This window comes from Paraburkholderia lebeckiae, from assembly GCF_014201005.1.
GTDB classification, from domain to species: Bacteria; Pseudomonadota; Gammaproteobacteria; order Burkholderiales; family Burkholderiaceae; genus Paraburkholderia; species Paraburkholderia tuberum.
Genome location: NZ_JACHDK010000010.1, coordinates 167,388 through 224,057, shown reverse-complemented (window position 1 = coordinate 224,057; position 56,670 = coordinate 167,388). Strand labels below are relative to the sequence as shown.

At 65.2% G+C, this 56,670-nt stretch carries 51 protein-coding genes and 4 pseudogenes (2 of these 55 running past the window's edge); 34 read left to right on the top strand and 21 right to left on the bottom strand.

Going from position 1 to position 56,670, the window contains the following annotated elements:
- From phnV to HDG39_RS21150, 5 genes are all read right to left on the bottom strand, one after another.
- Positions 1-621, bottom strand: the 5' portion of a protein-coding gene (phnV, locus tag HDG39_RS21170) for a 2-aminoethylphosphonate ABC transport system, membrane component PhnV (protein ID WP_018425042.1). 243 nt of this gene lie to the left of the window's left edge; 621 of the gene's 864 nt are visible here — the first part of the coding sequence; it begins with the start codon at positions 619-621; its stop codon lies off the left edge, out of view.
- Positions 611-1,573, bottom strand: a complete 963-nt coding sequence (locus HDG39_RS21165) for a 2-aminoethylphosphonate ABC transporter permease subunit (protein WP_184008277.1) — start codon at positions 1,571-1,573, stop codon at positions 611-613. The genes phnV and HDG39_RS21165 overlap by 11 nt, the downstream gene beginning before the upstream one ends.
- A complete protein-coding gene (gene phnT, locus HDG39_RS21160) occupies positions 1,551-2,651 on the bottom strand; it encodes a 2-aminoethylphosphonate ABC transport system ATP-binding subunit PhnT (RefSeq protein WP_184008275.1) in 1,101 nt (366 codons plus the stop codon). Before phnT ends, HDG39_RS21165 begins: the two co-directional genes overlap by 23 nt.
- A 73-nt stretch (positions 2,652-2,724) precedes the next feature.
- On the bottom strand, positions 2,725-3,816 hold the full coding sequence (gene phnS / locus HDG39_RS21155; RefSeq protein ID WP_184008273.1) for a 2-aminoethylphosphonate ABC transporter substrate-binding protein: 1,092 nt from the start codon (positions 3,814-3,816) through the stop codon (positions 2,725-2,727).
- A gap of 502 nt (positions 3,817-4,318) precedes the next feature.
- Positions 4,319-5,074 carry a DeoR/GlpR family DNA-binding transcription regulator gene (locus tag HDG39_RS21150; RefSeq protein WP_018425038.1) on the bottom strand — a complete coding sequence of 252 codons (756 nt, stop codon included), beginning with the start codon at positions 5,072-5,074 and terminating at the stop codon, positions 4,319-4,321.
- A gap of 293 nt (positions 5,075-5,367) precedes the next feature.
- Here HDG39_RS21150 and HDG39_RS21145 point away from each other — a divergent pair, with 293 nt between their 5' ends.
- Both HDG39_RS21145 and HDG39_RS21140 read left to right on the top strand, forming a co-directional pair.
- Positions 5,368-6,924 carry an ABC1 kinase family protein gene (locus tag HDG39_RS21145; protein ID WP_184008271.1) on the top strand — a complete coding sequence of 519 codons (1,557 nt, stop codon included), beginning with the start codon at positions 5,368-5,370 and terminating at the stop codon, positions 6,922-6,924.
- A gap of 86 nt (positions 6,925-7,010) precedes the next feature.
- Positions 7,011-7,880 (top strand): DMT family transporter, encoded by an 870-nt coding sequence (locus HDG39_RS21140; RefSeq protein WP_184008269.1) that lies wholly within the window; start codon positions 7,011-7,013, stop codon positions 7,878-7,880.
- Positions 7,881-7,919: 39 nt separating this feature from the next.
- On the opposite strand, the gene HDG39_RS21135 is transcribed toward HDG39_RS21140, so the two are convergent.
- On the bottom strand, positions 7,920-8,867 hold the full coding sequence (locus tag HDG39_RS21135) for a L,D-transpeptidase (RefSeq protein WP_184008267.1): 948 nt from the start codon (positions 8,865-8,867) through the stop codon (positions 7,920-7,922).
- A gap of 449 nt (positions 8,868-9,316) precedes the next feature.
- Here HDG39_RS21135 and nadE point away from each other — a divergent pair, with 449 nt between their 5' ends.
- Positions 9,317-10,177: an NAD(+) synthase gene (gene nadE / locus HDG39_RS21130; RefSeq protein ID WP_184008265.1), complete on the top strand. Its 861-nt coding sequence runs from the start codon at positions 9,317-9,319 to the stop codon at positions 10,175-10,177.
- A 111-nt stretch (positions 10,178-10,288) separates the two neighbouring features.
- On the opposite strand, the gene HDG39_RS21125 is transcribed toward nadE, so the two are convergent.
- From HDG39_RS21125 to HDG39_RS21105, 5 genes are all read right to left on the bottom strand, one after another.
- Positions 10,289-10,555 (bottom strand): RNA recognition motif domain-containing protein, encoded by a 267-nt coding sequence (locus HDG39_RS21125; protein ID WP_018425033.1) that lies wholly within the window; start codon positions 10,553-10,555, stop codon positions 10,289-10,291.
- A 427-nt stretch (positions 10,556-10,982) separates the two neighbouring features.
- Positions 10,983-11,333, bottom strand: coding sequence for a hypothetical protein (locus HDG39_RS21120; protein WP_184008263.1), 351 nt, complete (start codon positions 11,331-11,333; stop codon positions 10,983-10,985).
- An 86-nt stretch (positions 11,334-11,419) separates the two neighbouring features.
- A complete protein-coding gene (locus tag HDG39_RS21115) occupies positions 11,420-12,094 on the bottom strand; it encodes a hypothetical protein (RefSeq protein ID WP_184008261.1) in 675 nt (224 codons plus the stop codon).
- A 186-nt stretch (positions 12,095-12,280) separates the two neighbouring features.
- Positions 12,281-13,945: a S10 family peptidase gene (locus HDG39_RS21110; RefSeq protein ID WP_184008259.1), complete on the bottom strand. Its 1,665-nt coding sequence runs from the start codon at positions 13,943-13,945 to the stop codon at positions 12,281-12,283.
- An 80-nt stretch (positions 13,946-14,025) separates the two neighbouring features.
- Positions 14,026-15,585 carry a S53 family peptidase gene (locus HDG39_RS21105; protein WP_184008257.1) on the bottom strand — a complete coding sequence of 520 codons (1,560 nt, stop codon included), beginning with the start codon at positions 15,583-15,585 and terminating at the stop codon, positions 14,026-14,028.
- 311 nt (positions 15,586-15,896) lie between these two features.
- Between HDG39_RS21105 and HDG39_RS21100 the strand changes: the two genes are divergently transcribed.
- Entirely contained in the window at positions 15,897-16,409 is a 513-nt protein-coding gene (locus tag HDG39_RS21100) for a DUF1993 domain-containing protein (RefSeq protein ID WP_184008255.1), read from the top strand.
- A 35-nt stretch (positions 16,410-16,444) separates the two neighbouring features.
- Here the strand turns inward: HDG39_RS21100 and HDG39_RS21095 are convergent, their stop codons facing one another.
- Positions 16,445-16,771 (bottom strand): YnfA family protein, encoded by a 327-nt coding sequence (locus HDG39_RS21095; RefSeq protein WP_018425027.1) that lies wholly within the window; start codon positions 16,769-16,771, stop codon positions 16,445-16,447.
- 171 nt (positions 16,772-16,942) lie between these two features.
- On the opposite strand from HDG39_RS21095, the pseudogene HDG39_RS21090 reads away from it, so the two are divergent.
- A pseudogene (locus tag HDG39_RS21090) lies at positions 16,943-17,115 on the top strand (DUF1289 domain-containing protein).
- A 53-nt stretch (positions 17,116-17,168) separates the two neighbouring features.
- Here HDG39_RS21090 and HDG39_RS21085 read toward each other — a convergent pair.
- Entirely contained in the window at positions 17,169-17,849 is a 681-nt protein-coding gene (locus HDG39_RS21085) for a LysE family translocator (protein WP_184008253.1), read from the bottom strand.
- A 153-nt stretch (positions 17,850-18,002) separates the two neighbouring features.
- Here HDG39_RS21085 and HDG39_RS21080 point away from each other — a divergent pair, with 153 nt between their 5' ends.
- Together HDG39_RS21080 and HDG39_RS21075 are read left to right on the top strand one after the other, a co-directional pair.
- Positions 18,003-18,473: an Lrp/AsnC family transcriptional regulator gene (locus HDG39_RS21080; protein ID WP_018425024.1), complete on the top strand. Its 471-nt coding sequence runs from the start codon at positions 18,003-18,005 to the stop codon at positions 18,471-18,473.
- Positions 18,474-18,560: 87 nt separating this feature from the next.
- The gene (locus HDG39_RS21075) at positions 18,561-18,794 is read left to right on the top strand and encodes a hypothetical protein (RefSeq protein ID WP_018425023.1); all 234 of its coding nucleotides are present in this window, start codon (positions 18,561-18,563) and stop codon (positions 18,792-18,794) included.
- Between the two features lie 70 nt (positions 18,795-18,864).
- Here the strand turns inward: HDG39_RS21075 and HDG39_RS21070 are convergent, their stop codons facing one another.
- Together HDG39_RS21070 and HDG39_RS21065 are read right to left on the bottom strand one after the other, a co-directional pair.
- A complete protein-coding gene (locus tag HDG39_RS21070) occupies positions 18,865-19,341 on the bottom strand; it encodes an OsmC family protein (RefSeq protein ID WP_184008251.1) in 477 nt (158 codons plus the stop codon).
- Between the two features lie 47 nt (positions 19,342-19,388).
- On the bottom strand, positions 19,389-19,772 hold the full coding sequence (locus HDG39_RS21065; RefSeq protein WP_184008249.1) for a hypothetical protein: 384 nt from the start codon (positions 19,770-19,772) through the stop codon (positions 19,389-19,391).
- Positions 19,773-19,922: 150 nt separating this feature from the next.
- Between HDG39_RS21065 and HDG39_RS21060 the strand changes: the two genes are divergently transcribed.
- The 5 genes from HDG39_RS21060 (at position 19,923) to HDG39_RS21040 (ending at position 28,730) form a co-directional block, all read left to right on the top strand.
- Complete coding sequence (locus tag HDG39_RS21060; protein ID WP_184008247.1) at positions 19,923-21,926, top strand: bifunctional DedA family/phosphatase PAP2 family protein; 2,004 nt, start codon at positions 19,923-19,925, stop codon at positions 21,924-21,926.
- 80 nt (positions 21,927-22,006) lie between these two features.
- Complete coding sequence (locus tag HDG39_RS21055) at positions 22,007-22,798, top strand: phytanoyl-CoA dioxygenase family protein (RefSeq protein WP_184008245.1); 792 nt, start codon at positions 22,007-22,009, stop codon at positions 22,796-22,798.
- Positions 22,799-23,344: 546 nt separating this feature from the next.
- Positions 23,345-24,586, top strand: a complete 1,242-nt coding sequence (locus HDG39_RS21050) for a phospholipase A (protein ID WP_184008243.1) — start codon at positions 23,345-23,347, stop codon at positions 24,584-24,586.
- A 297-nt stretch (positions 24,587-24,883) separates the two neighbouring features.
- Positions 24,884-26,116 (top strand): hypothetical protein, encoded by a 1,233-nt coding sequence (locus HDG39_RS21045; RefSeq protein WP_026226624.1) that lies wholly within the window; start codon positions 24,884-24,886, stop codon positions 26,114-26,116.
- A 16-nt stretch (positions 26,117-26,132) separates the two neighbouring features.
- Positions 26,133-28,730, top strand: a complete 2,598-nt coding sequence (locus tag HDG39_RS21040; RefSeq protein WP_184008241.1) for an ATP-binding response regulator — start codon at positions 26,133-26,135, stop codon at positions 28,728-28,730.
- 123 nt (positions 28,731-28,853) lie between these two features.
- Here the strand turns inward: HDG39_RS21040 and HDG39_RS21035 are convergent, their stop codons facing one another.
- Positions 28,854-29,378: a porin gene (locus tag HDG39_RS21035; RefSeq protein WP_260328123.1), complete on the bottom strand. Its 525-nt coding sequence runs from the start codon at positions 29,376-29,378 to the stop codon at positions 28,854-28,856.
- Between the two features lie 95 nt (positions 29,379-29,473).
- Here HDG39_RS21035 and HDG39_RS21030 point away from each other — a divergent pair, with 95 nt between their 5' ends.
- Positions 29,474-29,776 (top strand): ArsR/SmtB family transcription factor, encoded by a 303-nt coding sequence (locus tag HDG39_RS21030; protein WP_018424976.1) that lies wholly within the window; start codon positions 29,474-29,476, stop codon positions 29,774-29,776.
- Between the two features lie 83 nt (positions 29,777-29,859).
- Entirely contained in the window at positions 29,860-30,918 is a 1,059-nt protein-coding gene (locus HDG39_RS21025) for an alkene reductase (RefSeq protein ID WP_184008239.1), read from the top strand.
- 91 nt (positions 30,919-31,009) lie between these two features.
- On the opposite strand, the gene HDG39_RS21020 is transcribed toward HDG39_RS21025, so the two are convergent.
- Positions 31,010-31,537: a GNAT family N-acetyltransferase gene (locus HDG39_RS21020; protein WP_184008237.1), complete on the bottom strand. Its 528-nt coding sequence runs from the start codon at positions 31,535-31,537 to the stop codon at positions 31,010-31,012.
- 150 nt (positions 31,538-31,687) lie between these two features.
- Here HDG39_RS21020 and HDG39_RS21015 point away from each other — a divergent pair, with 150 nt between their 5' ends.
- The 4 genes and pseudogenes from HDG39_RS21015 to HDG39_RS21000 all read left to right on the top strand — a co-directional run bounded on the left by HDG39_RS21015 (position 31,688) and on the right by HDG39_RS21000 (position 34,932).
- Entirely contained in the window at positions 31,688-32,335 is a 648-nt protein-coding gene (locus HDG39_RS21015) for a VTT domain-containing protein (RefSeq protein ID WP_018424973.1), read from the top strand.
- A 120-nt stretch (positions 32,336-32,455) separates the two neighbouring features.
- Positions 32,456-32,908 (top strand): MarR family winged helix-turn-helix transcriptional regulator, encoded by a 453-nt coding sequence (locus tag HDG39_RS21010; protein ID WP_184008235.1) that lies wholly within the window; start codon positions 32,456-32,458, stop codon positions 32,906-32,908.
- A gap of 45 nt (positions 32,909-32,953) precedes the next feature.
- A pseudogene (locus HDG39_RS21005) lies at positions 32,954-33,531 on the top strand (isochorismatase family protein).
- A gap of 51 nt (positions 33,532-33,582) precedes the next feature.
- Positions 33,583-34,932, top strand: coding sequence for an MFS transporter (locus HDG39_RS21000; RefSeq protein ID WP_184008232.1), 1,350 nt, complete (start codon positions 33,583-33,585; stop codon positions 34,930-34,932).
- 45 nt (positions 34,933-34,977) lie between these two features.
- Here the strand turns inward: HDG39_RS21000 and HDG39_RS20995 are convergent.
- Positions 34,978-35,324, bottom strand: a pseudogene (locus HDG39_RS20995) (LysR substrate-binding domain-containing protein); the annotation flags it as partial.
- A gap of 230 nt (positions 35,325-35,554) precedes the next feature.
- Between HDG39_RS20995 and HDG39_RS20990 the strand changes: the two are divergent.
- Positions 35,555-36,958, top strand: coding sequence for an MFS transporter (locus HDG39_RS20990; RefSeq protein WP_184008230.1), 1,404 nt, complete (start codon positions 35,555-35,557; stop codon positions 36,956-36,958).
- Between the two features lie 149 nt (positions 36,959-37,107).
- Positions 37,108-37,224: pseudogene (locus tag HDG39_RS20985) on the top strand (type II 3-dehydroquinate dehydratase); the annotation flags it as partial.
- Positions 37,225-37,261: 37 nt separating this feature from the next.
- Here the strand turns inward: HDG39_RS20985 and HDG39_RS20980 are convergent.
- Complete coding sequence (locus tag HDG39_RS20980) at positions 37,262-38,347, bottom strand: hypothetical protein (protein ID WP_184008228.1); 1,086 nt, start codon at positions 38,345-38,347, stop codon at positions 37,262-37,264.
- Between the two features lie 119 nt (positions 38,348-38,466).
- Here HDG39_RS20980 and HDG39_RS20975 point away from each other — a divergent pair, with 119 nt between their 5' ends.
- The 3 genes from HDG39_RS20975 (at position 38,467) to HDG39_RS20965 (ending at position 41,328) form a co-directional block, all read left to right on the top strand.
- Positions 38,467-39,372: a LysR family transcriptional regulator gene (locus HDG39_RS20975; protein WP_184008227.1), complete on the top strand. Its 906-nt coding sequence runs from the start codon at positions 38,467-38,469 to the stop codon at positions 39,370-39,372.
- A gap of 98 nt (positions 39,373-39,470) precedes the next feature.
- Positions 39,471-40,145: an HAD-IA family hydrolase gene (locus HDG39_RS20970; protein ID WP_184008225.1), complete on the top strand. Its 675-nt coding sequence runs from the start codon at positions 39,471-39,473 to the stop codon at positions 40,143-40,145.
- A gap of 34 nt (positions 40,146-40,179) precedes the next feature.
- The gene (locus HDG39_RS20965; protein WP_184008223.1) at positions 40,180-41,328 is read left to right on the top strand and encodes a DSD1 family PLP-dependent enzyme; all 1,149 of its coding nucleotides are present in this window, start codon (positions 40,180-40,182) and stop codon (positions 41,326-41,328) included.
- Between the two features lie 9 nt (positions 41,329-41,337).
- Here HDG39_RS20965 and hpaR read toward each other — a convergent pair whose 3' ends face one another.
- Positions 41,338-41,745, bottom strand: coding sequence for a homoprotocatechuate degradation operon regulator HpaR (gene hpaR, locus HDG39_RS20960; RefSeq protein WP_018424961.1), 408 nt, complete (start codon positions 41,743-41,745; stop codon positions 41,338-41,340).
- A 191-nt stretch (positions 41,746-41,936) separates the two neighbouring features.
- Here hpaR and HDG39_RS20955 point away from each other — a divergent pair, with 191 nt between their 5' ends.
- From HDG39_RS20955 to hpaI, 7 genes are all read left to right on the top strand, one after another.
- Complete coding sequence (locus HDG39_RS20955; protein WP_184008221.1) at positions 41,937-42,710, top strand: fumarylacetoacetate hydrolase family protein; 774 nt, start codon at positions 41,937-41,939, stop codon at positions 42,708-42,710.
- On the top strand, positions 42,707-43,465 hold the full coding sequence (locus HDG39_RS20950) for a fumarylacetoacetate hydrolase family protein (RefSeq protein ID WP_184008219.1): 759 nt from the start codon (positions 42,707-42,709) through the stop codon (positions 43,463-43,465). Before HDG39_RS20955 ends, HDG39_RS20950 begins: the two co-directional genes overlap by 4 nt.
- A 40-nt stretch (positions 43,466-43,505) precedes the next feature.
- Positions 43,506-44,963, top strand: a complete 1,458-nt coding sequence (gene hpaE, locus HDG39_RS20945) for a 5-carboxymethyl-2-hydroxymuconate semialdehyde dehydrogenase (protein ID WP_184008217.1) — start codon at positions 43,506-43,508, stop codon at positions 44,961-44,963.
- Between the two features lie 82 nt (positions 44,964-45,045).
- The gene (hpaD, locus tag HDG39_RS20940) at positions 45,046-45,909 is read left to right on the top strand and encodes a 3,4-dihydroxyphenylacetate 2,3-dioxygenase (protein ID WP_184008215.1); all 864 of its coding nucleotides are present in this window, start codon (positions 45,046-45,048) and stop codon (positions 45,907-45,909) included.
- A 19-nt stretch (positions 45,910-45,928) separates the two neighbouring features.
- Entirely contained in the window at positions 45,929-46,327 is a 399-nt protein-coding gene (locus tag HDG39_RS20935; RefSeq protein ID WP_184008213.1) for a 5-carboxymethyl-2-hydroxymuconate Delta-isomerase, read from the top strand.
- Between the two features lie 7 nt (positions 46,328-46,334).
- Complete coding sequence (hpaH, locus tag HDG39_RS20930) at positions 46,335-47,138, top strand: 2-oxo-hept-4-ene-1,7-dioate hydratase (RefSeq protein WP_184008211.1); 804 nt, start codon at positions 46,335-46,337, stop codon at positions 47,136-47,138.
- Positions 47,139-47,148: 10 nt separating this feature from the next.
- Positions 47,149-47,952: a 4-hydroxy-2-oxoheptanedioate aldolase gene (gene hpaI / locus HDG39_RS20925; protein WP_184008209.1), complete on the top strand. Its 804-nt coding sequence runs from the start codon at positions 47,149-47,151 to the stop codon at positions 47,950-47,952.
- Between the two features lie 21 nt (positions 47,953-47,973).
- Here the strand turns inward: hpaI and HDG39_RS20920 are convergent, their stop codons facing one another.
- A complete protein-coding gene (locus HDG39_RS20920; RefSeq protein ID WP_184008207.1) occupies positions 47,974-50,295 on the bottom strand; it encodes a bifunctional diguanylate cyclase/phosphodiesterase in 2,322 nt (773 codons plus the stop codon).
- Positions 50,296-50,861: 566 nt separating this feature from the next.
- Here HDG39_RS20920 and bcsD point away from each other — a divergent pair.
- The 4 genes from bcsD to HDG39_RS20900 form a co-directional block, all read left to right on the top strand.
- Positions 50,862-51,317 (top strand): cellulose biosynthesis protein BcsD, encoded by a 456-nt coding sequence (gene bcsD / locus HDG39_RS20915; protein ID WP_184008205.1) that lies wholly within the window; start codon positions 50,862-50,864, stop codon positions 51,315-51,317.
- A 160-nt stretch (positions 51,318-51,477) separates the two neighbouring features.
- A complete protein-coding gene (locus tag HDG39_RS20910) occupies positions 51,478-53,304 on the top strand; it encodes a cellulose synthase subunit BcsC-related outer membrane protein (protein WP_260328120.1) in 1,827 nt (608 codons plus the stop codon).
- A gap of 372 nt (positions 53,305-53,676) precedes the next feature.
- The gene (locus tag HDG39_RS20905) at positions 53,677-56,337 is read left to right on the top strand and encodes a response regulator (RefSeq protein ID WP_184008203.1); all 2,661 of its coding nucleotides are present in this window, start codon (positions 53,677-53,679) and stop codon (positions 56,335-56,337) included.
- Between the two features lie 209 nt (positions 56,338-56,546).
- Positions 56,547-56,670, top strand: the 5' end (the start) of a protein-coding gene (locus tag HDG39_RS20900) for a transposase (RefSeq protein WP_090806367.1). The gene runs 203 nt beyond the window's last position; only the first 124 of its 327 coding nucleotides appear in the window; the start codon lies at positions 56,547-56,549; its stop codon lies beyond the right edge, outside the window.

Below are 56,670 nucleotides of genomic sequence, written 5' to 3'. Positions count from 1 at the left end.
CAACACGACGCGGCGCAGCACCATCGACGGCGGCGCTCCGAGGCTCGCGGCCGCTTCGCGCAACACGGTCAGCTCCGGGCGCAGCGCGGCGGCCGCGCAGCGGTAGCAGAACGGCAGTACCAGCGCGAGCTGCACGAACACCACGATCGCCGCCGAGCTCGACAGATCGAGTGGCCGTTTGTGATACGCGATCAGCACCGCGAGGCCGAGCACGACGCTCGGCACGCCGTTGGGCATCATCGCGATCGTGTCGACGACGGCGCCGAGGCCGCGCCGGTCGCGTCCTTCGAGGGCGAGCGCGAGCCACAAACCGAGGATCGTGCCGAGCACCGCGACGCCCATGCCGACTTCGAGGCTGGTGGTCAGCGCGTCGAAGTCGCTCGAACCGAGGCGCTCGAACCAGCGCATGCTGAAGCCGTCGGGCAGGATCGTGCCGGACCAGTGCGACGCGACGCTCGATAGCGCGACAACCAACACCGGCAGCACGAACAGCCAGAAGCACAGCAGCGCGGCAAAGCCGAGAAACAGACCGCCGAGCAGTCGCACCGCGAGACTGTGCCGCACCGGCCGGCCCTTCTTGTGCATGACCGGCAGCACGGTCGGATCGAGTTCAACGGCCATGACCGGCTCCTTTCACCTTGCGACGATTGACGCGCCGGTACAACGCGTACAACGACAACGACATCAGCAGCATCACGACCGCGCCGGCGGCCGCGGTCGGCAGATCGAGATCGACGGTGGCGGCGCTGTAGATCGCGACCGGCAGCGTGATCAGATGGGCGCTGCCGAGCACCAGCAGAATGCCGAACTCGTTGAGCGTCAGCAGAAAACACAGGATCGTGCCGGCCGCGATGCCCGGCCACGCGAGCGGCAGGATCACCTTGAACGCGACCATCAGGCCGTTCGCGCCGAGGCTGCGCGCGGCTTCGATCAGTCGCTGGTCGAGCAGCGCGAACGATGCCAACGTCGGACGTACGACGAACGGCGTATAGAACACGACTTCCGCGAGAATCACGCCGCCGATGCCGAACAGAAAATCGAGCGGCGGCGCCTGCAGATTGAACAGCCGCTGCAGCCCGATGCTGACCGAGCCTTGCGAGCCGTACAGAAAGATCAGCGTGAACGCGACCAGAAACGACGGGAACGCGACGAACAGTTCGAGAAAGCGCGTGACCAGGCGCGCGCCCGGAAACGGCTTGAAGAACAGCAGCGACGCGAGCGCCACGCCGAGCAGCGACGCCAGGCTCGCACTCGCGAACAGGATGCCGAGCGTGGTGCCGATCACGCCGCGCGTTTCGGGGTTACCAAAGAACGTTATGTACGCGTGGCCAGACAGGCCATGCGCGCCGGTCAGACTCAGCATCACGAGCCGCACCAGCGGATAGATGACGAGCGGTCCGAGCACCACGACTGCAATGAACAGCAGATGCCATTGCGCGAGGCGCTCGCGCCGCTTGACGGCGGCCGCGTGCGCCGCCGCGCTCGCGAGACGGCGCGCGGCGGCGGCTTCGACCTCGGCTTGCGCGGCAAGGTCGAGCGGGTTGGACGTATCAGGGCTTGATAAGGACGACATCGCCAGCCTCGTAACGCAGGGAAACACGCGCGCCCTTCTCCGGCGTCATGCCGAGACCACGCTGCATCGTGACGAGCACGGGGTCGTTCGGCAGCGCATCGAGCACGACCGATACCGACAAGGCCGCGCCGTACCACTCGACCGACGCGATCGCGCCGTGCAACTGCCCCTCTCCGAGCGGCACGATGCGCAGCGCCTCCGGACGCAGACACGCGACACGTTCGCGCTCGTTGTAGCGCGCGTCGTCCATGCCGAACGCGACCTGCGGCGGCAGCAGATTGGCCGCGCCGAGGTAGCGCGCGACGAAGCCGTCGGCCGGCGAGTCGTACAGCTGCTGCGGCGTGCCGAGCTGCGCGATATGGCCATCGCGCATCAGCAGTGTGCGGTCGGACAGCACGAGCGCGTCGTCCTGATCGTGCGTCACGCAGACGATCGTCAGATTCGGCAGGCGTTCATGCAGTGCCTTCAGTTCGGAGCGCACCGACGCGCGCAGATTGGCATCGAGCGCGGACAGCGGTTCATCGAGCAGCAGCACGTCGGGCTCGATCACGAGCGCGCGGGCGAGCGCCACGCGCTGCTGCATGCCGCCCGACAATTGCGCGGGCATCACGTGACCGGCATCGCCGAGCTGCACGAGCTTCAGCACCTCGGCGACGCGGCGCGCGACGTCGCGCGCCGGAATACGCCGCGCGCGCAACCCGAACGCGACGTTCTCGAATACCGTCAGATGCGGAAACAGCGCGTAGCTCTGGAATAGCAGTCCGAGGTTGCGCTTGTGCGGCGGCATGTGCGTCAGATCGCGGCCGGCCACCGTCAGCGTGCCGGCCAGACCGTCGGCCTCGATGAAGCCCGCGATGAAGCGCAGCAAGGTCGTCTTGCCGCAGCCGCTGCGCCCGAGCACGGTGAGCAACTCGCCGCGCCGAATGGTCAACGACAGATCGTCGAGCACCGTGCGCGGGCCGAAGCGCACCGTCAGGTGATCGATCTGCACGCCACCGGGCGCGTCCGAACGCGCGGCGTCGAGCGCATCCAGCGGAGCGCCAGGCGCAGTGGGGTGAGCGAGACTGGCCGTATTCACCGGAGTCGTCCTCCAACAGGATTAATGCTGATGCGGCGCCGCGCATTACGTGCGAAGCGCCGCCTGAATCGACTTACTTCGGCTTGACCACTTCGATCTCTTTGCCCGACGAACCGATCACGTCGCTCTTCCAGCGCGCGGTCCAGTCGGCCTTCTTCGCCATCACGTGGTTCCAGTCGACCGGAATCAGCTTGACGCCGCTGATCGCCTGCTTGACCGCTTCGCCGTTCTTGCCGGCGAGCGGCACGTCGCTGCGACCCGGAATGCCGAAGATGTCCGGCACCTTCGACTGCACTTGCGTCGACATCAGATAGTCGATCAGCTTCTTGCCCTCGGCCTGGTTCGGACCGTTCTTGATTAGCGCGATCGCGTACGGCAGCTGGAACGTGGTCGGCTGACCGCCGGGCGTGGCGGCGAGGAACACCGGTTTCAGCGACAGGCCGCCGTTGGCCGCGTCGTCGAGATCCATCTGCAGATCGCCGTTGGCGACCGCGATCTCGTTACGCGACAGCAGCACGTCGAGATAGCCCGTGCCCTTGGTGTGGAACTTGGCGCTCTGCTCGAGCTTCTTCAGATAGTCGAACGCCTGGTCTTCGCCCATCAGCGACGAGGTCAGGATGATCACCGCCATGCCGTCGCCGGCGGTCGCCGGATTCGAATACGCGACCTTGCCGGTGAAGTCCGGGTGCAGCAGGTCCGCGAACGTCTTCGGCTGGATTTTCGTGACTTCGGGGTTGATCGCGAACGAGAAGTAGTTGTTCACGAAGGTCGCCCACGCGCCGTTCGGCGCCTTCGCGATGGCCGGCACGTTCTTGTAGTTGGCGCTCTGGTACGCCTGCAGCAGACCGCTCTGGTCGGCCTGCTGAATGAACGGCGGCAGTGTGACGAGCACGTCGGCCTTCGGCTGATCCTTCTCGATGGTCGCGCGGTTCACGACTTCGCCGCTACCCGCCGTGACGATATTGACCTTCACGCCCTCCTTCTTTTCGAAGGCCGGCAGCACATCCTTGTACAGATTTTCGAGGCCGTCGGCCGTGTACAGCACGACCGCGTCGGCCGCATGAGCCTGCATCGCGGCACCGCCGAACGCGGCCGCGGCGACCAGCGCCGGCAGCAGTTTGCGCGCGAGGCCGGCCGCAGCGTGAAGGGAATTCGTCTTTTTCATGTCGCTCTCTCCGAAGCTAAAAAACCAGACGGTCGGGATAACCCATACCTGTAGTGATTGAACGGCGGCACGCGCTTGCGTGTTGCCCGCTGCGGTTGCCGCGCCGGTCTGTCGTGGATTGCAGATTGCAGACAACTTTGCCGCTTCTCGCCCAGCCTGACGGACAGCCCCCTACCACACCCGCGCTGTCTGCCGCTCTGAGCGGGCACGGCAAGAATCACAGGTTTCGATGACAAGGCCATGACGATTGCGCCGAATTACAAAAAAAGACACAAATTGCCAACTCGCGCCAACCGATGGAATTCGTCGCGCCACCCAGAAGCGGACCCCGCGCGCCGATCCCGTGTGGATCGTACATGGCGAAAATGACGATGTATGCACGGTGCGTCGGGAAATTGCGGAGGGGGCCGGTGGCTTTTTTTATTTAGATTTTGGCGGGCGCGGAATGCCGCTCAGCGCGAGCTGGGTACGAACGCGGCGGGAACCGCCCCGCGAGGCCGTCTCAGGCGATCAGAATCTCCGGACCATGCGCAGTGATCGCCTTGCCAAGCGCGTGCTCGGGCGCCAGTTCGGTGACCAGATACCGCGCCGACTCGATCCCGTTGATGCGCACCGGCGTCACGCGTCCGAATTTCGAATGATCGGCGACGACGACCACCATGTCGGCCGCGGCGATCATGCGGCTGCGTACTTCGGCCGCCATGCGGCTGTAGTCGGTGAGATAGCCGTCCGGCGAAATTCCGCCCGCGCCAATGAACGCGAAATCGGCGTGGTACTGCGTGAGCTGCTGAACCGTGTCGAGGCCGAAGGTCGCGTCTTCGATATCGGACAGCTCGCCGCCGAGCAGCGTCACGCGATTGTCGTTGCGTCGGCCGAGCAGCAGCGCGATGCGCCAGTCGTTGGTGTAGACCGTCAGCCGATGCCGGTCGAGCAGCGCCCGCGCGACCGACTGCGTGGTGCTGCCCGAATCGATGATCAGCGACGCGCCATCCGGCACGAACTCGGCCGCGCGCTCGCCGATCGCACGCTTCGCGCCGGCGTTCTCGGCTTCGCGCGTATCGAGATCGGGCTCGCGCCGATCGCTCGACAACGCGCCGCCGTGTGTCGTCACAAGCAGGCCGCGGCCGGCCAGCGCGTTGAGGTCGCGACGGATCGTTTCGCGCGATACGTTCAGTTCGCGCACCAGTTCGGCGACCGACAGCGCGCCGTTCTTTGCGACTTGCGCGAGGATGTATTGATGACGTTGTTCTGCGAGCATCTGAGAAGGCCGAAAGCCGGCACGCTGGGGTTTCGCCGTGGTTAAGGCAGGCCGCCGTATTGTATTACGCGTATTGCGCGGTGTTGGTGCTGGCGTGCAGGTGGCGCTCAGGTGGCGTGGGGGGCGCGTTCATGGCGCGCTCGGGTTGCATCGAGCCGCCCTTGCGCGAACACGCCAGCCATCGCGCCGACCTGCTAACCTTGACGGCTGGACTCGCCGGCCATGCGGCGAACGCAACGCCGCCGCCCGGCCGAGTCCCGCGCACAACGCCTCGCCCGTCAACCGAACCGCCGATGCCGCCACTGTTTCGCCGTCTACTGCTGCTGTTCCATGCGCTGCGTTACGGCGCGCGCCTGATCTGGCTCGCCGCCCCGCCCGATCACAAGCTGCACTGGATGATCGAACTGATCGGCCGCGTGCATGCGTCGGAGCGCAGCGGCGCGCAGTTGCATGGTCTGCTGCCGGCGCTCGGTCCGCTCGCGAGCCGCTTCGCGCAGACGCTCGCCAGGCGCCCCGAGCTCGCGAGCGGCACGCTCCATGACGCGCTGGACGCCATCGATCACATGGAAGTGCCGCTGTCGCCGGACGACTCCGCGCTGGCTTTGACTCGCGCGTTCGGCCGGCCGCTCGGCGAGCTGTTCAGCGCGGTCGACCTCGTGCCGGTACGCAGCGGCTTCGCCGAGCAGACCCATTTCGCGCGCCTCGCGATCCCGATCAAAGGTCATCACGAAGTCGCCGTCAAGCTCGTGCGCGCTCAGCAATTGCAACAGATCGGCGATGAACTCGCCTTGTTGCGCTGGGTCGCGCGCTGGCTCGAAAAGCTGTCGCGCGTCGCGCGCCGGCTGCAGTTGCGCGCGCTCGCGCAAACCTTCACCGACGACGTCCTGCGCCGCTTCGACCTGCGCGCCGAAGCCGCGAACCTGAGCCAGACCGGCCACCATTTCGACGGCGACAAGCGCATCGTCGTGCCGGACGTGATCTGGGAGCTGTGCACCGAGCACACGCTGACGATGCAGCGCATCAACACGCTGCCCGCGAGCGACCTGCCCGGTCTGCACGCGCACGGCATCAAGCTGGCGCCGCTCGCCGCGCATATCGTCGAAGTCGTCACCGAGCAGGCATTCGAGCATGGCTTCTTCCACGCGACGCTCGATGCGCGCCGCGTGCGCGCCAGCATCGAGCCGGACACGCTCGGGCGCCTCGTGCTCGCGGAGTTCTCGATCATGGCGACGCTGTCGAGCGGCGAGCGCGAATTTTTCGTGCACGGCGCGACCGCGTTGTTCGACCAGGACTACGGGCGGCTCGCCGACATGCATCGCGAGGCCGGCCACGTGCCGGACGATACGCGCGCCGAGCTGCTCGAAGCCGAGTTGCGCACGCGCGCCGAAGCGCACTTCGCGGCGGCGCCCGAGGATCGCTCGGCGGGTTCGCTGTTTCACCATCTGCTGCACGGCGTGCAACCGTTCGACGGCCACGTGCCGGGCCGGCTCGCGATCGCGCAGCGCTCGTTCCAGCAGGCGGAGATGCTCGCGCGGGCGCTGCATCCGGGCATCGATACATGGAACATCGCGCGCGGCGTGCTCGCCGATATCGCGCGACGCGATCTCGATCATCGCGGCTGGCTCAAGCGACTGTCACACGAGCTGCCGCATCTCGCGCATATGCTGCCGCGCGTGCCGCAACTGGCGGTGCGCTATCTGCACCAGCACGATCGCACCGGCACCCCGCAGCAGAACGCGCAACTGCTCGCGGATCTCGCGCGCGAATACCGGCGCACGCGCTGGCTGCTGTGGGCGTGCGTCGTCGGTGGCGGCGTTCTCGGAGCGGGAATGACGCTGCTCGCGTGGTGACGGTTCCGCGCGCGCATTGCAGCTTTGAACAAGACGCGCGCCGCCCATGCCGCCAACATGGCGGCTTTTTCACGCCTCCCGCCTCGATGCTCGCTGCCTTTCTTGCCGCCGTCTTCGTCGTGCTGTGGTCGACCGGTTTCGTGGTCGCCCGCGCGATCACGCCTTACGCCGATCCCAATCTGTTTCTGCTCGCCCGCTTCGGCGGCACCGCGCTGGTCTTCGCGCTGGCCGCGCTGGTCGCGCGCTCGGCCTGGCCGACCGGACGCAACTTCGGCAAGCACCTGGCCGCGGGCGCACTGCTGCAAGGCGTCTATCTCGGCGCCGGCTACTGGGCCGTCGCGCAAGGTCTGAGCGCGGGCGTGATGGCCTTGCTCGGCGCGCTGCAGCCGCTCGCGACGGCCGCCGTCGCCGCGCCGCTGTTCGGCGAGCGCTTGTCGCGGCGCGGCTGGAGCGGCATGGCGCTCGGCCTCGCCGGCGTCGTGCTGGTGCTCGCGCCAAAGCTCGCTGCCGCGACGCCGCCCACGCACGGCAACGCACCCGCGTGGTTGGTCGTGCTGATATCGATCGTCGCGGTGGGGGCGATCACGGCGGGCACGCTGTTCCAGAAGACCTCGCTTGCAAAGGCCGATATTCGCAGCGCGAGCGCCGTGCAGAACGTCGGCGCGGCGATCGTCGCGGGAGTGCTGGCGCTCGCGCTCGGTGAACATCGCTGGATCGCGTCGCCGACGCTGTGGGCATCGCTCGCGTGGGGCATCGTGATGCTGTCCGGCATCAGCGTCACGTTGCTCGTCTGGATGGTCCGGCGCGGCGATGCGGCGCGCGCGACCGCGCTGCTGTTTCTTGCGCCGCCGCTTGCCGCGCTCGAAGGGTATCTGGGGTTCGGCGAAACGCTGCTGCCAGTGCAGATCGCCGGGTTTGCGGTCGCGCTGGCTGGCGTGTTGTTGGCGAGGTCGTGATGAGGGGCGCCGCGCGCCAGTATTGCTACAAAGCGCCCGTCAGTCGGCCGTATCCGCGCGCGCGGGCATTTTCGCTCGCGCAACCGCGCCCGGTGCTGGCGACCACGCCGGCCGACTCTTGCGCCGCGAATCGACCACGACGATAAAACGCCCCGCCCACGGCATGATCTGCCGGTCGCTTTTCAGCACCCACAGCGATTGGCCGGAATCGACGACCTGCGCATATTCTGCGTCGAGAATTCCGTAGTGATCGAGAAACGTGTTCAGCGATGCGGGAATCCGCACGCAGCCCTTCGAATGACGAATGCCGAGCACCGGTTCGAGCCGCTCGGGGTCGGTCGCGTGCATCTGGAAGCGCATCTGCGACATGCCGCCCTTGCCCCACCCGCGTTCACCCTGCGCCCAGCCGAAATCGAAGATGCGCATATCGCGCCGTCCGTAGCCGCGAATATGGTTTTCGTTCTGCGTGCCCTCGGAGCGGAAATCCATGTTGTCGGGCGTATGTTCGAACACGCCGAGCGGCGTGATGAAGTGGTCGTACTCGCCGGGCCGTCCCGTGGATACCGGCGATGCGCCGATCATCTGCCAGTTGTCGGCGGGCGCCGGGCGGAAGTAAATCAGGAGCGCCTGCACGTTCGCATTGCGATCGACGAGCACCACGTACTCGCCCGACAGATTGCCAAGCTCGTTCTCATTGAGCGCCGTCTCCAGACGGTCGGCGTACGCGCGCTGCTCCGCGACGGGCAGTCTGAGCCGGCGCGTCACGTCCTGCGCGAATACGTCGCGCAGCAGGAATGCGCGGCGCGGATCGACGACGCCAGCCGCGTCGGGCGCGGCGACGGTGGCGGCGTCGATCGTGGGCAACGGCCGGCTCGCGCCATTCCACGCGTTGGCCGGATTGGCCAGATTCACCGTATGCGCCGCCGATGTCGCGAATGCAGGCGACGGAGCGCTACCGGGCGCCGCAGCATGAACCCGCGCCGCCATCGCACCGGCACTCGAGACGACGGCTGCGCAAACCCATGCGCAAACCCTCAGGCGGTTCAATCCAGGCTGGCCAGGCCGATCTGGGTATCTCATCGCGTCTTGGAGCAAACATGATTATTATTGATCGCACGCCGGGTCCCTGCGGCGTTCGGAACGATCGATGTTATCAGCGAATCGAGGCGTGTCGATGAAAATACCTTCTAACCTGCGAACTCTTCAAAAATGATCGGCTGTTTTTCGACAATCTACATGCCAGCGAAAAGGCAATTAATACGCAATTAAATCGGTCGTTGGAAACTCAAACCCCAAAAGGCAATATACGATTTCTTTCGACGAAAGGTAGACCGAAAACGGCGGCACGTGCCGATACCCACGCCGCTTTTCAACCTGCTTGCAATCTGTTTCAAGCCACTTCAATCGCTTTTTCTCTCGCGAGGACAACAACGATCATGGCTCAATCCGATCCAGCCGCGCGCCAGGCCCGCATCGCGACCGAAATGCACGTCGCCGCCGAATTCGACGCAAGCCGCGAAATCGAGCGCCGGGTCGATTTTCTGGCGAACTATCTGCACAATAGCCACCTGAGAACTTATGTGCTCGGCATTAGCGGCGGCGTCGATTCGACGACAGCCGGGCGTCTCGCGCAACTCGCGGTCGAGCGTTTGCGGGCGAACCATTACGACGCGCGTTTCGTCGCCGTCCGTCTGCCTTACGGCAAACAACGCGATGAAGCGGATGCGCTCGAGGCATTACGCTTCATTCGCGCCGACGAAAATCTGACTATCGATATCAAACCCGCAGCCGATGCGATGCTCGAGTCGCTCGATAAAAGCGGCGTGTCGCTCAAGGACGAATCCCAGCGGGATTTCGTGCACGGCAATATCAAGGCGCGCCAGCGGATGATCGCGCAATACGCGGTGGCTGGCGCGCGCTCGGGGGTCGTGATCGGAACGGACCACGCCGCCGAATCGGTGATGGGCTTTTTCACGAAGTTCGGCGACGGCGGCGCCGACGTGCTGCCGCTCGCCGGGCTCAGCAAGCGCCGCGTGCGTGCGGTCGCGAATACGCTCGGCGCGCCCGACGCGTTGGCGCACAAAGTGCCGACCGCCGACCTCGAGATGCTGCGGCCGCTTCGTCCCGACGAAGACGCGTATGGCATCCCATACGACGCGATCGACGATTTTCTCGAAGGCAAGCCGGTCAGCGATACCGTGCGTGACGTGGTCCTGCAGTTTTACAACGCGACGCGTCACAAGCGGGCGCTGCCGTATACGCCGTTCGACTGGCCGGCGTCGCCGGATCGGCAATGATGCGCCCGCGAACGGCGCTCTCAAACGAACAAAGGCGGTGGACATGCGCGCGTCGTCGCGCCTGTCCACCGCCTTCGAAAACGATAGAGGTTACTGCACCACCCGCAGCGCTCACTGCTCCGGCGGCGGTTCGTCGCTGAACAGATCGGCGCTCGCTTCGAGCGGCTGGCCACCCAGTTGCTTGCCGTGAATCTGCCGCGCGATCACGTCGCCGACATACGGCACGCTCGCGTCGAGTTCGACCGTCGCGTAGGCGCCGGGCTTGCCGGCGTCCACCACCTCGACGTGTTTCGCGTAATGGCCGAGTTCGCGCTTCAGAAATTCCCGCACGTCCTGCTCGCTGCACGATTCGGCGATATTGCGCACGGTCAGGTTCATGCGGCCTACCCTCGCCGCGCCTGGCGGTCCGTCCGTCGGTCAGGGCTTGCGATAGGCACCGGTCGCAGCGCGGCTCGCTGCTTCGTCTGAGTCGCGCCGAGTGCGCGAAGTGCGACGACGCCGGTCGCGCCGGCTAACCCCATAGCGAGCCATGACAAGTAGAAGGCCATCGTTCAAATCTCCTGTGCGAATTTCATCCTGTTGTCAGGATAGCCCGCTTCGACAGCGAACACACTGTGACGCAGTGTCGTAGGCAATGGCGAAACGTCCCCGTCGATGCACTGTACCTGAATCAGCCGCGCCAATCCTGGGAAACATCGGCTGCCTCAGCGCACCTTGCATGCCTGGCCAGCTCCGGCCCGGCACGCAACCTATCGTCGAAAGCATCGTGCGGGGGACGTAGGCAAAGGCGGACTGATCGCGCCGATCAGTCCGCCGCTTGCACGTTCGCCGCGCTCACCCACCACGCATTCTTACCTTGCGGCAGACGGACCAGCACCGCGGAAGGATCCTCGACGCCGTCGTCGGCGATCTGGCATACCGGCAGGCCGTCGGGCAGACGCTTCACTTCGCCGGCGGCCTCGAACAGCGCGATTCGCTGCGCATCCAGCGGGCGCAGTTGCCGATACACGTCGAAGCTGAGCGCCGCGGGCACGTCGCCGCGAATCTCGAGCTCATTGGCGCGCGCGCAATGCGCGGGCGCGACGGCAACCGCGGCGGCGCTGCCGCTCAGGCAGCCGATCGTCAGCGCGACGGCGGCGAGACGGAAATGGGTCATCGTGTTTCTCCGAAAAAAGTAAGGGGCAGCGAACCGCGGTTCCGCGAGGAATGCGCCGCGTGCGGACGCGCGAGCGCGTGACGCGCTCAACGCTCGCGGGCATGCGCGTCGCCGTGTCGGCTGTCTTCGCTGTCGACGCCATCGTCGTCGCGAGTCGCGAACTCGAGCCGACTCACGTCGCAGGACGCCTGGCCAAAGCCCGCATACACCGCCGACCAGTTGCCGACGATCACCGCTTGCGCCTGCGCGAGACTCAGCTTGCCTTCGCAGACGCAACGCTTGAGCATCGCTGCCGCGCGTGCCTTGCGGCGCTCGCCCTGCGGGCCGGACCACGGCAATAGATCGAGATTGGCCGGTGCATCGGGCGATCCGCCGAGCATGACCGGCACACGCCGGTCGAGCGCGAACGCGGCGACGTCATCCGCATCGATGCCGCGTGCGGCAAGCATGCGATCCTTGTGCGCCATCAGTTCGTCGAACGGCGGCGCGACGGATTCCGCATAACCGGGGCGGCAAATCGTTTGGCCGATCGACTGCTGCGTCACGCGTTCGTCGAGCACGGCGCTCGGTTGCGCGGCGGCATCTCCGATGCGCAGCGCAAGCAGTGCGCCAACGGTGACGAGCAGCGCACGGTGCGGGATGCGCCCGCGCGGGCGAAGGACGCGCCTGCGTCCGAGCCGCGGCGCGTTGGCCGCGTCATTGTTGCTGGTCGTGTCGCGGGAAAGACCGCGCCGATGCGTGTCTGCGATGCCTGCGTTCATTCGTCGGCGCGCCGGCGGCGGCACGCGGTAGTTCAATTCGCAAGGCAATTAAAACACATTCAATATGGATGAGTACAAAAGCCAGACATGACGGCACGCCGTTTGCCGGCTCGCGGCAGCCGCCGCGAGCCAGCGCAGACCGACCCCGCGCGACGTCGCGATGAGTGGGGCGCCCCGCCGCCGCCGCTACTTCGCCACCCGCGCCTGCAACGCGCGGATCCGCCCGAGCGCCTGCGCGTTCGACACCGTCTCTTCGTACATCTTTGCGAGGTCGCCTTTCAGCGCGGTGCGCGAACCGCCATCGAGATACACCATATGCCCCGATGGATAGAACCGTGCCGACAGGTTCTGCCGCACCTGCTGACTGACCAGCGGCATCTGCTGCAGATCGAGCACGGTCTGATAGAACGGCGTGACGAAATCGAAAAAGCCGTTCGCCGACAGCACCTTGAGGTCGGGATTGAGCGCCATCACGGCGGCAAGGTCGCCGGCCGTGTACAGAATGATGTTGCCTGTCGAGTCGAGACCCTTCTGCGCGCCGGTTGGATCGATATGGCCGAAATCCCAGTACTTGAACGCCTGATCGTTGAGGTCGGTGAACGACGAGTTCGACGTGTACCTCAACTGCTCGTTCAGATAGACGTTCCACATCGTCGTGTAGACGCCGGTGACCGCGGTCATCGTCGGATCGTTGCCGCCGGAGTTCGGGTCGATCTTGCCGGCGATGCCGGTGTCGATCGCCGTTACGCGGCCGTCGTAGGCGCCGAGCGCGAGGCCTTGCGACTTCAGCAACGTGGTCAGGAACAGCGAATTGCCCCGGCTGTCGTAGCCCGCGATGTCGAGGCTCCACGCGAGCAGCGTCGTTTTGTCGATGCCGGTGTATTCGCTGAGTTTTTCGGTGGTCGCGGAATCTGTGGTCGGAAACTTGCGCAGCGCGGCCAGGTAGTCGGTGCGCGCGAACTGCGCGACCTCTTCGGCGAACGTGCCGAGATCGGTCGGCCGAGGCGCGACGCCGAGCTTCTTGTGATACCACGCGTCAGCGGCCGCCGTGGGCAGCGCGCCGACCGGATTGCCCGATTGCGTGTAATCGAGAATCGACGATTGCAGCGTAATGCCGTTCAGATCGACCCCATCCTCGTGCAGCCGGTACGCGAGCACGCAGCTACGCGCCGTGCCGTAGGACTCGCCGAATAGATACTTCGGCGAATTCCAGCGGTTGTTCTTCGTCAGGAAACGCTTGATGAACTGCTTGATCGAATCCGCGTCCTGATCGACGCCCCAGAAGTCGCGATTCTTCTTCGGCGCGATCGCCGCCGAATAGCCGGTGCCGACCGGATTGATGAACACCAGGTCGCTCTTGTCGAGCAGACTGTCCGGATTGTCTTCGAGTGAATAAGGCGCGGGCGGCGTGAACCCCGGCATCGACGTCTTGATGCGGCGCGGCGCGAACGAGCCGAGCAGCACGAATACCGACGACGACCCCGGCCCGCCGTTATAGAAAAACGTGACCGGCCGCGTTTCTTCCTTCTGATTGTCCTGCGTGAACGCGACGTAGAACATCCTCGCCGACGGTTGCGAGCTGCTCGGATCGACGATCACCAGATGGCCCGCGGTCGCCGTGTAGTCGATCTTGTGACCTCCGATCGTCACCGAATGATGCGTGATCGCGGCTGTCTCGACTGTATCGGTAACCGAATCGTCCGGGCCGTTGCCATAGGCGACCGGGTCGAAGAGCGGCTGGTCGCCGGCCTTGTGCGGCGCGCTCGTGGCCGTGGACACGCCTGCCGGGGCCGTGGCATGCGTGTTGTGCGGCGAATGCTGGCTACCGGAGGCTGATTCTGTATTCGTCATGATCGCTCCAAGGGTTCGTTTTACTTGCCGTGCGTCCTCGTTCTTACGTCTCGTTGTTGTGTTATGCGCTGTGTTGCAGACTATAGTGCGCCCGCCACCTTCCCGCCATTGGGGCTGCCTAGTCCCGTGCAGGCGTCCCACCCCTTCGACGCCGTGAAGCTGCCGTTGTTGCCCTGCGTGATGTCGTTGCAGACGCCCGGCGCCTTGTACAGCCTGGCGTTGACGAAGCCGGCCGGCTGCCCCTTCGCCGCGTTGATGCGCGCGATCAGCGCCGCCCACAACGGCGCGACCGCGCTGGTGCCCCCCACCACCGTTTGCATTCCGTCGACCAGCACGTCGTAGCCGCTCAACGGCGACGCATCGCCCGCGACATCCGGCACGCCGCGCCCGCCGAGCGGCTGGCTGCCGCCGCCCGTCGCCGTGGCCGACAAACCCTGCTGCCACGCCGGCACCGGAAACGCGCTGCTCACGCCGCCGCCGGTGGCCCCGCCCTGCTCGCCGTCGTTCCAAACGACCTCGCGCGTGATCGCCGAACCGGACGCGCTCAGGTGCGTGCCGCCGCAGGCGAGCACGTACGGGCTCGACGCCGGGAAGTCGACCGCGTCGCCGCCGGCCGAGCCGTCGCTCGACCCGCTGTCGCCCGAGGCCGCGCAGATGGTCACACCGAGCGCCGCCGCCGATTGCAGTACGCTGTTGAGCGCCTGCATCGACTGGCTGGTCCACACTGATTCCGGCGCCCCCCAACTGATCGAGATCACCGACGGCTTGTTGGTTGTGTCGTGCACCGCGCGGCTCACCGCGTCGATGAAGCCGGCGTCGCTGTTCTGCGTGAAGTACACGGCGATGGACGCGGCCGGCACGATTGCGCCGACGATCTCGATGTCGAGCGTGACCTCGCCGTCCGGGCCGTTCGGATCGCCGCTCGGCTCGTTGCCAGCCTGATCGACGCCGACCGGGATCACGGTCGGCTCGCTTACACCGAGGCTCGAGAAATAGGTCTTGAGGTCCGACGTGTTGTAGCCGCCGCCAAGCTCGATGATGCCGACGCACTGACCGCCGCCGTCGCCTTGCGGAAACTTGTAGAGCGAGGCGAGCTGCGGCGGCGAGTACGACGTCTGCCCGGCGCGCGCCGGCACGAACGGCGGCCGGATGCGAAAGTGCGGACGCGCCTGCGGCCGGTTGTCGAGTCCGAGCACCGCCTCCACGACGCCATGCAGATCGTCCGGCACGCTGATCGAGCCGGTGCGGCCACGGAACTGGCCGGCTGCGTGATGCTGGTAGAGCTCCAGCTTGACCTCGAACGCGCTCTGGAATTGCGCGATCGTGCCGCTCAGCAGCACCGAGCGCGCCGCCGGGTCCTCGCGCGCGACGGTGAGCCCATGCGCAGCCGCGAACGCGCGGACCTTCGCGATGTCATCGGGCGCGGCGCCGTAGTCTTGGGCGAGCGCCTCGCGCGACAGCGGCTTCACGCTCGCGTCGCCGGCTTCGATGCGCTTTATCAAGGCGTCGAACTTCGCCTGCTGCTGGCGGCGCAGCATCACGAAGACCTCGATCCGCTCGGCGGGATCGCATTGCCCGATGACCGTCGTGCCCTGCGCGACCTTTCGCTCGCTGCCCGGCAATGGATGTTTGATGACCATGGTATCGACTCTCCTGTTAGCGTGGCTTCGCACGCGGTCATGCACGACCGCGCGGCCCGGCGGCGCGCAAGCACGCCACGCGCCTGCATGAAGCGCATCGTGGCGATACGCGGCAGGGATTGTTCAAGAACTTCGTCCAAGCGTCCGACCGAAGCATTCGAACACAGTTCCGGCCGGCGCGACAGTCGTCCGCATGGCTAGGGTCTAATGCGCGGCGTGGATGCGACACGCTATGATGCTGCAGCGGCATTCCCGCCGTTTCATTGCCGCGCGCGCCGCCTGCGCGCACGATCGAGAAATCAGAGGAACCCATGTCAATTTCGATGTATCAAGCATCAGTGCCTGTGCTGATTCGCGGCCTCACGAACCTGCAGGCCATCCTGGGCAAGGCCGAAGCGCACGCGGCCGCAAAGCAGATCGAACCGTCGGTATTCACGAATGCCCGGCTCGCGCCGGACATGCTGCCGTTCGTGCGCCAGGTGTATATCGCGAGCGATACCGCGAAGGGTTGCGCGGCGCGCCTCGCCGGCGTCGAGCCGCCGAAGTTCGACGACGTCGAGCAGACTTTCAATGAACTGCAGGCCCGTATCCAGAAAACGATCGATTACCTGAAGGAATTCAACGCGGCGCAGATCGACGGTTCGGAAAGCCGCACCATCACGCTGAAAATGCGGCTGGGTCCGATCGAGTTCACCGGAGCGTCATATCTGTTCGGTTTCGTGCTGCCGAACTTCTATTTCCACGTGACGACCGCGTATGACATCCTGCGTCATAACGGTGTCGAGCTCGGTAAGCTCGACTATCTGGGCGGGATGCAGCAGTAAGCGGAGCGGGCGGGTCGTCGATCGCGCGGCCGCCCTCACGCGTGCAGGCGCGGCTGGAATGCGATCACCGCCATGCCGGCCAGCGTCAGCGCGACGCCTGCCGCGTCCCACAGCGTGGGCCGCACCTCGTCCACGACCCACAGCCACGCAATCGCGACCGCCACGTACACGCCGCCGTAGGCTGCATACACGCGGCCCGCGGCGGTGCCATGCAGCGTCAGCAGCCACGCGAACAGCGCGAGGCTTGCCGCGCCTGGCAGCAACAGCCACGCGGAGCCGCCCTCCTTTAGCCAGCGCCACGGCAGGTAACAGCCGAGAATCTCGGCGACAGCGGTCACGACATACAGCAGGAAGGTTTTCATCGATGAGCGTGAGAAGGTGGTTGTGTCGCCGCGCGTGCGCGCGGCCGCCTGTTCTGGCGCGCAGCGGCGTCGCTGCCGGCTGCGCTGTCGGTTTTATTAACACAATCACTTGGCACCGCGCGTGCTGCGCGTGCGACAGTCGCGCTACTTCAACTCCGACGGCCACCGGTCATGAGCATCGAGTCACCCTGCGTCGACATCTGCAAGTTCGACGACAAAACCGGCCTTTGCATCGGCTGTATGCGCACGCGCGACGAATGCAAAAGCTGGAAAAAATGAAGGACAGGCAACGCAAGAAAATTATCGGGGACCGGCCGCGGCGCGAGCGCAAGCTGAAGAAGTGAGCGGCCGGCGTCGCCGGTCGGTCGCTCACGCAAACTCACGCCAGCTCCGGGTTTCAGTCCAGCGAAAGCCGCAGCGCGAAGCCGATCAACGCAGCCGAGAAGGTCCACCGTTGTACGGTCTGCGCCAAAGGATGGACGCGCATCCAGTTGGCGATGCGCGCAGCGCCGATCGCATACAACGCGTCGAAGCATGCGCCGATCACGAGCAGCACGACACCAAGCTCGATCATCTGCCACGCTACCGGCCCCGCTTCCGGCCGCACGAATTGCGGCAACAGCACCGAGCAGAACAGTAGCGCCTTCGGGTTGAGCAGGTTCGTCAGCAGACCTTTGACGAACGCGGTCCGCAACGGCCGCACCGCATTGCCCGCGTCGCTCGAAGCGGTGGATTCCACTCGCGGCGCGCCGGCCGCTTGCCTGTCGCGCGACCCGGCCGGCAAGGCGAACCCGGGCGAGCGGAAGATTTGAATCCCCACCCACGCGAGATAGACCGCGCCGGCATAGCGCACTGCGTCGTACAGCCACGGCGCGTTGCGCAGCAGCGCCGCCATGCCGCACGCCGACAGCGTCACGTGCGTCGCGCGCGATACGCCGAGCCCCGCCGCGGCCGCGAAGCCGCTGCGCACGCCGCGCGCGATGCTGGTTTGCAGGATCAGCGCAATGTCCGGCCCAGGCACCGCATAAACGACAATCAATGCCGCTACGTAGACGGCCAGCAGGTGAGCGGAAATCATCGGAGCCTCCTTGTTGTTCGAGGCTCCATGTTGCTATCGGATGCGGAGGGTTTGCTGGCGATTTTCAGTCCTCTACATTCAGAAAATAGCGGAATGCGCTAATATTTCGACATCTGGCGACGCCTTCCACCACCTGCAGCCCCCCTCCCGACCATGTCCACGGACGATCTCGACAAAACCGATCGCGCGATTCTCGCTGCGCTGCAAAACGACGGCCGCATGTCGAATGCGCGTCTCGCCGAGATGGTCGGCCTTAGCGAGACGCCTTGCGCGCGGCGTCTGAAACGTCTGGAGAACGATGGTTACATCGACCGCTACCGCGCGGTGCTGTCGCGCGCCGGACTCGGTCTGGGCGTGATCGCGTTCGTGCTCGTGCGCTTCGCGGTGCACGACCGCGTGGTGGCAACGCGCTTCGAGCGCGAGGTGCAGGCGATCCCGCGTATCCTGTCGTGCCACAACGTGTCGGGCAGCGCCGACTACATCCTGCAGATCGTCGCGCGCGACCTCGACGACTACGGCACGTTCATGCGCGACGAACTGCGCGGCCTGCCGGGCGTGACGTCGGTGGAATCGGCCTTATCGTTGCGCGAAGTGAAAGCGTTTGGCGGTCTGCCGCTGTCCTGAGCGCGCACGTGGCATAGTCACCCCTTTTAGTCCCTTTTTGAAGCGGCGCGAGCCGTTCCGACGCCCCCCGACGACCCCGGAGTTCTCATGGATCACGACAAGGCGCGAGCCGAAGAAACCGCCGCAATGGAACGCGTGTTGATCGCCACCCAGCGTGTGCAGACCGCGTTCGCGTCGCTGCAATCGCAATTCCCGCCGGCAGGCAGCGGCAAACCCTCGCAATTTGCGTTGCAGACTTTCGACGCCGCGCTGCAAGAACTCGAAGACGCGCAAGCCGCGTTCGACGAACTGCTCGGCGATCTGCTCGACGGCAATCGTTGAGCGCTAGCGAGCGGCTGGCCGGCGCCACGCTCGCCAGCCGGCTCGCACGCTTCGCGCCGCCGCATGGGCCTTAACGCGCGTCCGTCTCCACCACCGGCTCGCAGAGAATCGGAAAATTGACGGAGTTCGCGACGTAGCACTTCTGATGCGCGACGTGATGCAGACGCGTGGCCAGCTCGACATCGCCGCTCGCGCGGATCGTCACGCGCGGGCGCAGCACGATCTGCGAAAAGCGGCCTTCCTGCGCGGTATCGAGCATCGTGCCTTCGGCGTCGTCGCGATAGTCGAGCACGACGATGCCCGCCTCCGAGCACAGGTGCAGATACCACAGCTTGTGACACGCGCTCGCCGACGCGACCAGCAGGTCCTCGGGATTCCAGCGGGTCGCGTCGCCGAGAAACGCCGGATCCGACGAGCCCGGAATGTCGGGCTTGCCGCCGGAAGAAATCACGTGATCGCGGTCGTAGTCGCGGTAGCCGGAGGTGCCGCTGCCGCGGTTGCCGGTCCATTTCACCGATATGTGGTACTTGTGCTCGCCGTGCGCCATTCGCTTCCCCTTTGGTCGGATCGGACCTGCATTCTATCCGCGCCACACTAGCGCGGCGGCGCCGCACGGCCGGTCACGTTCGGCGCGCGTGGGTCGGGATTCATATAGAGCGCCGTGCCGTTCGCGCGCATGTTGTTGAGCGCGGCGCCCGAGCCGGTCGCGCCACCCGAGCCGAGCCCATACGAGCCGCCCGCCGAAATGCCGGGCCCCGGCATGGTACTCGGACTGACGCCGGTACCGATGCCCATCGCGCCGCCGCCAGCCGCATTGCCGCTGCCCCCGCCGGTGCCCGCGTTCGTGCCCGCATGAGTGCCGTTTTGGCTGCCGCCAGGATTGCCCGGTTGCTGGGCCTCTACCGTTGCAGGGGCCCCCACCGTCAACAGCGCCGCAAGCAACGCCGACCACATGATCCCACCTGTTGCTGTCTTCATAGCTACTCCCAATCGCGTCGATCCGCCGAACACGATATCTATTCTGAGCCGATCGCGCGACCGATGCAGCGGCGCCGCTCTCTCCCGCGCCCGCGACGTGTCCGTGCGCGTTATGATCGATCGTTACGCCCGAACGGCCGATCGCGCACGATGGAGCACGCCTACATCCACCTTTTGCATCTGCTCGCCGGCCACGCGACGTGGATGCTCGCGGTCGTTTTCCTCGCCGCTTTTTTCGAAGCGATCGCGGTCATCGGCACCTTCGTCCCCGGCAGCACCGCGATGTTCCTCGCCGGCGCGCTGACGGGCACCGGCTCGCTGAGCCTTGGCTGGGTCTTTGTGTGGGCGATCGTCGGCGCGGTCGCCGGCGACGGCGCCAGCTTCTGGCTCGGCGATCGCTACAGGGAGCGCATCGTCACTCTGTGGCCGTTCCGCGCACACCCCGGCGTACTCGACGCGGGCCAGCGCTTCTTTCTGAAGCATGGCGCGAAAAGCGTCGTGCTCGCCCGCTTCATCGGCCCGCTGCGGGCGATCGTGCCGGTCGTCGCGGGCATGATGGGGATGCGGCCGCTGCGCTTCCTCTCGATCAACGTGCTCTCCGCGCTGCTGTGGGCGCCCGCGCACATCCTGCCCGGCGTCGTGTTCGGCGCCTCGGTGCTGCTCGCGGGGGCGGTGTCGTTCCGGCTCGTCGTGATCATCGCGATGCTGGTGTGCATCGTGTGGCTCAGCTTTCGCGGCGCGGGGTTCCTGGTGTCGCACGCGAATGCGTGGTCGAGCGCGGCAGGCCGTCATCTCGGCAGCTGGGCATGCCGCCATCCGGGTCCGCTCGGCCGCATCGCGCGCCGCATGCTCGACCCCGACACGCCCGATGCGACCCACCTGATCGCGACGTCGCTGGTCGTGCTGGCGGCCGGCGCGCTTTTCTTCGGGGTCCTTGACGACGTCGTCAGCGGCGATCCGCTGACGACCATCGACCTGTCCGTTTATCACTTTCTGCAATCGATACGCACGCCGTGGGGCGACACGGTGCTCGCGGCGCTCGCGACGCTCGGCAGCGGCATCACACTGTCCGCGCTGGTCGTCACGGTTGCCCTGTGGATGGTGTGGGAGCGGCGCTGGCGCACGATCGTCTACTGGCTCGCGGCGGTCGTGTTTTCGCAGTTGCTGATTCTCGGCCTGCAACTCGCGATGCGCCGCGCCCCGCCCAACGAACTCATGAGTGGCCACTTCGTGTTTCCGAGCAATCACGTCGCCGCGACGGTGATCATCTACGGCTTTCTCGCGTTTCTGCTCGCGCGCCGGATCGGCAAGCTTGGAGGCGTGCTGGTTGCCGCCGCCAGCATCATCGTCGTGATCGTGGTCGCGCTCGCGGGCGTCTATTTCGGCCGCTACTGGGTATCCGACGCGATCGGCGGCGCGGCGCTCGCGTACGTGTGGGTCGCGCTGATTGCGCTGACGGCGATCTGGCGGCATCCGCGGCCGCCGCCGCCGCGCCGTTTCATGCCGCTCGTGGTGCTCGCGGTCGTAGCGCTCAGTGTCGGCCTGCAGCTCGGCGTCGCAATGCCGACACCGCCGGACAGCGCGCTGCAACCGCCCCCCGTGCAGTTCACGCAGACGCAGTGGAAGCTCTCCGGGTGGAAGCGGCTGCCGTGCTTTCGCTCCGACATGGGCGGCGATCGCAAGGAGCCGCTGACGCTGCAATGGGTCTCCGAGCCCGCTTCGATACGCGAGCGGTTGCGCGCGCAGGGCTGGGTCGAGGGCACCGACGTGTCCGCGCACAGCCTGCTGTCGCTCGCTTCACCCGACGTCGCGGCGGTGTCGCTGCCGGTGCTGCCGAAGCTGAACAATGGCGTGCCGTCGTCGCTGGTCTTCATGCGACCGGGCAATTCGCGCGAGGAACGCTACGTGCTTCGCTTCTGGCCGAGCGGCTACGCGGTCGACAACGGCACCTCCGCGGCGCCGCTGTGGGTCGGCGCGTTCGCGCACGAGCGGCTGACGCGGCCGTCCTGGCCGCTGAACATTCTGCGCATCGATCACGACGCGAGCCCGTTCGACGCGCCCACCAGGTCGGGCGCCGAGCTCGGCGCGACGGTTCTCGCGGAGGTCGATTGTCACGGCGTGCCGGTGTCGCTGCTGGTCTCGCCGAGGCAATGAGCTGCACATCCAGGCACATCCAGGCAACTTCAGGCATCTCAGGCATCCCCAACTCAACGATTCGATAAAGGAGACAACCCGTGGGCCGCTTTTCGACCGAACAACTCGATGACTACGCAGTGACATTCGAACGCGACGGCATGGTCGTTCTGCGTCAGCATTTCCCGAAGACGACGCTGCTCGCATGGCGCGACGCGTTCGCGCCATTGTTGCAGCAACAGATCGCCGCGCAGGCGACCGCCGTGCGCGGCGAAAACCGGCACTACATCACGCTGCCGTTCACGGGCGTATTCGCCGATCAGTCGATCTTCTGTGATCCGGACGTCCTCGGCATCGTCGAGCGCGTGGCCGGCGACGACCCCGTGATGTGCCAACTGGCCACCGACACGCCACTGAACGGCTCGACGTATCAGGAGATTCATCGCGACACACCCGCGCTGTTCGACGGCGAAGCGGAAACCCCGTCGTTCCAGCTCGCGGTCAACTTCCCGTTATGCGACGTCACGCTCGAGAACGGCCCATTCGAAACGACGCTCGGCACGCATCGGATGCGCGCCGAAGAATCGCTGAACGCATGGCGCGACGGCCGCCTGCCGTTGCATGCGATCACGATGGAACTCGGTGACGTGATGATTCGCGATGTGCGCTCGCTCCATCGCGGCACGCCGAACCGGACGGCGCTGCCGCGTCCGATGGTCGTGATTGGCTATAGCCGCAGCTGGTACTTCAGACCGGAAGTCCACATCGACGTACCCGGCGCCGTCTATCAGCAATTGGCGCCACGGGCGAAACGCCTGCTGCGCCATATGCCGCGCGTGAGCGAACTCGACAATACAAGCGCGGCGGAGCAATACCGGAAATTCGCCTATTGAAGAAAGCATTCAGTCGCCGCATTGGCCGCGCAACGAATTGTCACGAAAGCGAATCGCCAATTGACGCGCAATTGCCATAACGGAAATGACTGAGGCGAAGCGGGGATACACGGTGTCGCGAACGACAATCGATTTGACATTTAAGTCTTCGTTGCGCAAATGCAACGACACACCGGCATTATCCCCACTTCCTCCCCGCTATTTGCACCGATAGCGCTCCTGATTCATTTTTCCACTCACGCAATCCGTAATCGCACTGGCAGAATGAGCAGAACGCCAGATAGCGGGAACCGGCATGCGTCGCCATTTCCGCAATGAAACACGGCGGCCGCGATTTTCTGCCCAATTGCACGCATTAACGCTATCGTCTCTTTGCGACCTGAACTCGTAGTCCACCAGGAGCTTCGTGTGCGGAATCGATCGATGTCTCGCGTGAAGAAAGACCGCCAGTCCGCCGTTCGCAGCCTCCGCTCGCATGTTTCCCGATTATCTTCAAGTCCGCTTTCCGGCTCGCTTTCCAGGCTTCTCCCCCGGTTATCGCTTTGCATGACTGCGTTGGTGCTCGGCAGTTACTCCGCGTATGGCGTCGCCGGCGTTTCCGTATTGCGTCCGCCGCGCGAAGCGCTATCTAGCAGTCCACTCGAAGTGACGATCGTCTATGCCGGCGATCAACCCGGTGGCACCGAAGTCGACGTGCCGGCGCAATTGAATATCGCGATCAGCAATACCGACGTGGTACCGCATCGGCTCGCGCTCACGCGCGAAAGCGGCGCACCCGAGCATCTGAAGCTCGCCGCCGGCGAACTGAAGGCAGTGCGCTATACCGGCACGTGGCCCAAATGGGCGCGCGGCGCGATGCAGATCGATGTGCCGGATCTCGACGTGTCGCCATCGTACGTGCTGCTGACGCGTCCGCCGCGCTCCGGCAAGGACGCGGCGCTCGCGTCGGCCGGGAGCGCCAATGGAGCAACGGCGGCGGGCACCGCGAGCGGCGCACCGTCGTCGACGAGCCTGATCGCGTCGTCGCCCGCGCCTTCACGACCGGATGCGCCGGTGCCGCAAATCAACACTTTCCTGAGCCGCTTCTCCGCCTTCGAACCGACGTATTTCGCCGATGGCGGCGGTAGCGAGTCCCTCGCGAAATTCCAGCTCAGCTTCAAGTTCCGCCTCGTCGTTCCGGACGACCCGCGCTCGCGTGGTTTCGCGGACAACCTGTACTTCGCCTATACGCAAACCTCGCTGTGGGATATCAAGAAGTACTCGGCGCCGTTCCGCGACACCAGCTATATGCCGGCACTCTTTTATTACCTCGAAGACACCGGCTGGAAGAGCACGTGGTGGAGCAGAATGGGCGTGATGGCCGGCTACGAACACGAATCGAATGGACGCGACGGTCCGGAATCGCGCGGCGTCGACTATGTGTTCCTCAAGCCGATCTGGGATTTCGGCGACATCAACGGCTACCATCTGACCATCGAGCCGAAGATTTATTACTATACGCACATCGCCGGCGAGAACCACGACATCGCCGACTACCGCGGCTATGTGGATCTGCGGTTCATCTACGGCAGCCCCGACGGCGCGCAATTGGACACGACGCTGCGCAAAGGAACGCAAGGCGGCAAAGGCAGCGTCGATACGCAGTTCACCTATCCATTGGCGAAGCTGATCAATAGCCGCTGGGGCGGTTATCTGTGGCTCGGCTTCTTCAGCGGTTATGGCGAGGACATTCTCGACTACAACCAGCATCGCTGGATCGCGCGAATCGGCTATAGCATCACACGCTAATCCGGAATTCACCTGGCATGCAAGCAAAGGGCCGCCGAGCGGCCCTTTTCCATTCGTTGACGGCCCACGACGCGCCGTAATACATCGAAAGTCCTGCCGTAGTCCTTTCAGAAGTTTGCCCAAAGCCGCCCCCCACCCGACGGGCAACCCGTCATGGACCGCTCGTGAATGCTGTGTGCACGAACAGACGGGCACATCGGTGTGGATTTCTCTAGAGTTGAAGGGTCGCCGGTCCAACCGGCTGGCCACGCCGCGCGCTGACTTTTCCAGCGTCTAATCAAAACCATGGAAAAACCAATGAAAACTGCTCTCCTTAAAGACGTGTCGCCTGTTTCAAACGAGTCAACCGGACTTCTTTTGCATCGGAATAGTGCACCGCTTGCGCTCAAGCACGAAATTCACCCGGAACAGATCCGGGATAGCCTGCCGGCCCGTCAGGGGGGAGTCGGCTTTCTGTTCCACGCGACCGATTGGGAAACCCTTTCATTTTCTTTTCACAACGTTCGCGAACGAAGCGAATCGTTCGAAGAGGAGTTGTGGAAAACCAGGCCTTTCATCGCATCGCCGATCTATTCGGGCGCGCAGGTGATCGGCGCGAATATCGCCTGCCCGGTGCCGCTCGAAATGTGGCTCGGCAGCCCGCGCGGCATCAAGCGCTTTCGCGAGACGCAATTCTTTCCGGCGCTCGAGCTCGCCCGAAAGGCGGGCTTGAACATGGTCGCGATGGGCGCGTCGACGCCCTACGCGTGCAACTACGGCGCGCTGCCCCGACCGGTCAAGCCGCCTCACATCACGACGGGTCACGCGGCGACCGCGGCGATGCTGAAGGACTGGGCGATCCATTGCTGCGAGCAGCTCGACCTCGAGCTCGGCAACACGAAGCTCGCGCTGTTCGGCGCGGCCGGCCGGCTCGGCACGACGGTCGCGAAGTATCTGCTCTACAAGGATGCACCGAAGGAGCTGGTGCTGATCGATCTGCCCGACAAGATCAACCTGCTGATCGATCAGGCGAACGAGCTGCTTGCGTCGGACCTGCTCGGCAAATCGAAAGTTTCGGTGCATACGTTCAGCCCGGACACGCCGCTGCCGGACTTCGACGGCGCGATTCTCGCGAGCAGCACGAGCGTGCCTTACCTGAGCGCCGCCGATCTCAAACGCGCGCAATTCTGGATCGACGACTCGCATCCGCGCGCGGCAAGCGTCGAAGCGGAACTCGCTTCTCGCGGTCATACGCTCTATATTGAATGCTTCGCGCGCGGGCCCGCCGGACTCGACACCGCGTTCCCGTTCAGGCTGCCATCCACCCGCGACTGCTATACCTGCTTCGCCGAAGGCTATTCGGCATGGCAGGAAGGTATCGCCTCCGATTTCATCATTGGCAGCCCGCCCGTGTGGTCGGTCTCTTATACTCATGGTCTCCTGAAGAAGTATGGCTTTTCGGTCGGACCGTTTCACGGCAAGAACGGCGATTCGCTCGCCGAAGTCGTCGAATCACAGCAATTCAATACGCATGAAATGATGGGTTCCTAATGAACTCGGAGGCCTGATGGCGATACCGCGCGAAAGCATGCGGGATATGCTGGAACGAAGCAGGTTCGCAATTCGATGGGGAGGCGCACTCGGCCTCCTGTGTCACCCCATCTATTACGTCGTCTGGACCTACATCCTTCCGCAGCCTTACGACAACCTGCTGCTGCGGCTCAGCGCGGCGGCCGTCTGCGTTCCACTGCTGTTCCAGGCGCGCTGGCCGAGGCGCTACAACCCCGCGCTGCTGATCTACTGGCATTGCTGTCTGATTTACGTGCTGCCGTTCGTCTGCACGTTCCTGACCGTCAGAAACGGTTTCTCCACGATGTGGATGATGACCGAGGTCATGATGATCTTCATTCTGGCGCTGTGTATCGACAACCCCCTGCTGCTGATAACCTGCATCGGTATTGGCGTGTTTTCCGGCGGGCTCGCCGGCGTGTGGAGCGCGCCGACGCCGGTCGTTCTCAGCGCGCAGGACAAGTCCAATCTCGCGTTGCTGCCGGTGGTCGTGCTGTGCAGCATGGCGTTCAGTCATGCGATCAGCAAGGGACGCATCTTCGTCGAAAAGAACCGCGCGTTGCAGGCGCTCGCGGGTTCCATCGCGCACGAGATGCGCAATCCGCTGAGCCAGTTGCGGCACGTGCTCGACCGCGTCGAGGAAGCGCTGCCCGCGGCGACCGAAGCGGGCGCGGCGCCGACGCTGACCGACGGCACGGCCTCGCTGATGTACAACCATCTCGCGCAGGGGCAATTGTCGATCGAGCGCGGCCTGCGCATCATCGCGATGACGCTCGACGAAGTCGCCGCGAAATCGATCCGCCCGGATAGTCTCAGCTACCTCCACGCTGGCGCGACCACGCGCAAGGCGCTCGCCGAATACGGCTTCGACAACGACAAGGAACGCGCGAAGGTGAACGTCGTCGTCAGGCGCGACTTCGTGTTCAAGGTCGACGAGACGGTCTATCTGTTCACGTTGTTCAACCTGATCAAGAACGCGCTGCATCACATCGTCGCGTATCCGCAGGCGACGCTCACATTGACCGTCGACCGCGACTCGGTGATCGTACGCGACACCGGCCCCGGCATCGCGCCGGAGATCCTGCAGCATCTGTTCGAGCCGTTTCGCACGGCCGGCAACTCGGGCGGCACCGGGCTCGGGCTTGCGTACTGCCAGCGCGCGATGCGCGCGTTCGGCGGCAGCATCGACTGCGAATCGGAACTCGGCAGGTTCACCGCGTTCACGCTGCGCTTTCCGCCGGTAGCGGCCAACGAGGTAGAGGAGCACGAGCGGCGCCTGTTCGAACGCGCGATGCCGGCGTTCAAGGGCAAGCGCCTGCTCGTCGTCGACGACGACGACACGCTGCGCGCGCGCACCCGCCGCGTGCTGACGAAGGCCGGCGCCTATGTCAGCGAGGCGTCGGGCGGCGAGCTTGCGCTCGCCACGTTGCGGCGCGCGCCGCTCTACGACCTCGTGTTGATGGACATCAGCATGCCCGCGATGGACGGCTACACGACGACCGAGCGCATCCGCGCCGACAGAGACTGCCCGAACCGCAACGTGCTGATCGCCGCCTATACCGCCGAGCCGGGCAACGCGGTGCGGCTGCGCGCGCGGCGCGCCGGCATGGACGAGATCATCAGCAAGACGTCGAGTGTGCAGGAGCTGATCACCGCGTTGCAGACCCTCTTCGACAGCGGTGCGCGTCAACAGCCGGGCGAACTGCCCGATGTCTTCGCCGGCAGAACCTTTGTGCTCGCCGACGACGACACCTACAGCCGGCTTGTCGCGAAGGCGTATCTTGAGCGCTGCGGCGCGAGTGTCGTCGAGGCTGACCACGGTCAGGCGGTGCTGACCAAACTGCACGAAGACGGCTTCATCGACGCGATCCTGATGGACGTGAACATGCCGGGCATGAACGGCATCGAGACGACGAAGTCGATTCGCGCGCGCACCGATGCCTACGCGACGCTGCCTATCATTGCGCTGACCAGTCACACCGATGCCGAAGCGGTGCAGGCCTGCGTTGCCGCCGGGATGAACGAGGTGTTGATCAAACCGGTGCAGGCCGGCTCGCTGTACGCATGTCTCGCGCGGCAGTTCGGTACACGCGGCGCGCTGGTTGCGGACGCTCCACAACGAATCACGGAAACCGCGGGCGGAGCCGCGCAAACGGATTTTGCGGCGACGCCGGTGGCATTGCCCCCCACTGCGAGCGCGCCCGCGGCCGCCACCATCGCTGAAGAAAGCCTGCTCGACGAAGCGCACCTCGGGGAACTGGTCTCGCTCGATCTGCTTGACGAATCGTTCCTGAACGGCATCGAACAGATCCGCTCGCTCGTCGTGCGCCTCGCAGGCAACAGCGCGGCCGTCGATATCAAGGCGACGCACGCGAGCTTGCACGCGTTGCTTGGCGTCAGCGGCAACATCGGCGCGAAGGCACTGCATCGATACGCGCGGCAGATCTATCCACGCGTGATCGCCGGTGAGTGGCCAGTGGAAGCCGACTGGCACGCGCAGATCCGCGCGCTGGGCGCGCGCTCGACCGACGCCTTGCAGCGGTATTACGCGTCGGCGAAAGGCCGGCGCGATCATCGCGACGCACTGAGCGATTGAGAGGGCGGCCTCGGTCGCCCTCTTTGCAGCGTGAAGTCGGCCCTTTCAGATTGGAAACGCAGGTAGTCACCGTGGTGCCGTGCAGAGGCGTCGATTCGACGCCGAGGGCACGCCCCGCCGCTGTCAGAACTTGCGCAGCACGCCGACCGCAACAGCGAGCTGGTTCGCGCCGGTCTTCACGGTCGTCGTCGCGACCGAAGTCGCCCACCCCGTCGCACTCAGCGCGGCCTTCGAGCTGTTGATCACATAGGTGATGTCGGTGTAAAGCGCCGTGCGCTTCGACAGCCAGTAGTCCGCGTTGACACCGGTGCTCAATGCGTGCGCGTCGACATGGCGATACGCGTGGTAGTAAGTCGCGGCTGCGAGGTCCAGCGCCGGCGTCACCCTGTAGCGCACGCCCGCGAATGCCATCGACTGCGGCGGCGATGCGGTGAACGTCGACGGGACGTCGTTCAGCAGCAATTCATAGCCGCCGTACAGCGTCGCCTTGCCGATCGCATACGAGCCGCCAGCCACATAGCGGCGCTCGCAGCGGTTAGCCACGAATATCAGCCCGATCCGATTTTTGAGATAACCGGCGCCAGCGCAGGCGACTACATCAACGCTGCCGACACCTATCGCCCCATCCGCAGTAGTGTTTTCACCCATATCGTTAAGTTACGATATATGATTCGTTCTGTAGCGATGCATGTCGCGCACGCCATGCGGCGTGCCGGTTGCCGAATCACCTGAAGACCATCCACATGACGCCCGATTTCGACGCGATCCACAAAGCGCTGGCCAACCCGGTCCGCCGGGAGATTCTCGGCTGGCTGCGCGAGCCGCACGCGCATTTCGCCGATCAGGAGTTGCCGCTCGACCACGGCGTGTGCGCGGGCAAGATCGACTCGCGCTGTGGCCTGTCGCAGTCCACCGTGTCGGCGCACCTGGCCGCGTTGCAGCGCGCGGGGCTCGTCACGTCGAAACGGGTTGGTCAATGGGTGTTTTTCAAACGCAACGAGCCCGTCATTCAGGCATTCCTCGAATACATGAACACGAAGCTCTGAGCGCCGCATTCGCATCGCCGCGCTTCCTTTTTCACGCAGTTTTTTGAGGCTCGGGCCTTGCCCGCCGCCAAAGGTGAACTCTTATGCCGACTCTTTTCGATCCGCTGCAAATTGGCGATATCACGCTGCCCAACCGCATCATCATGGCGCCGCTCACGCGTCAGCGCGCCGAGGAAATCCGCGTGCCGAACGCGTTGATGGCGCGCTACTACGCCGAGCGCGCGAGCGCCGGTCTGATCCTCAGCGAAGCGACGTCGGTCACGCCGCAAGGCGTCGGCTACGCCGAAACGCCGGGCATCTGGTCGCGGGAGCAGGTCGAAGGCTGGAAGCTCGTCACGCAGGCCGTGCACGACGCGGGCGGCAAGATCTTCCTGCAGCTGTGGCACGTCGGCCGTATTTCGGATCCGCTGTTCCTGAACGGCGAGCTGCCGGTCGCGCCGAGCGCGATCGCGGCGGGTGGTCACGTGAGCCTCGTGCGTCCCGAGCGTCCGTTCGTGACGCCGCGCGCGCTCGGCCTCGATGAAATCGCCGGTGTCGTCGAAGCGTTCCGCAAGGGCGCGGAAAACGCCAAGGCCGCGGGCTTCGATGGCGTCGAAGTGCACGGCGCGAACGGCTATCTGCTCGACCAGTTCCTGCAGGACAGCACCAACAAGCGTACCGATGCCTACGGCGGCCCGATCGAAAACCGCGCGCGTCTGCTGCTCGAAGTCACCGACGCGTGCATCAGCGTGTGGGGCGCAAACCGCGTCGGCGTGCATCTCGCGCCGCGCCGCGACGCGCACACGATGGGCGATTCCGATCCGGCCGCAACGTTCGGCTATGTCGCGCGCGAACTCGGCAAGCGCAAGATCGCGTTTATCGCGGCACGTGAAGCGCTCGGCGACGACCGCCTCGGCCCGCAGTTGAAGGAAGCGTTCGGCGGCCCGTATATCGCGAACGAGAAGTTCACGAAGGAAAGCGCGCAGCAGGTGCTCGACGCCGGTGAAGCGGATGCGGTGGCCTGGGGTCAGCTGTTCATCGCGAATCCGGATCTGGTGCGCCGCTTCGCTGAAGATGCGCCGCTGAACAAGCCGGTCCCGGCGACGTACTATGCGCGCGGCGAAGTCGGCTACACCGATTATCCGGCGCTCGAAACGGTGTAATCGGTAGCGTCAGCGGGCTCATGTCCGCTGTATGAAATGACAAAGCGGCGGGCGTGACTGAATTCCCGTCACGCCCGCCGCTTTTTGTGCGCTAGACAAGCTCGCGCCGCATAAACACCCGTTTCGATTCATCGAGTCCGCGCGCGATATGCGCGTCGCGCCGCGCGAGCAACGCCGCGTCGAGCTCCGACGTGTCGAGATCGCGAAACCCGAGCCGCCGGTAATACGGCGCATTCCACGGCACGTCGCGATACGTCGACAGCACCAACTGTGTCAATTGTCGCGCGCGCGCGATTCGCGCGACCTCTTCGATCAATGCCGCGCCGATACGCCTGCCCGCGTGCGAGGTCAACACATCGAGTTCCTGAACGTAGATGCGCGTCGGCTGCGGCTCGAACATCACGAAGCCCGCGCAGATCGTCTGCTGGTCGAGCGCGACGATGATCTCGCGCGCTTCGATCTTGCGCTCGACGACCTCGCGCGCCATAGGCGGCGCATCGGCAATCCCGGTCATGCCGACGCTGACGAAACGCAGGCCCGCTTCGAATTCGATGGCACGAATCGTTTCGGCTTCGTGCGACGCGGCAAAACGGAAGGTGATGGCGGAATCGTGCGACATGGCGTTGCGTCCGATGAAGACCGCCCGAGTTTGACATCGGCACCGCAACACCGACAAGCGGCATATGGCAAAAACTCGCGCAAGCGCCCTGCACGCACGCTCGCGGGACTACACTCATCACATCCGAACGCCACCCGAGGCCACGCCAAGATGAACCTGATGAATGTGCTGCAGATCGCGCTGCACCTGGATCAGCACCTGAGCGCGCTGATCGTGCAGTTCGGCACGGCAATCTACGCGCTGCTGTTTGTCGTCGTGTTCGTCGAATACGGTTTTCTGCCGCTGTTCTTTCTGCCCGGCGATCCGCTGATCTTCATCTGCGGCGCGCTCGCGGCCACCGGCGCATTGAACGTGTGGATCATCGCGCCCGTGCTGTTCGTCGCGACGGTGGCCGGCAGCAGCGTCGGGTACGCGATCGGCCATGCGGTCGGCGACAAGGTCTATACCCGCAACTACTACTGGCTCAATCGCGATGCGCTGCGCCGCGCCCACGTGTTCAGCGAAACGCGCGGCCGCCTGACCTTCCTGCTGTCGCCGTTCATCGCCGTGGTGCGCACGTTCGCGCCGTTCGCGGCGGGCGTGTCGCGCATGACGTTCTCACGCTTCGTCGCGTTCGTCACCGCAGGCGCGGCGCTGTGGGTGGTCTCGCTGATCGCGGGCGGCTATCTGTTCGGCAACGTGCCGGTGGTGCGCGAGCATCTCAGTTCGCTGGTGTTGCTTGGCCTCGCGCTCGGCGGTGCGATGCTCGTCGGCGGAGCGGTATGGCGCTTTTTCAACCGGCGCATGCGGGCGCGCTGAGGCCATCGTGGCGACGTTTCGGCGTACGGCCTCCCGCCACCTCAAAACTTGACCCGGGCGAGATACGAAGGTAACCTTATCAGGAAACCTTCACATCATGTCATCGCACGAGTTCACCGCATGACCAGATCCCCTCCCGCAGTTACGCCGGAAGAACTTCATACGCTCGCAGAAGATCTGCGCGTGCTGGCGGGCAAGCTGCGCCGGCGTCTGCGCGAAGAGTCGCATGTCGGCGACTTCACGCCGTCGCAGGTGCAGGTGCTGAACTTGCTGGAACGCGAAGGCCCGGCCACCGTCACCTCGCTCGCGCGTGCGCACGGCATGCGGCCGCAGTCGATGGGAGAAACGCTCGCGGTACTGAAAGCCGCGGGGCTCGTCAGCGGCACGCCCGATCCTAACGATGGACGGCAGACGGTTCTGTCGCTGACACCCTCCTTTCGCAAGAAGGTCAAGGCAAGCCGCGCGGCACGCGAAGACTGGTTGTACCGCACGATTCAAACGCGTTTCACGGCAGCCGAACAGCAACAACTCGCGACGGGCGTCGATCTGCTGAAACGCCTCGTCGATTTGTAACTCGCGATTCGCGCACACGCGTCTCGCCACTCGCAGGATCACTTCATGGCACTCACTACTCTCGACGCCAAAACCGCACTGGTCGTCGTCGACCTGCAGCGCGGCATCGTCGCGCTGCCCACCGCCCCCCATCCGGCCCGCGAAATCGTCGAACGCTCGGTTACGCTGCTCGACGCGTTCCGCCGCCACGGCCTGCCCGTCGTGCTCGTGAACGTCACCGCCGGCGCACCGGGCCGCACCGACCAGGTCGCCGCTCCGCCGACTTCCCGCCCGGCTTCGCCGACCTTCTGCCCGAACTGAAGCAGCAGCCGTCGGACCATCTGGTCACGAAGCGCACGTGGGGCGCCTTCACGAACACGGACCTGGCCGCGTATCTGCAACAGCAAGGCGTCACGCAAGTGGTGCTCGTCGGTGTCGCGACCAGCATCGGCGTCGAATCGACCGCGCGCTTCGCGAGCGAGGCAGGCCTGAACGTCGCGCTCGTCGTCGACGCGATGACCGATCTGAACGCCGACGCGCACATCAACAGCATCACGCGCATCTTTCCGCGCCTCGGCGAAACCGGCACGACGCGGGAAGTGCTCGATCTGCTCGAACGTTCGCGCGCTCAAAGCCTGAATTGAAGCGGGCCGCTACCCGCATGCGGCCCACCCCGCGTTGAGGAAACCCCTGCCGTGAGCACCACGTTCCGTTCGCTGCGCATATTCAACTATCGTGTCTGGGCGAGCGGCGCGATCGTCTCGAACATCGGCACATGGATGCAGCGCACGGCGCAGGACTGGCTCGTGCTCACCGAGCTTACGCATCACAACGCGACGGCGGTGGGCATCGTGATGTCGCTGCAGTTCGGGCCGCAGATGTTGTTGCTGCCGCTCACCGGCTACGCGGCCGACCACTTCGACCGCCGCAAGCTGCTGTTCGCGACCCAGGCGGCAATGGGTACGCTGGCGCTCGCGCTCGGTCTGCTCACGGTCACGGGGCTCGTGCAGCTATGGCAGGTCTATGTATTCGCGGGCCTGCTCGGCTGCGTGACCGCGTTCGATTCCCCCGCACGCCAAACCTTCGTATCCGACCTCGTCGGCGAACGCGATCTCGCGAATGCCGTCGCGCTGAACTCCACGTCGTTCAACGCCGCGCGCATGCTCGGGCCAGCGGTCGCGGGTCTGTTGATCGCGTCGGTGGGCAGTGGCTGGGTGTTTCTGATCAACGCGCTTTCGTTCGTCGCCGTGCTCGGTGCACTGCGCATGCTGCGGCTGGACCAGTTACATATCAAGCCGCGCAATGTGCGCTCGCGCGGCAGCTTCGTCGAAGGCTTCAAATATGTCTGGACACGCCCCGATCTGAAGGCGGCGCTCCTGATGCTGTTCCTGATCGGCACCTTCGGCCTGAACTTCCCGATCTTCATCTCGACGATGTCCGTCACCGCGTTCCGTGCGGGCGCGGGCGAGTACGGCGTGCTCAGCTCGACGATGGCGATTGGCTCGGTCACTGGCGCTCTGCTCGCCGCGCGCCGCGCGCGGCCCACCATGGGGCTGCTGCTCGCCGCCGGCGCGATGTTCGGCGTCGGCTGCACGGCGGCTGCGCTGATGCCGAACTACGTGCTGTTCGGCATCGTGCTGGTCGCGATCGGCGTGTCGACGCAGACCTTCACCACCTCGACCAATAGCCTCGTGCAACTGACCACCGAGCCGGCCATGCGCGGCCGCGTGATCGCGATCCTGCTCGCGATCGCGCTCGGCGGCACACCGCTCGGCGCGCCAGTGGTCGGCTGGGTCGCCGACCGTTTCGGGCCGCGCTGGGCGCTCGGCGTCGGCGCTGCATCGGGCTTCGGCGCGGCGCTCGTCGGACTTGTCTATCTGATGCGATACCGGCAGCTGCGTTTCTATCGCGAAGGCTGGCGCCTGTGTTACAGCATCGAAGATCCGCGGCCCGTCACGGCCACCACGGTCATTCCCGACTCCGTAACGACGGTTCAGCGTAGCGAGCTGGACGAGGCGGAAGAGGATACGGCTTCGAGCGTGTAAAAGCGCAAGCGTGTGAGCACCGGATCCAGGCAGGCGCGGCGTAGCTCAGAGTCCGCCCACGTCGCGCGTCACCAGTGCATATGGTCCGCGCGTCAGCTGCTCCCTGAGAAACTCGATGCACACCTGAATCCGCGCCGACGACGACAAACGCTCGGCCGTCACCGCCCACACATCGGCGGATTGCCGATAGTCGGGCAGCACGCGCACCAGTTCGCCCGCGCGCAGGCTCTCGGCCACGTCCCAGATCGACACCATCACGATCCCGTATCCCTCCTTCGCCCACTGCACGACGATGTCGCTCAGATTCGACCGCCCGTCACCTTCACGCTCCTTTCGCCATGCGGCTCGCTCAGGCGCCAGACCCCGAAGCGGTCGTCGCGGCCGCGAAACAGTGGGGCAAGGGACAGTCGCCTGAAGCCGGTTTGAATGCAATGTCCGGCGCACTCAGGCCGTGGTTAACCCGGAGTGCGCCGCGGCAGCTCGTGACACGCGTCGATCCATCCCGTTGTGCCGCACCGCGGCAACCAGACCAGGAAAATCCTGGCTTGCGCGGCGCCCGTTTAAAGGCGCCAATGATTCAGCCGTAGAAGCTGACAAAAACATTTCCCATTCAGGAGACGTCATGCAAACGAACGCATCGGCAAGCAGCGGGCATAGCTCGCAGGCGCGCAAGGCTACCGCCAGCGGCTGGATCGGCTCGGCACTCGAGTACTACGATTTCTTCATCTATGCGCAGGCCGCCGCCCTGATCTTTCCTCAGCTGTTCTTCCCTTCCGGTAATCCCAAGATCGCGATCGTCGCATCGCTCGCAACCTACGGCGTCGGCTACGTCGCGCGGCCGATCGGCGCGGTCGTGCTCGGACACTGGGGCGATACACACGGGCGCAAGAATGTACTGCTCGTCTGCATGTTCCTGATGGGTCTGTCGACGATGGCGGTCGGTCTGCTGCCAACCTATCAGCACGTCGGCTTTCTCGCGCCGGTGCTGCTCGTCGTGCTGCGACTGATCCAGGGTTTCGCGGTCGCTGGTGAAATCTCGGGCGCCAGTTCGATGATCCTCGAACACGCGCCATTCGGGCGACGCGGCTTTTACGCGAGCTTCACGCTGCAAGGCGTGCAGGCCGGCCAGATTCTGGCCGCCGCGGTCTTCCTGCCGCTCGCCTATTTCATGAACGACGCCTCGTTCAATGCGTGGGGCTGGCGCATTCCGTTCCTGCTCAGCGCGGTCGTGCTGGTCGCCGGGTACATCATCCGCCGCGAAGTCGAGGAAACGCCCGCGTTCGCGAAGGAGGACGCGAGCGGCGGCGTGCCGCGCTCGCCGATCGTCGAAGCGTTCAAATACAACTGGGGCGACATGCTGCGCGTCGTGCTGTGCTCGCTGATGAACGTGATCCCGGTCGTCGCGACGATCTTCGGCGCGGCGTACGCGGTGCAGCCGTCGTACGGCATCGGCTTTTCGAAGAGCCTGTATCTGTGGATTCCGGTGATCGGCAACATCGTCGCGGTGCTGGTGATTCCGTACGTGGGCAATCTGTCCGACCGGATCGGGCGGCGTATGCCGATCATCGTCGGCTCGCTCGGCGCAGGGCTGCTGTCTTTCGCGTATCTGTACGCGATCAGCATCCACAACGTGCCGCTCGCGATGGTGATGTCGATCCTGATGTGGGGCGTCATCTATCAAGGCTACAACGCGATCTTCCCGAGCTTCTATCCGGAACTGTTCCCGACCCGTTCGCGCGTCTCCGCGATGGCGATCGGCCAGAACATCGGCACGACGATCACCGCGCTGCTGCCGGCGCTGTTCGCCTACGTCGCGCCGCCGGGATCGCACAACGTGCCGCTGACGATCGGCGCGATCACGTTCGCCATCACGATCGTCTGCGCAATCGCCGCATGGAGCGCGCGTGAGAACTTCCGTGTGCGGCTTGGCGACCTCGGCGAAAAGAACGTCGTGCCGCTCGACAAGCTCAGCTACGACGCAATGCGCGCGCAGAGCATGGCCGACGCGAAAAAGGCCGCTGCTTGAGCCCGCTTGCCCTTTAACGCGTCTTGATCAGGACTTTCAGGGAACCCGCTCATGACCCGCACCCGGATCGCCGTCGCCGGCGCGGGCACGTTCGGCTCGCTCGCGGTACCGACGATGCGCCTGAAGACCTACGCCAATGCCGCGGACCGCGCGAAGCGTTCCGGCATCAGTCGGTGTTCGCGGAGATCGTCAAAGGACAGATTTGCGGTTTCGGCGTGGACAGCTATCTGCTCGGGCTGCGCGCGGCGGTATCGGCGGCGGGCTAGCCACGGGAATGCGCCGCGCGGCGCTGGCCTCGCACGGCTAGCGCCATGTTTCGGTCAACTCGTTGGCCAGCACCATCTTCTGGCGCACCGCCTCGACGAAGGCCGCGTCGATGCCCGCCTGCGCCTTCAGGAATTTAAGCGCGGCGGAATGCACGGCGCGCAACGCGCCGCCGTCGATGCCCGTCATACGCGCCGCGCTGCGGCGCGTTTCCTCGACCAGATCGCGCGCGCTCGTGAAATCGGGCGACAAGCCGCATTGCGCGTCGAACGCGGCGCGCAGACCAGCCGCGTAGTCGCGCGACTCGCCGAGCCGCTCCATATCGATCAGCAAATCGACGCCCTCGCCGTCGCCCATGCGCAGCGCGCAGAGAATCCACAACGCAATGAACGCTCGATACGCGTTGTCGCTGTCCACCGTGCGCGCGAATTGCTCGCAGGCGACGGCATACGCGTCATCGGGCATCGACGGTAGCGGCGGCAGGCGTACGCCGCACACGCCGATCGCTTCGCGCACCAGCGGGTCCATCTGATTCAGACCGAGCACGCGAAACGGCGCGGCGACAAAGAACGCATTGCTCCACTGCTGCCGCAGCATCCAACCCGACGCGAACTGCGATGCGGGATTGCGCAGCACGCCCACGTGCAGCGCCTCGGCAAACGCGCGCTTCAGCCACGGCAGACGACCGCCCGTGCGGCAAAACTTGAAGACGGGCACGCGGCCCTGCTCGATCGTGTGCTCGCTCAGCGCGCGCAGATAGGCCTGCAGTGACGGGAATGTCGCATCGGGCTCGCGCGTAAAGCGATCGATGCTGAAGCGCCGATCGTAACCCGCCACGCCGCGCGCATCTTCGCGCAGAAACGGGCGGTATTCGTCGAAGTATGGTGCGGCGAGCGGCGGGTGCCCCGAGGTCAAGGTCGGCCGCGAGGCGGGCACGTCGGCGAGTTTGAGATCGGCGAGCACATTGCTGAGCGGCTCGTAAAAACCGGCCGCGCACTCGTGTTCGCGCAGCCGCGACCACACCCACGTGCCCGCGCTGCGCCAGCCCGTGTGCAGAAAAACCGCCTGTTTCAGCGGAGTATTGGGCGCGGCGTCATACGCGGACGACTCATGAGGCAACGGCATGGGACTTCTCTTCCAATGATTGAATCAATAGACCGGAAGCGCCACTTTACCCTGTGATCGAGCGGGACGCATTATGCTGCGAGATTCCCCGCTCCCGCCATTGCACCCGCCTCGCACCCATGACCGATTCGGCCGATATCCGCTTCCTGCTCACGCTGCGCGCGAGCGGCAGCCTGATCGCCGCCGCGCGCCGACTCGCGCTGTCGCCGTCGGCGGTCACGCAGCGCCTGCAGCAACTCGAAAAGAAGCTCGGCACGCAGCTCGTGAACCGCAGCGCGCGCCGCCTGCAATTCACCGACGAAGGCCTGCTGCTGTGCGAGCGCGGCGCCGAACTGATCGCGCAGTTCGACGCGTTGTTCGACGATCTGCAAACGCGCCGCGGCGGCCTCGTCGGCACGCTGAAGATCAATGCGCCGCTCGGTTTCGGACGACGCCATCTGGCGCCGCTGATCGGCGAGTTCCAGCAGCTGAACCCCGACATCGACGTCGCGCTGACGCTGTCCGACCGGCCGTTGACCGAAACGCTCGACCGCTTCGATATCGTCGTGCATATCGGCGAGCTGCCGTCGTCGAACCTGGTCGGCTATACGATCGCGCCGAACGCGCGCTTCGTCTGCGCCGCGCCCGCGCTCGTCAAGCGAATCGGCCAGCCCGAATCGCCGGATGCGTTGAGCCGGCTGCCGTGCATCGTGCTGCGCGAAAACAATGAGGACGTGTCACTCTGGCAGTTCAGCAAGGGCCGCACGCGCCGCAGCGTGCGCGTGTCCGCGCATCTGAGTTGCAACGACGGTGACGTGATCCGCCAATGGGCCTGCGAGGGACGCGGCGTGATTCTGCGCTCCGAATGGGACGTCGCCGAGGATCTTGCGAAGGGCAAACTCGTGCGTCTGCTGCCGGGCTGGAAAGCGCCGGACGCAAACGTGATCGCGCTCACGCATCAGCGGGCGGGACTGCCCGCGCGCACACGTCATTTCATGCAGTATCTGCAAAGCCGCTTCAGGCCGCTGCCACCGTGGCGGCGATGATTCAGTCGATCTGAATCTAAGAGTCAACCGATCTGAACGCTGACGTACTATCGAAAACCTATAATTGATTCATCCTCAACAGCCGGCCCCATGCAATCATGACTGCCGCCGACCATTCCACCGACACCCCCGCCTACCCCGACGCGGTCCTGTTCGACCTGCTAACCGCCCTGCTCGACTCGTGGACCTCATGGAACCGTGCGGCAGGCTCCGACGAAGCGGGCCGCGCATGGCGAGCCGCCTATCTGCGTCTGACATACGGCTGCGGCCGCTACGTTCCCTACGAACACCTGGTGCGCGAGGCCGCCACGCAAGTCGGTCTGTCCGAATCGGCCGCGAACGCGCTCCAGGCGAACTGGCTGAACCTGACGCCGTGGCCCGGCGCGCCCGGTGCGTTGCGCGCGCTCGCGCCGCACTGCAAGCTCGCGGTCGTCACCAATTGCTCGACGCGGCTTGGCTCGCAGGCGGCCGCGCTCTTGCCCGTGCGCTGGGACGCGATCGTGACCGCCGAGGAAGCCGGCGTCTACAAGCCGGACCCGCAACCGTACCGCCTCGCGCTCGACAAGCTCGGCGTCGAGCCGCGACGCGCCGCGTTCGTCGCCGGCTCGAGCTACGACATGTTCGGCACCGCGGCCGTCGGCTTGCGGACCTACTGGCACAACCACGTCGGCCTGCCGCTCGTCACGGGAGCGCAGGCGCCCGAGGTCGAAGCGGCATCGCTCGATGGGCTGGTGCCGTGGCTCGCAGGCTTTGGCCGCAATCGTCGTCACTGAACCTCCACCCTCACCCCGCTCCTCAGGTGCAAGCATGAAACTCGAACAGATCGAAACCCCGGCCGCGCTGATCGACGTCGCGCGGATGCAGAAGAACATCGCGCGGATGCAGGGGCTGATGAATGCGCTCGGCGTCGCGTTCCGGCCGCACGTGAAGACCACCAAGTGCATCGACGTCGTGCGCGCGCAGATCGCCGCCGGCGCGCGCGGCATCACGGTGTCGACGCTGAAGGAAGCGGAAGCGTTCTTCGCGGCCGGCATCGACGACATCCTTTACGCGGTCAGCATGGTTCCGTCGAAGCTGCCGCGCGCGCTCGCGCTGCGCCGCCAGGGGTGCGATCTGAAGCTCGTGGTCGATAATCCGACCGCCGCCGCGGCGATTGCCGCGTTCGGCGACCAGCACGGCGAATCGTTCGAGGTCTGGATCGAGGTCGATACGGACGGACATCGCTCGGGCATCCAGCCCGAACAGCAGACGCTGCTCGACGTCGGGCGGATTCTGCACGAGAACGGCGTGAAGGTCGGCGGCGTGATGACCCATGCGGGTTCGAGCTACGAGTTGAATACACCTGAAGCGCTCGCCGCGCTCGCGGAGCAGGAGCGCGCGGGCTGCGTACGCGCCGCCGAGCGGTTGCGCGAAGCGGGCATCGAATGCCCGGCCGTGAGCGTCGGTTCGACGCCAACCGCGCTCGCCGCGCGGCACCTCCAAGACGTCACCGAGGTGCGCGCGGGCGTCTACGTGCTGTTCGATCTGGTCATGCACAACGTGGGCGTTTGCACGCCCGACGACATCGCGCTTAGCGTACTCACGACCGTGATCGGTCATCAGGAAGACAAAGGCTGGGCGATTCTCGACGCGGGCTGGATGGCGTTAAGCCGTGATCGCGGTACGTCGCGGCAGTCGCACGATTTCGGCTATGGGCAGCCGTGTTTGCTCAATGGCACGTTGCTGCCGGACTTTATCGTGAGCGGCGCCAATCAGGAGCATGGGATTCTTGCGGCGGTTCCGGCCGATGCGCAAGCCAATGCACAGACCGACGACATCGCGCAGCGCTTTCCGATCGGTATGAAACTGCGCATCCTGCCGAACCACGCTTGTGCGACCGGCGCGCAGTTCCCCGAGTATCACGCGGTCGCGCCGGACGGCAGCAGCGTCGAATGGCAGCGGTTTTACGGCTGGTAGGTCATCGCGTCACTCATCCTCTTCCGACAACCCCGCCAACAGATCGTCGACCGCGCGATACACGCGCTCGACGATCTCCGGTCCCACCTTGCGCTCGAGCTCGCGATAGTGCGCCTCGAGATCCTTCGAAATCACGCGCACCAGTTCGACGCTCGTATCGGTCAGCGACACGAGCACGCGCCGCTGATCCTCCGCGAAACGTTCTTTCGTCACGAGTTCCATGCTCTCCATGCGCGCGAGCACGCCGGCCATGCTCGGGCTCGAAATCGTGCAGATGTCGGAGATGTGGCGCGGCTCCATCGGGCCGTGCTCGTTGAGCGCGCGAATCACTCGCCATTGCTGTTCGGTAAGTCCGTGTGCAGTGATCAACGGACGAAAACGCTCCATCATTTTTTCGCGGGCGCGTAACAGCAGCATCGGCAAATTGCGGTGCAAAACTCGGGTGGACGCAGCGGACATGGTGGCAAGGAATCAGAAAAAAACAGCTGTCGAAGCTTACGGGAAAACCCGCGATCAACCGGCAGCCTATTGACCGTCAATGATATCAAGCAGGATACTACTAACATCTTAGTGTTTTCGCCAAACTTTCGCCACGAGGCTGCGCATTCATGTTTGCCTTTGCCGATCATCTGCTGCATCCCGAAGGCGACGCGCTGCCTCGCGACGTGGACGCGCACACCGCGGCCGCGTTGCTGGCACGCGGCGTTGCGTGTCGCGCGCCGGTCAGCGGCGCCGTGTACGGCACCCTGCTGAACGATCGCGCCGCCTTGAACGCGCTGGGCGACGCAGTGCATGCGGCACCGTACAAGGCGCCGCCGAAAGCGCCGATTCTGTATCTGAAGCCGCGCAACACGCTGGCCGGGCATCGGGCGCGCGTGGTCGTGCCGGATAACACGCTCGGCGTCGAGGTCGGCGCGTCACTCGGCATCGTGATCGGCCGTACCGCGACGCGCGTCGGCGTCGAGCGCGCGGCGGACTACATCGCCGGCTATACGCCGGTCGGCGATCTGAGCGTGCCGCATACCAACGTGTATCGCCCGAACGTGCGACTGCGCGCACGCGACGGCTTCTGCGTGATCGGACCGGCGCTCGTCGCCGCGCGCCACGTCGTCGCGCCGGATCGGCTCGACATCGCCGTCTCGCTGAAACGCGCCGAACCGTTCACGGCAAGCACCGCAACGTCGGTGCGCAACATCGCGCAATTGCTCGCCGACGTCACCGATTTCATGACGCTGAACGCGGGCGACGTGCTCACGCTCGGCGTCCGGCACGGCTCGCCGGTCGCGCATGTCGGCGATACGGCCACGCTGTCGATCGGCGCGCTGCCGCCCTTGACCATATCGTTCATCGGCATGGATCAACGCAACGGAGAACCGTCATGATGCGTGGCCGCGTCGCCTATGCGGGAGCGATTCACGAAGCGTATCCGCACGAGCAGGGTGTCCGCCTCGCCGACGGCCGCGTGCTTCGCGAGGACGAAGTAGTCTGGCTTGCGCCGATCGAAGTCGGCACGATCTTCGCGCTCGGCCTGAACTACGCCGAGCACGCGAAGGAATTGCAGTTCAGCAAACAGGAAGAACCGCTGGTGTTTCTGAAAGGGCCCGGCACGGTGCTCGGCCATCGCGGCGTCACGCGTCGCCCGGCCGACGTCACGTTCATGCACTACGAGTGCGAGCTCGCGGTCGTGATCGGGCGAACCGCACAAAACGTCGCGCGTGAAGACGCCATGCAGCACGTGGCGGGCTACATGATCGCGAACGACTACGCGATTCGCGACTACCTCGAAAATTACTATCGCCCGAATCTGCGCGTGAAGAATCGCGACGGCGGCACGGTGCTCGGCCCCTGGTTCGTCGACGCCGCCGACATCGCCGACGTCACGCAGCTCGAGCTGCGCACGTTCGTCAACGGCACGCGTCAGCAATGCGGCAATACGCGCGATCTCGTCACGAGCATCCCCGCGCTGATCGAATACCTGAGCGGCTTCATGACGCTCGCGCCCGGCGACGTGATCCTGACCGGCACGCCCGAAGGCATCGTCAACGTCAACACGGGCGACGAAGTCGTCTGCGAAATCGACGGCCTCGGCCGTCTCGTCAACACGATCGCCTCGGACGCGGACTTCGGCCGCGTCTGATGGACAGCAAAAACCCACCGAACAGCGAAAGGACAAGGCAATGCCGATCGACCATCTGATCAACGGTGAGGCGTGCACCTCGAGCGACTATTTCGAAACCGTCAACCCGGCCACCCAGGAAGTGCTTGCCGAGGTCGCACGCGGCGGCGCGAAGGAGATCGATGCGGCCGTGCAAGCGGCCAAAGGCGCCTTCCCTGCCTGGGCCGCGAAACCCGCCGCGCAACGCGCGAAGCTGATCCGCAAACTCGGCGAGCTGATCACGGAGCACGTGCCGGAAATCTCGGAGACCGAAACGAAGGACACCGGCCAGACGATCTCGCAGACGCGCAAGCAACTGGTGCCCCGCGCGGCCGACAACTTCAGCTATTTCGCCGAGATGTGCACGCGCGTCGACGGCCAGACGTACCCGACCGACTCGCATCTGAACTACACGCTGTTTCATCCGGTCGGCGTGTGCGCGCTAATCTCGCCGTGGAACGTGCCGTTCATGACGGCCACCTGGAAGGTGGCGCCCTGCCTCGCGTTCGGCAACACCGCTGTGCTGAAGATGAGCGAGCTGTCGCCGCTGACCGCCTCGATGCTCGGCAAGCTCGCGCTCGAAGCGGGCATCCCGGCGGGCGTGCTGAACGTCGTGCACGGGTATGGCAAGGAAGCGGGCGAGCCACTCGTCGCGCATCGCGACGTGCGCGCGGTGTCGTTCACCGGGTCGACCGCGACCGGCAATCGCATCGTGCAAACCGCGGGCCTGAAGAAGTTCTCGATGGAGCTTGGCGGCAAGTCGCCGTTCGTGATCTTCGACGACGCCGACTTCGAACGCGCGCTCGATGCCGCTGTGTTCATGATCTTCTCGAACAATGGCGAGCGCTGCACCGCGGGCTCGCGCATTCTCGTGCAGCGCTCCATTTACGCGCGGTTTGCCGAGCGCTTCGTCGAGCGCGCGGAGCGCCTGACGGTTGGCGATCCGCTCGCGGACAGCACGATCGTCGGCCCGATGATCAGCCAGGGGCATCTCGCGAAAGTGCGCAGCTATATCGAACTCGGCCCGAAGGAAGGTGCCACGCTTGCGTGCGGCGGGCTCGATACGCCCGAGTTGCCCGACGCCTTGCGTCACGGCAATTTCGTCACGCCGACCGTGTTCGTCGACGTCGACAACCGTATGCGCATCGCGCAGGAAGAGATCTTCGGACCGGTCGCGTGCCTGATTCCGTTCGACGATGAAGCCGAGGCGATCCGTCTCGCCAACGATATTTCGTATGGTCTGTCGAGCTATATCTGGACCGAGAACACGGGCCGCGCGCTGCGCGTGGCGGCCGCCGTCGAAGCCGGCATGTGCTTCGTGAACAGCCAGAACGTGCGCGATCTGCGTCAGCCGTTCGGCGGCACGAAGGCGTCGGGTGTGGGCCGTGAAGGCGGGACGTGGAGTTATGAAGTGTTCCTCGAACCGAAGAACGTCTGCGTGTCGCTCGGCTCGCATCATATTCCGCGCTGGGGCATTTAATCGCGCCGTCAAACGAAATTGCTAAAGCATGGGGCAGGAGTAAGAGCTGACGCTCTAACTCCGGTCGACACTGGAGACCGCGATGGGCAAACTCGCGTTGGCAGCAAAAGTCACACACGTGCCGTCGTTGTATTTATCCGAGCTCGACGGTCCGCACAAGGGTTGCCGTCAGGCCGCGATCGACGGACACCATGAAATCGGCCGACGCTGCCGCGAACTTGGCGTCGATACGATCGTCGTGTTCGACGTGCACTGGCTAGTGAATAGCGAATACCACATCAATTGCGCGCCGAAGTTCGAAGGCGTGTACACGAGCAACGAGCTGCCGCATTTCATCAGGAACATGCCGTACGCGTATCCGGGCAATGTCGGGCTTGGTGAACTGATCGCGGACGTCGCCAACGAAATGGGCGTGAAAAGCCGCGCGCACAGCGAGACCACGCTCGAGCTCGAATACGGCACGCTGGTGCCGATGCGCTATATGAACGGCGATCAGCACTTCAAGGCGGTGTCGGTGGCGGGCTGGTGCATGTGGCACGACCTCGCGACCAGCGCGCGTTTCGGCCTCGCGGTACGCAAGGCCATCGAAGAACGCTACGACGGTACCGTGGCCATTCTCGCGAGCGGCTCGCTGTCGCATCACTTCGCGAACAATGGCACCGCCGAGCAGTTCATGCACAAAGTGTGGAGCCCGTTCCTCGAACAGATGGATCGCGGCGTGGTGCGCATGTGGGAAGCCGGCGACTGGAAGACCTTCTGCGACATGCTGCCGCTCTACAACGAGAAATGTTGGGGCGAAGGCGGCATGCACGATACCGCGATGCTGCTCGGCGCGCTCGGCTGGGATCGTTACGACGGCAAGGTCGAGGTCGTCACGCCTTATTTCGGCAGTTCGGGCACCGGCCAGATCAACGCGATCTTCCCGGTCACGCCGCTACCCGTCTGACATTCGCGAAGGAATTGCCATGCCTCACTTGACACTCGAATACAGCGCCAACCTCGCGGACGCGCAACGCCTCGGCGATCTATGCAAAGACCTCGCGCAGTGCCTCGACGCGCAGCGCGATAACGGCGAGCGCGTCTATCCGCTCGGCGGCATCCGCGTGCGCGCGCTGCGCTGCGACCAGTACTGCATCGCCGATGGGTGTCCCGACGCCGCGTTCCTGCACGCCAATCTGAAGATCGGCGCGGGCCGCCCGGAGGTCGTCAAGAAGGCGACCGGCGACGCGCTGTTCGCGCTGATCAAGCAGCGCTTCGCCACTGAGTTCGAACGGCAGGGGCTCGCGTTGTCGCTCGAAATCAACGAGTTCAGCGAAGCGGGCACCTGGAAGCACAACAATCTGCACGCGCGGTTCAAGGGCTGACATCAGCATGCTAGACGAACAAACCATTCGCGACCTCGCCGCGCAACTCGATCACGCGGAAAAGACCCGCACGCAGCTGCGCCATTTTTCCGCGCAGTATCCAGAGATGACCGTACAGGACGGCTACGCGATACAACGCGAGTGGGTCAAGCTGAAACTCGCCGAAGGCCACGTAATCAAGGGCAGGAAGATCGGCCTGACGTCGCGCGCGATGCAGCGCTCGTCGCAGATCGACGAACCGGACTACGCGCCGCTGCTCGACAGCATGTTCATCGAAAGCGGCCAGGACATTCGCGTGGATCGTTTCATCGCGCCGCGCGTCGAAGTAGAACTCGCGTTCGTGCTGAACAAACCGCTGAAGGGCCTCGGCGTGACGCTGTTCGATGTGCTCGATGCGACTGCGTACGTGAGCCCGGCTGTCGAAATCATCGACGCGCGCATCGAGCAGTTCGATCGCGAAACACGCGCGCCACGCAAGGTCCATGACACGATCTCCGACTTCGCCGCGAACGCGGGCGTCGTGCTCGGCGGCCGGCCGGTGCGTCCGCTCGACGTCGACCTGCGCTGGGTCGGCGCGTTGCTGTACAGGAACGGCGCGGTCGAGGAAAGCGGGCTCGCGGCGGCGGTGCTCAACCATCCGGCCACCGGCGTCGCGTGGCTCGCCAACAAAATTGCTCCGTATGACGAATCATTGAATGCGGGCGACGTGATCCTGAGCGGCTCGTTCACGAGCCCGATTCCCGCCCGCGCGGGCGACACGTTCCACATCGACTATGGCCCGCTCGGCGGCATCGGTTTGAATTTCATCTGAACGCATCAATATGTCCTTGCCGAAAAACTCCTTCAAACGCGCGCTCGCCGAAGGCAGACCGCAGTTCGGCCTGTGGGCCGCGCTCGCCGACGCCTACGTGACCGAGCTGCTCGCCACCGCCGGCTTCGACTGGCTGCTGATCGACAACGAGCACGCACCGAACGACGTACGCAGCACGCTGTCGCAATTGCAGGCGGTCGCCGCGTATCCGTCGCATCCGGTCGTGCGGCCGGTACGCAGCGACGCCGCGCTGATCAAGCAGTTGCTCGACATCGGCGCGCAAACGCTGCTGCTGCCGATGATCGACACGGCCGCCCAAGCGCTCGATGCGGTCGCGGCCACGCGTTATCCGCCGCAAGGCATTCGCGGCGTCGGCAGCGCGCTCGCGCGTGCGTCGCGCTGGAATCGCGTGCCCGACTATCTGGACACCGCCGCCGACGAACTGTGCGTGATCGTGCAGGCGGAGACCGTGCAGAGCCTCGACAATCTCGTGGAGATCGCGCATGTGGATGGCATCGATGGTGTGTTTTTCGGGCCGTCGGATCTGAGCGCGTCGATGGGATTGCTCGGCAAGCCGGGCGACGCGCGCGTGCGCGACGCGATTCGCCACGGCATCGACACCGTGCGCACCGCTGGCAAGGCAGCGGGCGTGCTCGCCCCTGATCCCGCGCTGGCGGCCGAATATCTGGCGGCGGGCGCGACCTTCGTCGCGGTCGGCACGGACACCGGCTTGCTGAGCCGCGCGGCCGCGGACCTCGCCGCGTCGTACAAGAACCTGGCGGCGAGCGCGCCGCAGGTCAAAGGCGGGTATTGAAGCGAAAGCCTTTCACTTCCCCTACTCGCCCGCCGGCCAAGGCAAGCCTCGCGCCGACCAATCCAGCTCGACCCCCAACACACAGCGCCCGCTCGCCAGCTGCACGGCAAGTGTCACTGCGATGCACGGCCGCCCGCTCGCGAGCGACAGATAGGGATTACTGGTGGTCGCCTCGCCGGGCAGCAGCACCGCATTGCGGAAGTAAGGCCGATGATCCCAGCGCGCATCGCGCGGATTCGCGACCGGCTGCAGCGACGCCGCGTCCTCGCACCATGCGGGCCCGCGCACCTCGTGGCCGATCTGGCGGCCGGTGGCGTCGAGGATGAAACAGCTGATGCAACGCCCGAAGCTGGCGAGCAGCGCGAACGCGTCGTCCATCATGGCGCCGGCGCGCAAGCCGTCGGCCGCGCGCCGCAGTTCGAGCCGGTACGGCTCCATTTCGGATTCGAACAACGCATGCTGATGCGCACGGCCCTGCGCGATCACGTCGAACGCATCGTCGATCTGGCGATGCACCGACTCGGGCGGCGCGATCTCTGCTGCGGGCCGCCCTAGCAGATAGCCCTGCGCGAAATCCACGTTCGACTCGACCGCGAGAATCAGTTCGTCGGCCGTCTCGACGCCTTCGACGACCACCAGCATCCCCGCCTGGTGCAGCAGCGACACGAGTTTCGGCAGGATCGGCTGCTGCGTGCCGTGCGTGGTCGCGCGAATCAGCTCGCCGTCGAGCTTGACGAGGTCCGGCCGGATCCGCAGCAGCCGGTCGAGATTCGACTGGCCCGCGCCGAAGTCGTCGACTGCGATCAGGAAGCCGTGCTGGCGATAGCGCGCCGCCGCGCGCGACATCTCGTCGACGCTGCCGCCATGCGATTCGAGAATCTCCAGGATCACGCGCTCGGGTTCGAGCCCCGCGGCGCGCACGATCTTCGTCAACTGGTCGGCGTAGCCTTCGGCGACGAAGGTGGACGGCAGGATGTTCAGGAACAGCCACGCATCGCCGGGCAGCGCGCGACGCGCGTTGCCGAGATGCACCGCGTGGCTCGCGCGGTCGAGCGCGCCTTCGTCGCTCGACGGCTTCGGCGCGAACATCACGACCGGCGGCACCAGCGTGCCGTCGTCATGCTCTCCGCGCAGCAGCGCCTCGAAGCCGACCTGCTTCTGATGCGATAGGCTGTAGAGCGGCTGAAAGTGCGAGATCAGATAGAAGTCTTCCCAGCGGTAACGCGCCGCGTCGGCGCTCGGATCGCCGAACGGAGACTGCAGCGCGTCGAACGGCAGCGCGCGCGCCGCGCAGACACGGTTGCGCCCCGTCTGCTTCGCGCGCAATAACGCTTCGTCCGCGCGATCGAGCAGCATCATGAAGCTTTCGCCGCGCCGATGCTCGGCGACACCGAAGCTCGCGGTCAGACGGCCGTCCGGCCGTTCGATCCCGGCGATGTCGAGGCGCAGCCGCTCGGCGAGCTGCAGCGCGCCGGCGAGATCATTGTCGAGCAGCAGCGCGAATTCCTCGCCGCCGATGCGGCTCACGCTTTGGTAGAGCGCAACCGCGTTCTTCAGCACCTGCGCGACCTGGAACAGCGCATGGTCGCCGACCGCATGACCGAAGCGGTCGTTGAGCGACTTGAAGCTGTCGATGTCGAGAAAGATCGCGCAGATCTGCGCCCCTGGCGCCAGCGTCTCGAGGCGTCCCTCCGCGTGCTTGACGAACGAGCGACGATTTTGCAGGCCGGTCAGCGGATCGGTTGCCGCGAGTTGCGCGAGCTGGCTCTCGAGCAGAAAGTGGTTGCGCCGGAAACGGTAGAAGCCGAAATGGAACACCACCGCCGTCGGCGCACCGATCGCGATGACCCACGTCCACACGGCCGCGTCGACCTCGGGCGCATGAGCTTTGCCGCGCAGCAGCGCGATGGCCGCCGCGTAGAACACCACGCTGCCGGTGACGAAATGCGCGGGCGTGAGCCATAGCGGCGCCGCGCAGATCGGTATCACGACGAATGCGGGCAATAGCCATGGCAACGGATACGCGAGGCCCTTCGCGTTCAGCACGAGCCCGGCGATCAGCACCAGTTCGTACGCGACGCCGATCGCGCCGAACAGCGCCGTCGACTTCGCGCGCGGGATCGCCAGCACCAGCAGCGCGAGCAGAAGCGCGCACAGCAGCCGGTACGCGAGCGGCCCGGCCGGTGCGCCGACCAGTTCGCGCGCCGTTACCATGCACAGGAACGCAACCACCGTGAAGCCCATCGTCACGAGGGAAAGCGGCCGCTGATGGTCGAGCGAGCGCCGGTGAAAGCGCTCACGCATGCTTGGCTCGGGCAGGTGCTGCTTCGGGATGGCAGACATAGATGGCTGATCAGGGTTTCCGGTCACTCCGCCAATAGTTATCGGCAAACGTTCGATAAACATTTATGGCTAACGTAACACGACGTATCAATTCGGCGCCTGCGCATCGCCCTTGCGTCCGCCAGAATCGTGACCAGCAGAATAGTGAGTGAATCGAGCATTGCAAATTATTTGAATCGAACGACGCCGCGCCCGATCTTTCGCGCAACTCACCTTCCGCCGAATCCATGATTAAAAGACTAAAGCTCAAATCAGGCCGGATTGTCGGCTAATACACCTATCGTTCCGCAAGCCTTTTCGCGCGCCAGGCGAAGATTAACCTTTCAATTTCTTTTAAGCAGCAAAAATTACGCAATTCATGTGTCTCGAATGCGCGTTTATTAACGTATAAGCTGAGCAATGAAAGTGGCTAAAAGCCTGTGTCTTAACTAGACTTTTCATGATGTGTGCCGGCACCCTGGACAACCCGGCAGAAATGACGTAATCGGCGCCCGATTGCCGACGACTCCAATGCTCAATGGATGTCACGTCCGCAATGTGCAACGGGCCGCGAACTTCCGGAAAACATGGTCCCAATCCTCAACTATCTGCTCGAACGCCAAATCTCGCCGCAATGGCGCGGCATGCTGAGCGCGCTGGCGAGCGAGTTCGAAGCGCAAATCGGACACGACGAGCTGCGACAGTTGATGCATCGCATCGGCAGCCGTTTCGCGCTCGCGCATCCGCTGCCCGCCTGCGCATCGACGGCCGAGGTCGAGCAGGTGTTGAATTCTTACTGGCATCAGATGGATTGGGGTTACGTCGCGCTCGCCGATGAGGCGGAGTCGCTGCGCATCATTCACTATTGCGCGCCGCTGCCCGCCTTCGGCGAATCGGCGCTCGCCTGGACGCCGGCATTTCTCGAAGGCGCCTATCAGACGTGGTTGAGCGCGTTGGGCGCGCACGGTTTGTCGGTCGTGCAGACGAGCGCGTTCGGCGAGGACAGCTCGCTCGAATTCCGCCTCGGCCGTCACCCCGCCTGAGCACCAGCGGTTCTGCACGCGTACGTGCGAACGAGCGTGCGACGGCGATACAGCCGCACAGCCCGCGCCGGTCGCCGCACCGTACGGAGCCCCCCGCTCCGCCGCCGAGGTCGGCGGCTACGGACAGGAATCCAACGGATCGAGCCAGTCGGGCGCGCCGTTGCAGCCTTATCCGGGACAAGGTCAGGCGCCCGGGCAGCCGATGCCGCGGCAGCAGTACGACGCGGGCTATGCGCAGCCGCAGCCCTATGCGCAGCAGCAAGCGTATCCGCAGCCGCAGCCTTACCCGCAGCAGCAAGCGTATCCGCAGCCGCAGCCTTACCCGCAGCAGCAAGCGTATCCGCAGCAACCGGCGTACGGGCAGCAGCCCTACGGCGCGCAGGACGGCTATGCGGCCACACCGTGGCCCATGTCGCCGGCCGCGCGCGAGGCGCAGGCCAACGCCGCGTCGACGCCGCTGCCGTACGGATCGACACGCACGAGCACGCAGAAGAGCGCAAAGAAGAGCACGGCGAAAACGAGCCAACCCGCGCCGGTCTACGCGCAGCCGCCGCCGTATCCGCAGCAGCAGGGCTACGCGCAGGCGTATCAGCCGTATCAGCCGTACCCGCCGCAACAGCCCTATCAACAGCAGCCTTACCCGAACCAGGACTACTACGCGCAGCAGCCGTACATTCCGCAACCGCCGGCCGGCTACGGGCAGCCGTACTACCCGCCCGGCAGCAACGCACAGAACAACCCGCAGTCGAACGTCGCGAACGCGCAGACGCTCGGCGTCGCCGAGGAGCTTGCGCAGGTCAATCGCGAGCAGTCGAGCACCGTGTCGGGCGGCCTGATCTTCCGCAATCGCGTCGGCGAGGACGGGCTGTCGTCGCTCACCGACATCGAGGCGCCGATCCAGGGGCGTATCAAGGCGGGCAACGGTCACGTGGTCGTGACCGCGACCCCGGTCACGCTCGACGCAGGCACCGCGTCGAACAGTACGTCGACGCTCGCGCGCTTCGGCGCGGGGCTTTCGACCGCGTCGTCGAAATCGGCGGCGCAGAACGGCACCAACAACTATGGCAGCCAGACCGCGAGCGGTGTGGGCCTGTCCGTCGGCTATGACAGTCGCAGCATCAGCGGCGATATCGGCGTGACGCCGATCGGCTTGCGCGAGACCAACATCGTCGGTGGCGCGCAATACAACGGCGGCATCACCGACAAGGTCTCGTACTCGATCGCGGTCGCGCGGCGCGCGGTGACGGACAGCCTGCTGTCGTACGCGGGCGCGCGCGATGCGGCCGCCGGCCTCGAATGGGGCGGCGTCACGTCGAACGGCGCGCTTGCCAGCCTCAGCTGGGACGACGGCACGAGCGGCCTGTACGTGAACGCGTCGTATCAGCACTACATGGGCACCAACGTGCCGAGCAACAACGCGGTCAAGGGCGGCGGCGGCGTCTACACGCGTCTGCTGAAAGACGCCGACCAGACGCTGACGGTCGGCGTGAACACGACGATCATGGGCTACAACCGCAATCTGTCGTACTTCACTTACGGCCAGGGCGGCTACTTCAGTCCGCAGCAGTACGTGATCCTGAATCTGCCGGTCGAATGGTCGGGCCGCGCGGGCCTGTTTACATATGACGTGAAGGGTTCGATCGGCGTGCAGCATTATCGCGAGGATGCGTCGAACTACTTCCCGCTGAACGACGGCTCGACCCGGCAAGGCGACGCGGCCGCCGCCGCGCAATCCCTCGGCAACGGTCTGACCGCCGTCTACCCGGGTCAGAGCAAGACCGGCGTGTCGTATTCGATCAGCGGCGTCGCTGAATATCAGCTCGCGCCGCAGCTCGCGGTCGGGGCGACCGCGTCGCTCGGCAACGCCTATGAATATCGCGAGTGGCTCGCGGTCGTGTACGTGCGCTACAGCTTCAACAAGCAGACCGGCTTACAGCCGTTCCCGCCGGTGCCGTTGACGTCGCAGTATCTGTCGCTGTCCAACTGACGGCGCGTTCCATTGAAGTTCGAAGCTCGCGCAGGAAACGGGGACGGCAGCACGATTCGCACCTGACCGTGGGCACGACCACGAAGGTATCGAGCCACGCCGGAAATGCGGGCGCTTCTTCCGCTTTCGCCGCGCAGCAAACGCGCCTCGCGGTAAATGTTGCCCGTGCATCGAACGAGGTGCCAAATTGGTAGGGTTTCGGACAGGATTGCTTACCCGGCAAAACCCCAAATAGCGCCTGCGATGCATCAACGATAAGGCGTTGTGCCCTACAATATTTTTGGGGTTCGCGAGGCTGCGCAACACGCGCGAACCCTCGAAGCTTCGGTCAAGAGCCAATCATTTTCGACGTGATTTCACGTGGAGCGCTGCATGCCTTTTCCGGCACAAGACTGTGGCTGCGCTGGCTGGCGCGGCGAGATGGCGCGACGCATCAGCGAATTCGACTGGCGCGCCACCACCCTCGGCGCGATCGAAAACTGGCAGCGCAGTCTGACCTCGACGGTCCAGATGATGCTCGCCTCGCCGATGCCGCTCGTGCTGTTGTGGGGCGAGCCCGGCTACATGATCTACAACGACGCCTATGCGGTCTTCGCGGGCGGGCGGCATCCGTATCTGCTCGGCCGTCCGGTCGAAGACGGCTGGCCCGAAGTCGCCGATTTCAACCATCACGTGATGGTCACCTGCCTCGCGGGCGGCACGCTGTCGTATCGCGACAAGGCGCTCGTGCTGCTGCGCGACGGCAAGCCGGAAGACGTGTGGATGGATCTGTACTACAGCCCGGTCGCGGGCGACAGCGGCGCGCCGGCCGGTGTGCTCGCGATGGTCGTCGAGACCACCGGGCGCGTGCTGACCGAGCGGATGCGCCAGCAAGCCGAAACCGAATTGCACGAGACCAACGAACGCCTGCAGCTCGCTCTGAACACCGGCGCGGTGCTCGGCACCTGGGTGCTCGACGTGCGCACCGGCGAGGTCACGGGCGACGAACGCTTCGCGCGGACCTTCCTGTTTGCGCGCGACAAAGCGTCGAAGGGCGTCGCGCGCGATGCCGCAACGCAGATGATCCACCCCGACGACCAGGCGCTCAACGACCGCCTGACCGCCGAAGCGATCCGCAGCGGCGAGCCGTTTCGCGCCGAGTACCGAATCCGGCGGCCTGACGGCGGCTATATGTGGGTACAGGCGAACGGCCGCTGCCAGTTCGACGAACACGGCGAACCGACGCGCTTTCCGTGCGTGCTGATCGACATTCACGATCGCAAGATCGCCGAACAGCAGCTTCTTCAGTTAACCGAAACGCTCGAGCAGCGCGTCGCCGATTCGATCGCGGCGCGCACGCTCGCCGAGGAACAGCTGCGCCAGGCGCAGAAGATGGAAGCGATCGGCAGCCTGACGGGCGGCGTGGCGCACGACTTCAACAACGTACTGCAGGTGATCAACGGCAATCTGCAGATGCTCGCGGCCGACGCAAACGACGACCCGGTCACGCAGCGGCGTCTATCCGCCGCGACCGATGCCGTCAAACGCGGCGCGAAGCTCGCCGCGCATCTGCTCGCGTTCGCGCGGCGTCAGCCGCTGTCGCCGACCGTGCTGAATCCGCGCCGCCTGCTGACCGGCATGAGCGAGATGCTGCATCGCGCGCTCGGCGAAACGGTGCGGATCGACACGGTGCTCAGCGACGATCTGTGGAACGTGCAGGTCGACCGCAACCAGCTCGAAAACGCGCTGCTCAATCTCGCGATCAATGCGCGCGACGCGATGCGCGCCGACGGCGTGCTGACCGTGCGCGCGACCAACCGCACGCTCGACGCCGCGTTCTGCCGCGGCAAGCCGGAGTTGTCGCCCGGCGAATACGTGGAGTTCTCGGTTGCCGACACCGGCTCGGGCATGCCGCCCGAAGTGCTGCAACGCGTGTTCGAGCCGTTCTTCACGACCAAACCCGACGGCCACGGCACCGGCCTTGGCCTGTCCATGGTGTTCGGCTTCGCGCGGCAAAGCGGCGGGCATGTGTCGATAGAAAGCGAAGTGGGACACGGCACCACGGTGTCGCTGTTCTTTCCGCGCTGCTGCGAGGCGGAGGCGCCGGAAACCGTCGACGGCACTGCGGCATCGGTCGGCGGCGGCGAAACGATACTCGTCGTCGAGGACGATGCCGACGTGCGGCTGACCGCGGTCGAAATGCTCGCGCAGCTCGGCTACAAGGTGCTGACCGCGTCGAATGGCGACGCGGCGCTCGAATTCATCGACAGCGACATGCCGATCGATCTGCTGTTCACCGACGTCGTGATGCCCGGCAAGCTGAAGAGCGTCGAGCTCGCGCAACGCGCGGCCGCGCGTACGCCGCCACTGCCCACGCTGTTCACATCGGGCTATACGCGCGACGAAATCGTCCACCACGGCAAGCTCGACGCCGGTATCACGCTGCTGTCGAAGCCGTACCGGCGCGACGATCTTGCCCGTCTGGTGCGTAACGTTCTACGCGCGGGCGCCGCGCGCGCGGACCACGCGGCCGGGATGCGCGAAGCGCGTATCGCCGCATGCGTGCCGCCCGCCGCGTACGAAAGCGCCAACACGTACGCCACTGCGAAGGGCCCGCAGAAAACGTCGCACAAAGAGCCGAAGAAAAAGCCGCACAAGCCGATCCAGCCGCGCGCGGCCCACGAAGCCGCGCGCGTGCTGTTCGTCGAGGACGACACCGAATCGCGCGAGGCGCTCGGCGAACTGCTCGGCGCGTTGGGCCTCGCTTGCACCGCGGTCGCGAGCGCGGAAGCAGCGTTGCCGCTCGCGAACACGCAACGCTACGACGTGCTGTTGACCGACCTCACGCTGCCCGGCATGTCCGGCCACGAACTCGCGCGCGCGGTGCGGCGCGTGCAGCCGGAAATACGCGTGCTGCTGGTGTCGGGCTACGGTCGCAGCGCGGAGATCGGGGCGGCGATTCCGGGTGCACGGCTACTCGGCAAGCCGCTCGATATCGCGCAGTTGCGACACGAGTTCGCGCAATGGCTCGACCACACTGAAGCGGCGTCCTAGATGCTATGAGGGAGGGCAGCGTCAGCTCCTTCAACGTGGTCGCGGTAATCTCCGGCCCGTCGCAGAGGAAGGTCAGGAAAGCAACGCTAGCATCATCGGACGCGAAGCAATCCGCGGTTCAGCGGACCAAACCACGCGTAAATCCGGAATTAGAAGGAACCGCCCAAACCGTAAGATCGACATAAACCAGTCAGTCAGGTGTTGGCGGCATGCTAGATCTTCCTCTTTCCGATGACGCCTGGGCGCGCATCAGTCATCTGTTCAAGCAGGACCCGAAGAAACGTCTGGGCCGGCCCGCGCGTCCTCCGCGCGAGATCCTGGACGCGATTCTGT

Bases quoted from the DNA above. Each gene is read 5' to 3' on its own strand.
- hpaD (WP_184008215.1), top strand. From the start codon at position 45,046: ATGGGCAAACTCGCGTTGGCAGCAAAAGTCACACACGTGCCGTCGTTG.
- hpaI (WP_184008209.1), top strand. From the start codon at position 47,149: ATGTCCTTGCCGAAAAACTCCTTCAAACGCGCGCTCGCCGAAGGCAGA.
- HDG39_RS21125 (WP_018425033.1), bottom strand. From the start codon at position 10,555: ATGAACCTGACCGTGCGCAATATCGCCGAATCGTGCAGCGAGCAGGAC.
- HDG39_RS21165 (WP_184008277.1), bottom strand. From the start codon at position 1,573: ATGTCGTCCTTATCAAGCCCTGATACGTCCAACCCGCTCGACCTTGCC.
- HDG39_RS21025 (WP_184008239.1), top strand. From the start codon at position 29,860: ATGCCGACTCTTTTCGATCCGCTGCAAATTGGCGATATCACGCTGCCC.
- HDG39_RS21035 (WP_260328123.1), bottom strand. From the start codon at position 29,378: ATGGGTGAAAACACTACTGCGGATGGGGCGATAGGTGTCGGCAGCGTT.
- phnS (WP_184008273.1), bottom strand. From the start codon at position 3,816: ATGAAAAAGACGAATTCCCTTCACGCTGCGGCCGGCCTCGCGCGCAAA.
- HDG39_RS21060 (WP_184008247.1), top strand. From the start codon at position 19,923: ATGGAGCACGCCTACATCCACCTTTTGCATCTGCTCGCCGGCCACGCG.
- HDG39_RS21010 (WP_184008235.1), top strand. From the start codon at position 32,456: ATGACCAGATCCCCTCCCGCAGTTACGCCGGAAGAACTTCATACGCTC.
- HDG39_RS20905 (WP_184008203.1), top strand. From the start codon at position 53,677: ATGCCTTTTCCGGCACAAGACTGTGGCTGCGCTGGCTGGCGCGGCGAG.
- HDG39_RS21065 (WP_184008249.1), bottom strand. From the start codon at position 19,772: ATGAAGACAGCAACAGGTGGGATCATGTGGTCGGCGTTGCTTGCGGCG.
- HDG39_RS21020 (WP_184008237.1), bottom strand. From the start codon at position 31,537: ATGTCGCACGATTCCGCCATCACCTTCCGTTTTGCCGCGTCGCACGAA.
- HDG39_RS21040 (WP_184008241.1), top strand. From the start codon at position 26,133: ATGGCGATACCGCGCGAAAGCATGCGGGATATGCTGGAACGAAGCAGG.
- HDG39_RS21145 (WP_184008271.1), top strand. From the start codon at position 5,368: ATGCCGCCACTGTTTCGCCGTCTACTGCTGCTGTTCCATGCGCTGCGT.
- HDG39_RS20955 (WP_184008221.1), top strand. From the start codon at position 41,937: ATGTTTGCCTTTGCCGATCATCTGCTGCATCCCGAAGGCGACGCGCTG.
- HDG39_RS21105 (WP_184008257.1), bottom strand. From the start codon at position 15,585: ATGGTCATCAAACATCCATTGCCGGGCAGCGAGCGAAAGGTCGCGCAG.
- HDG39_RS21095 (WP_018425027.1), bottom strand. From the start codon at position 16,771: ATGAAAACCTTCCTGCTGTATGTCGTGACCGCTGTCGCCGAGATTCTC.
- HDG39_RS21085 (WP_184008253.1), bottom strand. From the start codon at position 17,849: ATGATTTCCGCTCACCTGCTGGCCGTCTACGTAGCGGCATTGATTGTC.
- HDG39_RS21135 (WP_184008267.1), bottom strand. From the start codon at position 8,867: ATGGCGGCGCGGGTTCATGCTGCGGCGCCCGGTAGCGCTCCGTCGCCT.
- HDG39_RS20970 (WP_184008225.1), top strand. From the start codon at position 39,471: ATGACTGCCGCCGACCATTCCACCGACACCCCCGCCTACCCCGACGCG.
- hpaE (WP_184008217.1), top strand. From the start codon at position 43,506: ATGCCGATCGACCATCTGATCAACGGTGAGGCGTGCACCTCGAGCGAC.
- HDG39_RS20935 (WP_184008213.1), top strand. From the start codon at position 45,929: ATGCCTCACTTGACACTCGAATACAGCGCCAACCTCGCGGACGCGCAA.
- HDG39_RS21100 (WP_184008255.1), top strand. From the start codon at position 15,897: ATGTCAATTTCGATGTATCAAGCATCAGTGCCTGTGCTGATTCGCGGC.
- HDG39_RS21115 (WP_184008261.1), bottom strand. From the start codon at position 12,094: ATGAACGCAGGCATCGCAGACACGCATCGGCGCGGTCTTTCCCGCGAC.
- HDG39_RS21015 (WP_018424973.1), top strand. From the start codon at position 31,688: ATGAACCTGATGAATGTGCTGCAGATCGCGCTGCACCTGGATCAGCAC.
- HDG39_RS21050 (WP_184008243.1), top strand. From the start codon at position 23,345: ATGACTGCGTTGGTGCTCGGCAGTTACTCCGCGTATGGCGTCGCCGGC.
- hpaH (WP_184008211.1), top strand. From the start codon at position 46,335: ATGCTAGACGAACAAACCATTCGCGACCTCGCCGCGCAACTCGATCAC.
- HDG39_RS21120 (WP_184008263.1), bottom strand. From the start codon at position 11,333: ATGACCCATTTCCGTCTCGCCGCCGTCGCGCTGACGATCGGCTGCCTG.
- nadE (WP_184008265.1), top strand. From the start codon at position 9,317: ATGGCTCAATCCGATCCAGCCGCGCGCCAGGCCCGCATCGCGACCGAA.
- HDG39_RS21110 (WP_184008259.1), bottom strand. From the start codon at position 13,945: ATGACGAATACAGAATCAGCCTCCGGTAGCCAGCATTCGCCGCACAAC.
- bcsD (WP_184008205.1), top strand. From the start codon at position 50,862: ATGGTCCCAATCCTCAACTATCTGCTCGAACGCCAAATCTCGCCGCAA.
- HDG39_RS20950 (WP_184008219.1), top strand. From the start codon at position 42,707: ATGATGCGTGGCCGCGTCGCCTATGCGGGAGCGATTCACGAAGCGTAT.
- HDG39_RS21140 (WP_184008269.1), top strand. From the start codon at position 7,011: ATGCTCGCTGCCTTTCTTGCCGCCGTCTTCGTCGTGCTGTGGTCGACC.
- HDG39_RS21075 (WP_018425023.1), top strand. From the start codon at position 18,561: ATGGATCACGACAAGGCGCGAGCCGAAGAAACCGCCGCAATGGAACGC.
- HDG39_RS20920 (WP_184008207.1), bottom strand. From the start codon at position 50,295: ATGTCTGCCATCCCGAAGCAGCACCTGCCCGAGCCAAGCATGCGTGAG.
- HDG39_RS21030 (WP_018424976.1), top strand. From the start codon at position 29,474: ATGACGCCCGATTTCGACGCGATCCACAAAGCGCTGGCCAACCCGGTC.
- HDG39_RS21080 (WP_018425024.1), top strand. From the start codon at position 18,003: ATGTCCACGGACGATCTCGACAAAACCGATCGCGCGATTCTCGCTGCG.
- HDG39_RS21150 (WP_018425038.1), bottom strand. From the start codon at position 5,074: ATGCTCGCAGAACAACGTCATCAATACATCCTCGCGCAAGTCGCAAAG.
- HDG39_RS21045 (WP_026226624.1), top strand. From the start codon at position 24,884: ATGAAAACTGCTCTCCTTAAAGACGTGTCGCCTGTTTCAAACGAGTCA.
- HDG39_RS20965 (WP_184008223.1), top strand. From the start codon at position 40,180: ATGAAACTCGAACAGATCGAAACCCCGGCCGCGCTGATCGACGTCGCG.
- HDG39_RS21070 (WP_184008251.1), bottom strand. From the start codon at position 19,341: ATGGCGCACGGCGAGCACAAGTACCACATATCGGTGAAATGGACCGGC.
- hpaR (WP_018424961.1), bottom strand. From the start codon at position 41,745: ATGCTGCTGTTACGCGCCCGCGAAAAAATGATGGAGCGTTTTCGTCCG.
- HDG39_RS20980 (WP_184008228.1), bottom strand. From the start codon at position 38,347: ATGCCGTTGCCTCATGAGTCGTCCGCGTATGACGCCGCGCCCAATACT.
- HDG39_RS20975 (WP_184008227.1), top strand. From the start codon at position 38,467: ATGACCGATTCGGCCGATATCCGCTTCCTGCTCACGCTGCGCGCGAGC.
- HDG39_RS20990 (WP_184008230.1), top strand. From the start codon at position 35,555: ATGCAAACGAACGCATCGGCAAGCAGCGGGCATAGCTCGCAGGCGCGC.